General features: G+C 38.5%; 56 protein-coding genes and 10 pseudogenes (2 of these 66 only partly in view). 41 read left to right on the top strand and 25 right to left on the bottom strand.

The features are described from left to right. From OWR28_RS23115 to OWR28_RS23105, 3 genes and pseudogenes are all read right to left on the bottom strand, one after another. Positions 1–305, bottom strand: the 5' portion of a protein-coding gene (locus tag OWR28_RS23115; RefSeq protein ID WP_332388689.1) for a hypothetical protein. It extends 274 nt beyond the left edge of the window; 305 of the gene's 579 nt are visible here — the first part of the coding sequence; the start codon lies at positions 303–305; its stop codon lies off the left edge, out of view. A gap of 10 nt (positions 306–315) precedes the next feature. Next, positions 316–861 carry a hypothetical protein gene (locus OWR28_RS23110; protein WP_332388688.1) on the bottom strand — a complete coding sequence of 182 codons (546 nt, stop codon included), beginning with the start codon at positions 859–861 and terminating at the stop codon, positions 316–318. A 258-nt stretch (positions 862–1,119) separates the two neighbouring features. Further along, positions 1,120–1,455 (bottom strand): annotated as a pseudogene (locus OWR28_RS23105) (winged helix-turn-helix transcriptional regulator); the annotation flags it as partial. 119 nt (positions 1,456–1,574) lie between these two features. Between OWR28_RS23105 and OWR28_RS23100 the strand changes: the two are divergent. Together OWR28_RS23100 and OWR28_RS23095 are read left to right on the top strand one after the other, a co-directional pair. Further along, positions 1,575–1,919, top strand: coding sequence for an alcohol dehydrogenase catalytic domain-containing protein (locus tag OWR28_RS23100; RefSeq protein ID WP_332388687.1), 345 nt, complete (start codon positions 1,575–1,577; stop codon positions 1,917–1,919). After that, positions 1,889–2,521, top strand: a complete 633-nt coding sequence (locus OWR28_RS23095) for an NADP-dependent oxidoreductase (protein WP_332388686.1) — start codon at positions 1,889–1,891, stop codon at positions 2,519–2,521. The genes OWR28_RS23100 and OWR28_RS23095 overlap by 31 nt, the downstream gene beginning before the upstream one ends. A gap of 112 nt (positions 2,522–2,633) precedes the next feature. Here OWR28_RS23095 and OWR28_RS23090 read toward each other — a convergent pair whose 3' ends face one another. Then, complete coding sequence (locus tag OWR28_RS23090; RefSeq protein ID WP_332388685.1) at positions 2,634–3,251, bottom strand: universal stress protein; 618 nt, start codon at positions 3,249–3,251, stop codon at positions 2,634–2,636. Between the two features lie 11 nt (positions 3,252–3,262). Next, positions 3,263–3,457, bottom strand: a complete 195-nt coding sequence (locus OWR28_RS23085; protein ID WP_332388684.1) for a hypothetical protein — start codon at positions 3,455–3,457, stop codon at positions 3,263–3,265. 288 nt (positions 3,458–3,745) lie between these two features. Between OWR28_RS23085 and OWR28_RS23080 the strand changes: the two genes are divergently transcribed. The 7 genes and pseudogenes from OWR28_RS23080 to OWR28_RS23050 all read left to right on the top strand — a co-directional run bounded on the left by OWR28_RS23080 (position 3,746) and on the right by OWR28_RS23050 (position 11,541). Then, positions 3,746–4,468, top strand: a complete 723-nt coding sequence (locus tag OWR28_RS23080) for a histidine kinase (protein WP_332388683.1) — start codon at positions 3,746–3,748, stop codon at positions 4,466–4,468. Beyond that, entirely contained in the window at positions 4,447–4,803 is a 357-nt protein-coding gene (locus OWR28_RS23075; RefSeq protein WP_332388682.1) for a hypothetical protein, read from the top strand. Before OWR28_RS23080 ends, OWR28_RS23075 begins: the two co-directional genes overlap by 22 nt. Continuing rightward, positions 4,800–5,564: a LytR/AlgR family response regulator transcription factor gene (locus OWR28_RS23070; protein WP_332388681.1), complete on the top strand. Its 765-nt coding sequence runs from the start codon at positions 4,800–4,802 to the stop codon at positions 5,562–5,564. Before OWR28_RS23075 ends, OWR28_RS23070 begins: the two co-directional genes overlap by 4 nt. A 270-nt stretch (positions 5,565–5,834) precedes the next feature. Then, positions 5,835–6,953, top strand: coding sequence for an efflux RND transporter periplasmic adaptor subunit (locus OWR28_RS23065; protein ID WP_332388680.1), 1,119 nt, complete (start codon positions 5,835–5,837; stop codon positions 6,951–6,953). Between the two features lie 29 nt (positions 6,954–6,982). Then, positions 6,983–10,140, top strand: a pseudogene (locus OWR28_RS23060) (efflux RND transporter permease subunit). After that, positions 10,127–10,315: a hypothetical protein gene (locus OWR28_RS23055; protein ID WP_332388679.1), complete on the top strand. Its 189-nt coding sequence runs from the start codon at positions 10,127–10,129 to the stop codon at positions 10,313–10,315. Before OWR28_RS23060 ends, OWR28_RS23055 begins: the two are co-directional and overlap by 14 nt. Continuing rightward, a complete protein-coding gene (locus tag OWR28_RS23050; RefSeq protein ID WP_332388678.1) occupies positions 10,285–11,541 on the top strand; it encodes a TolC family protein in 1,257 nt (418 codons plus the stop codon). The genes OWR28_RS23055 and OWR28_RS23050 overlap by 31 nt, the downstream gene beginning before the upstream one ends. A gap of 140 nt (positions 11,542–11,681) precedes the next feature. Here the strand turns inward: OWR28_RS23050 and OWR28_RS23045 are convergent, their stop codons facing one another. Next, a complete protein-coding gene (locus OWR28_RS23045; protein WP_332388677.1) occupies positions 11,682–12,122 on the bottom strand; it encodes a hypothetical protein in 441 nt (146 codons plus the stop codon). Positions 12,123–12,485: 363 nt separating this feature from the next. Here OWR28_RS23045 and OWR28_RS23040 point away from each other — a divergent pair, with 363 nt between their 5' ends. The 8 genes and pseudogenes from OWR28_RS23040 to OWR28_RS23005 all read left to right on the top strand — a co-directional run bounded on the left by OWR28_RS23040 (position 12,486) and on the right by OWR28_RS23005 (position 23,153). Then, positions 12,486–13,064 carry a DUF4840 domain-containing protein gene (locus OWR28_RS23040; protein WP_332388676.1) on the top strand — a complete coding sequence of 193 codons (579 nt, stop codon included), beginning with the start codon at positions 12,486–12,488 and terminating at the stop codon, positions 13,062–13,064. Positions 13,065–13,161: 97 nt separating this feature from the next. Next, the gene (locus OWR28_RS23035; protein WP_332388675.1) at positions 13,162–13,689 is read left to right on the top strand and encodes an RNA polymerase sigma factor; all 528 of its coding nucleotides are present in this window, start codon (positions 13,162–13,164) and stop codon (positions 13,687–13,689) included. Between the two features lie 30 nt (positions 13,690–13,719). Further along, positions 13,720–15,111, top strand: a complete 1,392-nt coding sequence (locus OWR28_RS23030) for an outer membrane beta-barrel protein (protein ID WP_332388674.1) — start codon at positions 13,720–13,722, stop codon at positions 15,109–15,111. A 39-nt stretch (positions 15,112–15,150) separates the two neighbouring features. Continuing rightward, positions 15,151–16,113 carry a T9SS type A sorting domain-containing protein gene (locus OWR28_RS23025; protein ID WP_332388673.1) on the top strand — a complete coding sequence of 321 codons (963 nt, stop codon included), beginning with the start codon at positions 15,151–15,153 and terminating at the stop codon, positions 16,111–16,113. A 1,507-nt stretch (positions 16,114–17,620) separates the two neighbouring features. Further along, positions 17,621–19,155: pseudogene (locus tag OWR28_RS23020) on the top strand (YifB family Mg chelatase-like AAA ATPase). 461 nt (positions 19,156–19,616) lie between these two features. After that, positions 19,617–20,225 (top strand): AMP-binding protein, encoded by a 609-nt coding sequence (locus tag OWR28_RS23015; protein WP_332388672.1) that lies wholly within the window; start codon positions 19,617–19,619, stop codon positions 20,223–20,225. Further along, positions 20,225–22,723, top strand: a complete 2,499-nt coding sequence (locus tag OWR28_RS23010) for a thioester reductase domain-containing protein (protein ID WP_332388671.1) — start codon at positions 20,225–20,227, stop codon at positions 22,721–22,723. Before OWR28_RS23015 ends, OWR28_RS23010 begins: the two co-directional genes overlap by 1 nt. A gap of 139 nt (positions 22,724–22,862) precedes the next feature. Next, positions 22,863–23,153, top strand: coding sequence for a hypothetical protein (locus OWR28_RS23005; RefSeq protein WP_332388670.1), 291 nt, complete (start codon positions 22,863–22,865; stop codon positions 23,151–23,153). A gap of 16 nt (positions 23,154–23,169) precedes the next feature. Here the strand turns inward: OWR28_RS23005 and OWR28_RS23000 are convergent, their stop codons facing one another. Together OWR28_RS23000 and OWR28_RS22995 are read right to left on the bottom strand one after the other, a co-directional pair. Next, positions 23,170–23,646, bottom strand: coding sequence for a YdeI/OmpD-associated family protein (locus OWR28_RS23000; protein ID WP_332388669.1), 477 nt, complete (start codon positions 23,644–23,646; stop codon positions 23,170–23,172). Between the two features lie 79 nt (positions 23,647–23,725). Continuing rightward, positions 23,726–25,930: a S46 family peptidase gene (locus OWR28_RS22995; protein ID WP_332388668.1), complete on the bottom strand. Its 2,205-nt coding sequence runs from the start codon at positions 25,928–25,930 to the stop codon at positions 23,726–23,728. An 86-nt stretch (positions 25,931–26,016) separates the two neighbouring features. Between OWR28_RS22995 and OWR28_RS22990 the strand changes: the two genes are divergently transcribed. Then, positions 26,017–26,451, top strand: coding sequence for an META domain-containing protein (locus tag OWR28_RS22990; protein ID WP_332388667.1), 435 nt, complete (start codon positions 26,017–26,019; stop codon positions 26,449–26,451). 183 nt (positions 26,452–26,634) lie between these two features. On the opposite strand, the gene OWR28_RS22985 is transcribed toward OWR28_RS22990, so the two are convergent. The 5 genes from OWR28_RS22985 to OWR28_RS22965 form a co-directional block, all read right to left on the bottom strand. Beyond that, complete coding sequence (locus OWR28_RS22985; RefSeq protein WP_332388666.1) at positions 26,635–26,961, bottom strand: hypothetical protein; 327 nt, start codon at positions 26,959–26,961, stop codon at positions 26,635–26,637. Positions 26,962–26,967: 6 nt separating this feature from the next. Further along, positions 26,968–29,136, bottom strand: coding sequence for a collagen-like protein (locus OWR28_RS22980; protein WP_332388665.1), 2,169 nt, complete (start codon positions 29,134–29,136; stop codon positions 26,968–26,970). 143 nt (positions 29,137–29,279) lie between these two features. Continuing rightward, entirely contained in the window at positions 29,280–29,516 is a 237-nt protein-coding gene (locus OWR28_RS22975) for a hypothetical protein (protein ID WP_332388664.1), read from the bottom strand. A gap of 6 nt (positions 29,517–29,522) precedes the next feature. Then, positions 29,523–29,996: a T9SS type A sorting domain-containing protein gene (locus OWR28_RS22970; protein WP_332388663.1), complete on the bottom strand. Its 474-nt coding sequence runs from the start codon at positions 29,994–29,996 to the stop codon at positions 29,523–29,525. Positions 29,997–30,225: 229 nt separating this feature from the next. Continuing rightward, complete coding sequence (locus OWR28_RS22965; RefSeq protein ID WP_332388662.1) at positions 30,226–30,861, bottom strand: LytTR family DNA-binding domain-containing protein; 636 nt, start codon at positions 30,859–30,861, stop codon at positions 30,226–30,228. A 192-nt stretch (positions 30,862–31,053) separates the two neighbouring features. Between OWR28_RS22965 and hflX the strand changes: the two are divergent. The 10 genes and pseudogenes from hflX to OWR28_RS22915 all read left to right on the top strand — a co-directional run bounded on the left by hflX (position 31,054) and on the right by OWR28_RS22915 (position 38,091). Beyond that, positions 31,054–32,275, top strand: a pseudogene (gene hflX, locus OWR28_RS22960) (GTPase HflX). Next, on the top strand, positions 32,275–32,910 hold the full coding sequence (locus tag OWR28_RS22955) for a DUF4919 domain-containing protein (RefSeq protein ID WP_332388661.1): 636 nt from the start codon (positions 32,275–32,277) through the stop codon (positions 32,908–32,910). Before hflX ends, OWR28_RS22955 begins: the two are co-directional and overlap by 1 nt. 20 nt (positions 32,911–32,930) lie before the next feature. Further along, positions 32,931–34,217 (top strand): sodium:proton antiporter, encoded by a 1,287-nt coding sequence (locus OWR28_RS22950; RefSeq protein WP_332388660.1) that lies wholly within the window; start codon positions 32,931–32,933, stop codon positions 34,215–34,217. A 20-nt stretch (positions 34,218–34,237) separates the two neighbouring features. Then, a complete protein-coding gene (locus OWR28_RS22945) occupies positions 34,238–34,954 on the top strand; it encodes a DNA alkylation repair protein (protein WP_332388659.1) in 717 nt (238 codons plus the stop codon). 164 nt (positions 34,955–35,118) lie between these two features. Further along, positions 35,119–35,373: a hypothetical protein gene (locus OWR28_RS22940; RefSeq protein WP_332388658.1), complete on the top strand. Its 255-nt coding sequence runs from the start codon at positions 35,119–35,121 to the stop codon at positions 35,371–35,373. After that, a complete protein-coding gene (locus OWR28_RS22935) occupies positions 35,363–35,524 on the top strand; it encodes a hypothetical protein (protein WP_332388657.1) in 162 nt (53 codons plus the stop codon). Before OWR28_RS22940 ends, OWR28_RS22935 begins: the two co-directional genes overlap by 11 nt. A 1-nt stretch (position 35,525) precedes the next feature. Further along, complete coding sequence (locus OWR28_RS22930) at positions 35,526–35,750, top strand: hypothetical protein (protein WP_332388656.1); 225 nt, start codon at positions 35,526–35,528, stop codon at positions 35,748–35,750. A gap of 17 nt (positions 35,751–35,767) precedes the next feature. After that, on the top strand, positions 35,768–36,160 hold the full coding sequence (locus tag OWR28_RS22925) for a hypothetical protein (RefSeq protein ID WP_332388655.1): 393 nt from the start codon (positions 35,768–35,770) through the stop codon (positions 36,158–36,160). 53 nt (positions 36,161–36,213) lie between these two features. Further along, a complete protein-coding gene (locus OWR28_RS22920; RefSeq protein WP_332388654.1) occupies positions 36,214–37,782 on the top strand; it encodes a hypothetical protein in 1,569 nt (522 codons plus the stop codon). Beyond that, entirely contained in the window at positions 37,783–38,091 is a 309-nt protein-coding gene (locus tag OWR28_RS22915) for a hypothetical protein (protein WP_332388653.1), read from the top strand. It abuts the gene before it with no gap. 32 nt (positions 38,092–38,123) lie between these two features. Here the strand turns inward: OWR28_RS22915 and OWR28_RS22910 are convergent, their stop codons facing one another. Further along, positions 38,124–38,261 carry a hypothetical protein gene (locus tag OWR28_RS22910; protein ID WP_332388652.1) on the bottom strand — a complete coding sequence of 46 codons (138 nt, stop codon included), beginning with the start codon at positions 38,259–38,261 and terminating at the stop codon, positions 38,124–38,126. A gap of 48 nt (positions 38,262–38,309) precedes the next feature. On the opposite strand from OWR28_RS22910, the gene OWR28_RS22905 reads away from it, so the two are divergent. The 3 genes from OWR28_RS22905 (at position 38,310) to OWR28_RS22895 (ending at position 40,520) form a co-directional block, all read left to right on the top strand. Further along, positions 38,310–38,687 carry a hypothetical protein gene (locus OWR28_RS22905; RefSeq protein WP_332388651.1) on the top strand — a complete coding sequence of 126 codons (378 nt, stop codon included), beginning with the start codon at positions 38,310–38,312 and terminating at the stop codon, positions 38,685–38,687. 357 nt (positions 38,688–39,044) lie between these two features. Next, positions 39,045–39,383 carry a DUF6122 family protein gene (locus OWR28_RS22900; RefSeq protein ID WP_332388650.1) on the top strand — a complete coding sequence of 113 codons (339 nt, stop codon included), beginning with the start codon at positions 39,045–39,047 and terminating at the stop codon, positions 39,381–39,383. 66 nt (positions 39,384–39,449) lie between these two features. Continuing rightward, the gene (locus OWR28_RS22895) at positions 39,450–40,520 is read left to right on the top strand and encodes a calcium:cation antiporter (protein WP_332388649.1); all 1,071 of its coding nucleotides are present in this window, start codon (positions 39,450–39,452) and stop codon (positions 40,518–40,520) included. Between the two features lie 95 nt (positions 40,521–40,615). On the opposite strand, the gene OWR28_RS22890 is transcribed toward OWR28_RS22895, so the two are convergent. Continuing rightward, positions 40,616–40,996, bottom strand: coding sequence for a group III truncated hemoglobin (locus OWR28_RS22890; RefSeq protein WP_332388648.1), 381 nt, complete (start codon positions 40,994–40,996; stop codon positions 40,616–40,618). 110 nt (positions 40,997–41,106) lie between these two features. Here OWR28_RS22890 and OWR28_RS22885 point away from each other — a divergent pair, with 110 nt between their 5' ends. The 4 genes and pseudogenes from OWR28_RS22885 (at position 41,107) to OWR28_RS22870 (ending at position 43,132) form a co-directional block, all read left to right on the top strand. After that, on the top strand, positions 41,107–41,634 hold the full coding sequence (locus OWR28_RS22885) for an ion channel (protein WP_332388647.1): 528 nt from the start codon (positions 41,107–41,109) through the stop codon (positions 41,632–41,634). Continuing rightward, positions 41,517–42,077, top strand: a complete 561-nt coding sequence (locus OWR28_RS22880) for a hypothetical protein (RefSeq protein WP_332388646.1) — start codon at positions 41,517–41,519, stop codon at positions 42,075–42,077. Before OWR28_RS22885 ends, OWR28_RS22880 begins: the two co-directional genes overlap by 118 nt. Continuing rightward, positions 42,078–42,565, top strand: a pseudogene (locus OWR28_RS22875) (YkgJ family cysteine cluster protein). Between the two features lie 267 nt (positions 42,566–42,832). Beyond that, entirely contained in the window at positions 42,833–43,132 is a 300-nt protein-coding gene (locus OWR28_RS22870; protein WP_041461964.1) for a hypothetical protein, read from the top strand. A 216-nt stretch (positions 43,133–43,348) separates the two neighbouring features. Here OWR28_RS22870 and gdhA read toward each other — a convergent pair whose 3' ends face one another. From gdhA to OWR28_RS22855, 3 genes and pseudogenes are all read right to left on the bottom strand, one after another. Next, positions 43,349–44,707: an NADP-specific glutamate dehydrogenase gene (gene gdhA / locus OWR28_RS22865; protein WP_131437063.1), complete on the bottom strand. Its 1,359-nt coding sequence runs from the start codon at positions 44,705–44,707 to the stop codon at positions 43,349–43,351. A 190-nt stretch (positions 44,708–44,897) separates the two neighbouring features. Beyond that, positions 44,898–46,006: pseudogene (gene dprA, locus OWR28_RS22860) on the bottom strand (DNA-processing protein DprA). Positions 46,007–46,038: 32 nt separating this feature from the next. Further along, entirely contained in the window at positions 46,039–46,806 is a 768-nt protein-coding gene (locus tag OWR28_RS22855; protein ID WP_002982351.1) for a rhomboid family intramembrane serine protease, read from the bottom strand. Positions 46,807–47,055: 249 nt separating this feature from the next. Here OWR28_RS22855 and OWR28_RS22850 point away from each other — a divergent pair. From OWR28_RS22850 to OWR28_RS27325, 3 genes and pseudogenes are all read left to right on the top strand, one after another. Then, a pseudogene (locus OWR28_RS22850) lies at positions 47,056–47,980 on the top strand (DUF3078 domain-containing protein). Between the two features lie 271 nt (positions 47,981–48,251). Continuing rightward, positions 48,252–48,544: pseudogene (locus OWR28_RS27330) on the top strand (DUF3078 domain-containing protein); the annotation flags it as partial. Positions 48,545–48,646: 102 nt separating this feature from the next. Next, the gene (locus OWR28_RS27325) at positions 48,647–49,126 is read left to right on the top strand and encodes a hypothetical protein (protein WP_494168537.1); all 480 of its coding nucleotides are present in this window, start codon (positions 48,647–48,649) and stop codon (positions 49,124–49,126) included. A gap of 68 nt (positions 49,127–49,194) precedes the next feature. Here OWR28_RS27325 and sufD read toward each other — a convergent pair whose 3' ends face one another. The 5 genes and pseudogenes from sufD to OWR28_RS22820 form a co-directional block, all read right to left on the bottom strand. Continuing rightward, positions 49,195–50,502, bottom strand: a complete 1,308-nt coding sequence (gene sufD, locus OWR28_RS22840) for a Fe-S cluster assembly protein SufD (RefSeq protein ID WP_332388998.1) — start codon at positions 50,500–50,502, stop codon at positions 49,195–49,197. Between the two features lie 157 nt (positions 50,503–50,659). Further along, positions 50,660–51,403 carry a Fe-S cluster assembly ATPase SufC gene (gene sufC, locus OWR28_RS22835; RefSeq protein ID WP_002982364.1) on the bottom strand — a complete coding sequence of 248 codons (744 nt, stop codon included), beginning with the start codon at positions 51,401–51,403 and terminating at the stop codon, positions 50,660–50,662. A gap of 18 nt (positions 51,404–51,421) precedes the next feature. Next, positions 51,422–51,928 (bottom strand): GNAT family N-acetyltransferase, encoded by a 507-nt coding sequence (locus OWR28_RS22830; protein ID WP_332388645.1) that lies wholly within the window; start codon positions 51,926–51,928, stop codon positions 51,422–51,424. A gap of 4 nt (positions 51,929–51,932) precedes the next feature. Further along, a pseudogene (gene sufB, locus OWR28_RS22825) lies at positions 51,933–53,379 on the bottom strand (Fe-S cluster assembly protein SufB). Between the two features lie 83 nt (positions 53,380–53,462). Continuing rightward, the gene (locus tag OWR28_RS22820) at positions 53,463–53,792 is read right to left on the bottom strand and encodes a HesB/IscA family protein (RefSeq protein WP_002982371.1); all 330 of its coding nucleotides are present in this window, start codon (positions 53,790–53,792) and stop codon (positions 53,463–53,465) included. A gap of 230 nt (positions 53,793–54,022) precedes the next feature. Here OWR28_RS22820 and OWR28_RS22815 point away from each other — a divergent pair, with 230 nt between their 5' ends. Genes OWR28_RS22815 through OWR28_RS22805 form a run of 3 tightly spaced genes read left to right on the top strand, consistent with a single transcriptional unit; the run spans position 54,023 to position 55,803 of the window. Next, positions 54,023–54,403, top strand: coding sequence for a hypothetical protein (locus OWR28_RS22815; protein WP_332388644.1), 381 nt, complete (start codon positions 54,023–54,025; stop codon positions 54,401–54,403). Next, complete coding sequence (locus tag OWR28_RS22810; protein ID WP_332388643.1) at positions 54,331–54,930, top strand: GLPGLI family protein; 600 nt, start codon at positions 54,331–54,333, stop codon at positions 54,928–54,930. Before OWR28_RS22815 ends, OWR28_RS22810 begins: the two co-directional genes overlap by 73 nt. A gap of 12 nt (positions 54,931–54,942) precedes the next feature. Then, positions 54,943–55,803, top strand: a complete 861-nt coding sequence (locus OWR28_RS22805) for a GLPGLI family protein (RefSeq protein ID WP_332388642.1) — start codon at positions 54,943–54,945, stop codon at positions 55,801–55,803. Positions 55,804–55,859: 56 nt separating this feature from the next. On the opposite strand, the gene ypfJ is transcribed toward OWR28_RS22805, so the two are convergent. Continuing rightward, on the bottom strand, positions 55,860–56,723 hold the full coding sequence (gene ypfJ, locus OWR28_RS22800; protein ID WP_332388641.1) for a KPN_02809 family neutral zinc metallopeptidase: 864 nt from the start codon (positions 56,721–56,723) through the stop codon (positions 55,860–55,862). Between the two features lie 65 nt (positions 56,724–56,788). Further along, positions 56,789–57,671 (bottom strand): annotated as a pseudogene (locus tag OWR28_RS22795) (LTA synthase family protein) (it continues 1,196 nt past the right edge of the window).

The raw sequence follows: 57,671 nt of genomic DNA, 5'->3' as shown, positions 1-57,671 counted from the left end.
AAAAGAACCAGTATAATAGCCTGGATCTTTTTGAGCAGCGGAACATACAATAACTGGTAATAGTAAAATAAATACAAAAAGAATACAATCATAAGAAAACCAATTACGTAGAAGATGTCCGTAGGCAGATTTGTCAGCTTGAAATAGAAATAACAGGAGATATCAATCAGGGAAAACAACAGATATCCTATGATGAAAAATAAATTTTCCTTTCCGGTTTTTCTATATTTTATGACCATTAGAATCATCACTATAATGGATATGGCCATCGATGTCTGTTTCCCTGTTTCAATATTCCAGTTCATGATCTCGTTTTTATGGCATTGTTCCGGACAGTGTTTTTGGAGGAGGAGCCAGATTGGTCATATTCATAGACTCTATAGATTGTACATCTGTATTTTCCTCAGTGGCCTCCGTTCTGGCCATGGCATTGTCTCTCTTTCTTTTCTGTGAAGTAGGCACAAGAAATATGGTTTGATAACCTGCATACTCAGGCTTTGCCATTCTGTTTTTAGGATGGTTCATGGGATATTTTCCCATATAAATTCTGATTCCCGGATTTTTTAATTTTTGTTTTTTTGCGTTTTCTTTTACATATTTAATATACCCTTCCATGTCTTCAAGCGAAAACCAATACCATCTGGAATCAGGTTCTCCGTTTCTGTATCTGGTAAGAATCTCATGGTTGGTTCTGGTGTATTCATCAAAAAGGACCCGGCCTTCGCGGTAGCTGATCAGTTTCTTTTTATAACTGTTACTTACAGGTTCTTTAGGAGGTTCATTGCAGCTTAGCAAACAGAAAATAAGAATAAATGCTGTGCAGAGCGTACTTACAATCTTAGTAAAAAAGGAAGTTTTCATTTTTATGGTTTTTAATTTTATGGAACAAAATTAGCTAACGGCACAACTATAAAAAAGGGTGAAAACACTGTTTTTATCCTATACTAAATTTACGACTTTTTGATATTCAGATGAATATGAATTGCTATGTTTGTTTTTTTAGTTAAAAATATCCGGTAGTATTCCTTTATACATAAAATTAAAACCATGATGATCACTCATGGTTTTGAAGGAATAGTAACCTATTTCTTTGAAACGGGTTACGGTTTTAATTTTTATTCTCTCTTTTTCTATCTGATTTTCACCCCAAAGCCGCAGATAATCAATAAAAGGAATGAGTTCGGCACCGGTTTCCGTTAAAGAATATTCTACTTTCGGAGGAACTTCATGATAAACTTCCCTGTGGATAAGTCCGTCATCTTCAAGCTCCCGGACAGTCTGGGTAAGCATTTTAGGGGTAATATCGGAAAGGGTTTTACGAAGTTCGCCGTAACGCATAATCGTATTCAGATGGAGATACCATAAAATACGGCCTTTGTACTTCCCTCCAATCCGTTTAAAAGCATAGTCTACAGGACAGGATGGCTCACTGGTAACTTTTTTTATTTTTAACATTTTTTCAATGATTTGATAATCAGTATCAGTATATTTTTGGTATGTAGATTACAAAAAAGTACATACTTGCTGCAAAGATATGATGAGATTACATTTGTCCGATAATTAAAATTAAAAAAATGAAAGCTGTAATTTTAAACGAAGCGGGAAGTGTTGAAAATCTTCAATGTGCAGAAATAGACAAGCCTGTAATAGGAAATGATGAAGTGTTGGTAAAAGTGGTATCGATAAGCATTAATCCTGTAGATGTAAAGTCCAGAGCGTATGAAGGCGTTCTGAACTGGATTTTTGAAGAAAAAAGACCTGTTATTTTAGGATGGGATATCTCGGGAGAAGTGGTGGAAACAGGGAAAAATGTAACTGATTTTAAAACAGGAGACGAGGTCTTCGGGATGGTCAACTTTTTGGAAAAGGAAATGCCTATGCAGAATATGTGGCTGCCCCGGCAGCCCATCTGGCATTAAAGCCTCAGAACATTACCCATCAGCAGGCGGCTGCAGCATCAATGGCCGCTTCAACGGCATATCAGGCATTGGTAGATGTTGCTGAAATTAAAAAAGGAAATAAAGTTCTGGTTCATGCAGCTTCAGGCGGTGTCGGCCATTTTGTGGTTCAGATTGCGAAGTATTTCGGTGCGTATGTTATTGGCGTATCATCCGGGAAAAACAGGGATTTTATTTTATCGCTTGGGGCAGATGAACATATTGATTATACAACGGAAAACTTTCATGAAAGGGTGCAGGATGCAGATATAGTCATTGATACCCTTCAGGGAAGAACATTGTCTGATTCGGTAGATATTGTAAAAGAGAACGGAATTATCGTAACACTTCCGTCTCCTGAGATTCCGGAGGATATTGCAGAAAAAGCCGTGCAGAAAAAGGTGAATATTGAGTTTATGATGGTAGCGTCTAAAAAGTCAACCACAGAGGCAATAGCAGGTTTATTAGAACAGGGAGTACTGAAGCCTTTTGTTTATAAAACATTTCCGTTTGGAGATATAGCAATGGCCCATCTGGAGGTTGAGACTAACCGTGTTGCCGGAAAAGTGATTGTAAATCTCTGAAATAAAAACAGTCCCGGGAAACTTTCCCGGGACTGTTAAACAAGATTAAGTGTAAAATTTAGCCTTTAAAGGCAAAAAAGGATAATTCAATGTGAACAGATTTTTATTGATCTTAATCTATGTTTAGGGGAATTGACAGTAATGGTATTTTATTTTTGTAAGCCATTATAGCTGTTTTACTGCGGTGGAAAAGAGATTCCACAAGGCTGTATCTGTAGGGAACCATGGTCAGAAGATCAGGATTTGTCAATCTTATTTCCTCTTCAATAGCCTTGATGACTTCTATGGACTGGATCATTTTAAAACGGTATCTGATATCATCCAGATCATATCCCGAATTCAGATCCGTATCCTGAATAACCTCAGCAAAATCTTCCAGACTTTCACTTACGTTAAAGACTTCAACCTCAGCATTAAATTCATTAATAAAATAATAAATATCATTCATTGCAGACCAGGTCATACTCCTGTGAGTATCATAAGCAAAAAGTATTTTCCTGATTCCTGTATATTCTATGTGGGAAGGAACAATGAGTATCGGTTTTTTTATCCTGTGAAAAGCCCTTGTTACATGGTTGCCCAAAAGTTTTTGTTCCAAAGTTTTCTCTGCCATTCCCATCACCAGAAAATCGCAGCTGTGTATTTGCATACAATTTTCAAGTTCCTCAATAAAGTTTCCGGATGCCAGATGATATTCCACTTCGATAGCATATACTCTTCTAAGCTCCATTACTTTATCTTTCAGCTTTTTTTGATTTTTAAGTGTCTGGGTATAAAAAAATCAGCGGAAGCCTGTGCATTCAGAGCATGGATAGAAACGGTCTGCAGATTAAAAAGTATCATCTTAAAAGCATTTTCTTTAGCCATAGAAGCTGCATAATGAGTGGCATTTTCAGCTTCACGGGAAAAATCTGTGCAGGCAATTATTGTTTTCATTGTACAGGATTTAGTACTGCAAAACTAGGACAGTCCATCATGAGCTTATGATAAAAATAATGTGATGTTGCATAAAACAATGATGAAATGTCTTTTTCAGGTGATGAACCGTCAGATTCATTTGAACGCTGCTATTTTACGTTTCATATCCCGTTTTGGCGGTCTCGTCTGAAATGGGGAAGACCCATATAAAATCTATTTCTATATTTACAATCACAAAGTTCACCTATGAATAGGATTTCCGCCATCAGGAAAAATATAGTACGAAATAAAAAGATTCTTTCCGCTATGAAAAGAAGGCTCGTAATATGGGCCGTAGCGGTGGTTACTTTCTGTGTTTTCTCCTATCTGATAGACCCGTTTGATCCGGTCTGGAAAGGTTATCTGAACACGCCGCTGCAAATGATTCTGGAAGATGCCTCATGGATTATCTTATTTTCTGTTATCATTTCAGAGGTCAGTATATTCATTGACAGAAGACTTAATAAACTGCTTCCCTGGAGAAACAGAACTGTAAAGCGGCTGCTCATTCAGTGTCTGCTGCAGATTGTGGGAAGTGTTATGATTGTGATTATTATTAATGCGATCGTAGACTGTACCTCAGTAACACTGCCTGAAATGGATTCCAGGAAAGAATATACCTTACTAGGACAATGGATTGCGACAAATATTGTAATCTCTTTGATTATCAGTGCTTTTAATACGGTGGATTACCTGCTTGAAAACTGGAAGAAAACTGCTGTAGAAGCTGCCCAGCATAAACTCCGGGCATCAAAACATAAACAAGCGGCTATGGCGGCAGAGCTTCAGGCACTTAAGCTTCAGATAGACCCGCATTTTATTTTCAATAATTTAAGTGTATTGTCAGAACTTATTTTGGAAGATCAGCAGTTAGGGTATGAATATTCAGAGAAATTTGCAAGAGTTTACCGGTACCTGTTGGTCAATTCCAAAAAAGATATCATTGCAGTAGAAGAGGAACTTAAGTTTTGGAATCTTATATTTTTCTGATTGAAAAAAGAATCGGGGAAGGTGTTGTGTTTAAAATTGATATTAAAGAAGAGTACAGATCCAGGTTTACCCTGCCGCTGTCTCTGCAGTTATTGGTTGAAAATGCCATTAAACACAACCAGACTTCAAAGGTGCATCCCCTGGAAATTCATGTTTACACCAATCCTGAAGGAGAACTTGTAGTCTCTAACACATTTCTGCCTTTAATCAACAAGCCGGATTCCTCCGGAGTGGGCCTTACCAATATCATTACACGGTATGAAATTTTAGGATATCCTAAACCTGTGATTGAAAAAACTGAAGATAAATTTATTGTAAAACTTCCATTGATATGAAGATTAATAAGATTTTAATAGTTGAAGACGAAAGACCCAATGCAGATAGGCTGAAAAGACTGTTGCTGAAATTAAGACCCCATATCGAAATTCTGTCTGTAGAAGACTCAATAACTTCAACGGTGCACTGGCTGGAAAATAATGTTGTTCCTGATGTTATCATGATGGATGTCCGCCTTGCAGACGGGCTCAGCTTTGAAATATTTAATAAACATGACATTAAAAGTGCGGTCATATTTACCACAGCTTACGATGAATATGCAGTACAGGCATTCAAATACAACAGTGTGGATTATCTTCTGAAACCTATAGAAGAAGAAGAGCTGGATGCTGCCCTGAAACGTTATGAAACCTTTATGGAAGCCGTTCCGGTAGTAGGAACCGCTATTGAAGGATTGTTGAACTATATCCAGCCAAAAGATTACAGAAAACGTTTTCTTATTGCCCACAAAGACGGATATAAAACAGTTCTGGCAGAGGATATCCTGTATTTTTATACCGAATTGGGAATCAGTAAAGCCATGCTGAATACCGGTGTTGTGGAGAATGTGCCACAGACCCTGGAAGAGCTTGAGAAACAGTTGGATCCGAAATTCTTTTTCCGGGCTAACAGGCAATTTATCATTCATATTGATTCTGTAAAGCAGATTTTTAATCATTTTAACGGAAAACTGAAGCTGGAATTAAGAAAACATCCGGAGATGGAAGTGATTGTAAGCCGCGAAAAAGCTTCCATTTTCAAATCCTGGATGGATTATTGATAATTCATTCCTGAAAAACATACAAGACTGCTTTTTTACAGAAGCGGTCTTTTTTGCCTTACTTACCGGCATATTATTGATCTTAATGGTTTTACCTGGTTCCGCCGGATACATCCCTTTTTGTCCTGTTATAGGGGGATACAACTGTTTTCCTTTCATTTTTGCTATCCTACGTTTCACCTGCAATTAACGACGCTTCACTCAATTTCTGCACCTACATCCTTATTATATGAAGTTATTTTGCTGCTGTAAAATTTAAAAACCAATGTTATGAATTACAGAAAAGGATATCTGGTACTTTCACTTGCTGTTGCGGTGCTTTACTCGTGCGGCTCCGGGAACGGTCAGGAAAATACCGGGCAGATGCAGCAGGCATTGCCTACAGATTTTATTCAGGTGAAATCGGGAGATGCGGATGTATCCACCGGTTACCCGGGAAGTATAGAAGGACAGGATAATGTGGACATCAAAGCACAGGTAACAGGATATCTGGAGGCGGTATACGTGAAAGAAGGACAGTATGTAAGTAAAGGACAGACCCTTTTCAGAATAAACCCATCAGTGTACAACGAACAGGTAAATACCAATGAAGCTGCTTTGAAATCAGCTTTGGCAGCACAGGAAACAGCAAGGCTTGAAGTGGAAAAACTGAAACCTCTTGTAGAAGGGAAAGTAGTTTCCGAAATGCAGCTGAAAACGGCACAGGCAAGCTATAAAGCTGCATCAGCTCAGGTTGCCCAGGCACAGTCTTCATTAGGATCTTCAAAGATCAATGCTAATTTTACCTATATCAAAGCACCCGTTAGCGGATACATAGGAAGAATTCCGAACAGGGTAGGAAATCTCATCAGTCCGTCTGATGCATCACCGTTGACGACCCTTTCCAGTATAAACACCGTGAATGTTTATTTTTCTATGAATGAAGCAGATTTCATTGCACACAGCAGAGCTTCAGCATCAGGAAATACTGCAGAAAATGTAGAGCTGATCCTTGCAGATGGTTCCACCTATGCTCTTAAGGGAAAACTTGAAAATGCCAGTGGAAACTTCGACAGAAATACCGGAAGTATCCAGATGAAAGCTGTTTTTCAGAATCCTGATAAATTATTAAGAGCCGGAGGAACAGCCAGAGTGATGATTCACAATGCTTTGAATGGAGTAATTAAACTTCCGAAAACCTCAGTAAAAGATATTCAGGACAGATTTTTTGTCTACAAGCTGAATGGTAAAGACAAAGTAAAAATGACTCAGATTACCGTTTCAGGAAGTACATCCCAGGATTATTTTATCAAAGAAGGAGTGAATGCAGGAGATAAAATTGCCATCAACAGAATTGATGCCCTTACAGACGGAGCACAGGTTGTTGCGCATACCGTTCCTTTGAAATAGTTGTATAACCACCATCAGAAAATTCAAAAATGTTAAAAAAAATAATAGACCGTCCGGTACTGGCGACGGTAATATCCCTTATCATTGTCATCTTAGGGATCATAGGATTAAACCAGCTGGCAGTGACCAGATTCCCGGATATTTCTCCGCCTACGATTACCGTTTCAGGGTCTTATCCGGGAGGAAACAGTGAGACCGTGATCCGTTCCGTGGTAACGCCGCTGGAAGAGCAGATCAATGGAGTGGAAGATATGGAATACATGAAGTCTACTGCCAGTAATGACGGTACGTTTTCCATTTCCATTATATTCAAGCAGGGAGTCAATGCGGATCAGGCCGCAGTAAATGTCCAGAACAGAGTGCAGCAGGCCACTCCGATACTTCCCCAGGAGGTTGTACGGATGGGGCTTACCACCTCCAAGCAGCAGAACAGTATGGTATTGATCTTCAATATCTATACTGAGGACAATAAGCAATATGATGAAACCTTCCTTCAGAACTATGCGAATATTAACCTTATCCCACAGGTCAAAAGGGTAAAAGGAGTAGGGCAGGCCATGGTTTTCGGGATTAAAGATTACTCCATGAGAATATGGCTTAACCCTCAGAAAATGTCATCCTACGGACTTGAACCGGCAGATGTCTCCAGAGCCATTGCAGACCACAGTTTGGAATCTGCTCCGGGTAAATTGGGAGAAGAATCTGATGCCGCTTTAGAATATGTGATCCGATATAAAGGAAAGAAGAACAGGCCTGAACAATATGAAAACATCATTGTTAAAAACACAGGAAGCCAGGTCATCAGGCTTAAAGATGTGGCCCGTGTGGAATTCGGAGCCATTTCAAATACGGGAGATAACCTGTCCAATGGTAAAAATGCGGTTACTGTAGCGATCATGCAGACTACAGGATCCAATGCCAACCAGATTGAAATAGGCGTAAACAAAGCCCTTGATCAGTTATCAAAATCATTTCCTCCGGGGATCAAATATACGAAGGTAATGAGCACCAAAGAAAGATTGGATGAGGCTACAGGACAGGTAAAATCTACACTGATAGAAGCATTTATCCTTGTATTTATTGTAGTATTTATCTTCTTGCAGGATTTCAGATCTACAATTATTCCTGCAGTAGCAGTTCCGGTGGCAATTATTGGTACTTTCTTCTTCCTTCTGGTCTTAGGATTTACCATCAATGTACTGACCCTTTTTGCCCTTGTACTGGCGATCGGTATCGTAGTGGATGATGCTATTGTTGTAGTAGAAGCCGTTCACAGTAATATGGAAGGGACAGCCCTTTCAGGAAGAGAGGCCACTCATAAAGCGATGAGCGAGATCACAGGAGCGGTTATTTCCATCACGTTGGTAATGTCAGCGGTATTTATCCCGATCGGATTTATGTCCGGTTCAGCAGGACTCTTTTATAAGCAGTTTGCGTACACACTGGCTATAGCCATTATTATTTCAGCCGTTAATGCATTGACTTTAACGCCTGCTTTATGTGCGGTATTTCTGAAAAACAACCATGCAGGAGAAGGAGAAAAATCAAAAGGATTCGGACAAAGGTTTGCTGTGGCATTCAATGCCGGTTTTAGTAGTATGACCAACCGTTATGCGAAAGGTGTACGCTTTTTAATTGGAAAAAAGTGGATTGCAGGTGGATTAATTGCAGCGGTTATCGGTGTTGCTGGCTGGCTGATGTCAAGCACACCTAAAAGTTTTGTGCCGATGGAAGATGACGGGTTCTTTATGTATACACTAAGTATGCCTCCGGGAACTGCATTGACAAAAACTACAGAAGTTTCCAATAAAATCAATGACATCTTAAAGGGCGTGGAAGCAGTACAGGAAAATACTTCCATTACAGGATATAATCTGCTCAGCAACAGCGCAGGACCGGCTTACGCCATGGGATTTGTTAAGCTGAAACCTAAAAAAGAAAGAGGTGAAGTTCAGGATATCCAGGAGGTGGTAGATAGGGCTACTGCAAAATTAGGAGTGATAAAAGAAGGAAGCGTGATGACTTTCAGAATGCCTCCGGTAGAAGGCTATGGAATGACGAATGATGCAGAAATCGTACTTCAGGACCGTATGGGAAGAGATCCTCAGGTACTGAAAGCAAAAGCGGATGAACTGATCAGCCAGCTGATGCAGGTTCCGGAAGTAGCATTTGCCTACACCATGTTCAGGGCAGACTATCCCCAAATGGAGCTTGAAGTCAATGAAGATAAAGCAAAACAATTAGGAGTAAGTATTTCAAACCTGCTGGGAACCGTTCAGACCTATTTCTCCGGAGACCAGTCCCAGAATTTCTCAAGATTCGGGAAATTCTACAGAGTAAATATTAAAGCAGATGGTGTTTTCAGAATGGATGAGCAGGCGTTTAATGATATTTTCGTGAAGAATGAAAATGGAGATATGGTTCCGGTGAATACATTAATCACTTTGAAAAAGTCTACGGACCGGAATCCGTTCAGCGTTATAACCTTTATAATTCATTAAATATCAACGTGTCTCCAAAGCCAGGTGTAAGTAACGGGGAATTGATGGGCAAACTGGAACAAACTTTAAGTAATTTGCCTTCTGACTACAGCTACGAATGGACGGGATTGAGCCTGGAAGAAAAATCAGCAGGAAATCAGACGGTCGCCATCTTCGGCTTATGTTTGCTTTTCGTATATCTTTTGTTGGCAGCTCAATATGAAAGTTATATCCTTCCTCTGGCAGTAATGCTTTCCATCCCAACAGGAATTGTAGGAGCATTTTTGGGAATAAAAGCCATTGGTTTAGATAACAATATTTATGTACAGGTAGGGCTGATCATGCTTATCGGCCTCCTGGCCAAAAACGCAATCCTTATTGTGGAATTTGCCATCCAAAGGAGAAAAGCAGGTCTTTCTATTCTGGATTCTGCACTGGAAGGAGCAAAGGCGAGATTACGTCCGATTATTATGACGTCGTTAGCCTTTATTGTAGGAATGGTTCCGCTGATGCTTTCTTCAGGAGGAATGGCTTCCGGTAACAAATCCATCAGTACAAGTGCTGCCATGGGAATGTTGAGCGGAGTGGTTTTAGGCGTTTTTGTAATTCCTGTACTCTACATGTTCTTTCAGTATCTGGATGAGAAATTCTCTGTGAAAAAGAAGTATCGTACAACAGAAAATCAATTGACAAATGAGACTATTTAATATAAAGAATTTCCTTATTTCAGGCGCAATGGCATCATTGCTGATGTCTTGTGCCGTAGGGAAGAAATATACAAGAACAGACCTTCAGATTCCCGAAAAATACAAAGAATCTTTACAGGTAACAGGCGATACGGTGGTGCTTCCGTGGAAGACTTTTTCAAAGATCCTAAACTGATAGGGTTAATAGATAAGGCCCTTTCCAGAAACAATGAAGTAAACGTTGCCCTGAAAAACATAGAACAGCTGGATCTTGCTTATAAACAGGCCAAATTGTCTCTGATGCCGACACTGGATTTCAGTGCAGGAGCCAACAGAAGCTGGGCTTCCAAAAATACGCTTAACGGTTCCCTGAATGAACAGTTTGTTGGGACAAAATACCTGGATGATTTCACTGCTGCGTTAAGGCTTTCCTGGGAAGTAGATATCTGGGGAAAAGCCAAAATGCAGAAAGAATCTGCCGCTGCAGAATATTTTGGACAGAAAGAGAACTTAAATGCCATAAAAAGCAGGATCGTTGTTCAGGTAGCACAGGCTTATTACAATCTTGTCAGTCTGGATGAACAGCTGAAAATAGCGGAGCAGAATATTGAACTGAGTGACAATACGCTCAAAATGATGAATCTGCAATTTACAGCAGGGCAGATTAATTCTCTGGCCGTTCAGCAGGCTGAGGCACAAAAGAAAACCGCTGAGCTGCTGATTCCTTTGGCAAAACAGAATATTTCCATACAGGAAAATGCATTGAGCATTCTTTGCGGAGAATATCCGGCGAGGATTGAGAGGGAAGGTAATCTTAAAACAATGATTCCTGAAAATAAATTATCAGAAGGATTACCCGCACAATTGCTGAGCCGCAGGCCGGATCTGAAAATGGCAGAATTTAATGTTATCAGCCTGAATTCAAAAACCGGATTGGCAAAAGCAGCGATGTATCCGAGTATCAGCCTTAGTCCGCAGATTGGAGTGAATTCCAATAAATTCAGCTCATGGTTTGATATTCCGGGCTCTATTACCAAAGCCATTGCAGCCAATCTGGCAGCTCCGGTTTTTCAGAAAAAGCAATTGAAAACAGCTTACGAAACAGCATTGATTGAGCAGGAAAAAGCAGCGGTCAACTTTAAACAATCTGTAATGACCGCAGTTGGAGAGGTTTCCGATGCAATGGCAAAGTCTAAGGGATCTTCGGAAAGGCTGCAGCTTTTAGAACAGAGAACAGCCATTCTGGATAAAGGAATCAATGATGCACTGAAGCTGTATAAAAGCGGAATGGCAACTTATCTGGAAGTGATCACTGCACAAAACAACAAACTGCAGAATGACCTGGAAGCTATTAATGTTACACTGGAAAGATTAAATGCTGAGGTTGATCTGTACAGGGCACTTGGAGGAGGAGTGGAGTAAAATGTAAATGAAAAATAAAAGGAAGCTGCATGACACAGCTTCCTTTTTATGTCCAAAATAATTGGTTGCTCCAATAAAAAAATAAATAGCCAGAATGACTATTTATTTCCCACGATCAACAATATGTGATATGATAAAATCTATTTTGCTACGTATGAATAATCTTTGATGAAAGTCTGCCCGGGTGCGTAGGTTTTATTCTCTTCAGTCTCTACACTTCCATTCACCTCAGCTTTATAGCTTACAGAAATAGGAGCCCCGTCAAGATTGGATACAGCAACATGAAGACTTGAAAAGTTGAATGGCTTTACAGTCTCAAACACATAGGTTTTTGTACTGCCGGTAAAATCACTCACCTCCAATGAACTGGTATTTGCATTCCCTTCAGTGGCTCCGTTCTTTTTCCATACAGGACTTCCGTACTGGCTGGCATCGTGATTTCCTGCACTGACAAGAAAATCAACCTGATCATTGGAATCGACCCCGTTTACAGTAATGGTAAATTTCATGTTCGCTTTTGCATCGGCAGGATCATCATCCTTACTGCAGGCCGAAAAAATAATACCGGCAGCTGCGATCATTAAAAAAGCCGAAATAATTTTTTTGTCCTTGGTTTTTTCATAACAGTTACTATTTTGCCTTTTATTGTTGAGACAAATGTAGTCTGAGACGTATACTACCGGCAATACATAAAAACCATGTTTTTTTTCTACCGGGAATCAGGTAGAAAATAAGCTATAGCTCTTTTCCCAATGAAAAATTCTGATTTTTAAACATGAACTTTATAGCTATAAATAAAAATGGGTGAAAATTTACATGCATTAAATCAGTCAGTTATGGAAAATTTCATCTTTTTTCAAAAAAAATATGCAAGATTTTTGAAAAGCTGGATTTATATAGATGAGTACTCGAAAATAATTAATGTTTAACGAAAATGTAATGCAATGAAAAAATTGACAGTACCCCGATTTTTTATAACAGTTTTAATGGTTTTGGCAGGATTGGCCTTATACTCATGTAATGATAGTGATGGACAGGATATTCCACCTGTAAAAATGGAAGAATTACCAGGAAACTATAAAGGTAAGCTGATTATTATCCAGGGAAATAGTAAAAGAGAAGGAATAAAAGAATTCAAAGTAAAAAAAGATACGATCTCATTTGCAGAATTTCCTGTTACCGAAATTGTAAAAACAGTGGTGAAAGACCCTGCAAAAGCAGAAACAGCCATAAAAGCGCTTGGAAAAGTAAAGTATGATCTTAAATATGCAGCAGTGATCAATACAGCAAATAATGTGATAGAATTAACTTTGGCTCCTAAGACAATGGAACTTCAGATTCCTGTAGACGGCGTTAATAAAAAGACCGTTGTAGAATTTGTTTCCAAGCAGAAAGGATATTATGTAGGTATGGATAGAACACTTAGATATGCTCTTACAGCAGAAAAAATTACAGTAGATGGGACATTGATTACTCCTTATGAAGTGATCGATTATAATTTTCCGTTCTGTATAAAAAATTAATAGATATTATCATAAATGGATTGCGCTTTAATAAGATGCAATCTATTTTTGCTTGACAGTTTATAACATCCTGACGGGTACGGCAGCAGTAGCATATATGGAAGAAAGTAAAGAACAGATTTTGGTAAAGCACCTTCTGAAGAAGGAGGAAGCTGCATGGAAAGAGCTTTTTGGAGCTTATTCCGGAAATCTGAGCTATGTATGCTCCCGCTACGTGACGGAAAAAGAAGACATTCATGATGTGCTTCAAAACAGTTTTATCAAAATGTTCCGTTCGATAGAATCCTTTGAGTATAGAGGAAACGGTTCTTTAAAAGCCTGGATGACGCGTATCACAGTTAATGAATCTTTGAAACATATAAAGCAGAAAGGAGATTTCAAATCGGCGGTTGAAGTAGATGATCTTCCGGATATTCCTAATGAAGAAGAACCTGATTTTGAAGAAATTCCACGGGATGATATTATGAAAATGATCAGATCTCTTCCTGAAGGATACAGAACTGTTTTTAACCTGTTTGTATTTGAGAAAAAAGCCATAAAGAAATTGCCGGGCTGCTGGGAATTGCAGAAAACTCTTCTGCATCTCAGTTTCACCGTGCAAAAGGATTGCTTGTTCAGAAAATAAAAGAATGTAAAATGTCAAAAAAAGCACAATATGAATAATGAATGGCTAAATAACCTGCGAAGCAGAATGGATGACCATGAAGAGGACGTTCCGGAAGGGTTGTGGGATGACATCAGAGATGAATTATTCTCGGGAGAAGAAAACAACGGCGTTCCCGGGTTTATTCCTGAAATTCATGAAGGTGGTGCGGAAAAGAAAGAAAGAATTGCAGGTGCGGGACAAAAATCTTTATTCTATCGCATCGGAGGTATTGCTGCTGCCATTGCATTGCTGTTTTTACTGACAAAAATACTGCCTTATCATGACAAGGAAAAAGTTCTGTCTCAGAAACCGGCAGATATGAGAAATGACAAGGAAAAAGGATCTTTAAATGCCGGAAAAACCGAACATATTGTAAGCAGTGAGGTAAAATCAGGAATAAATGCCTTCTTAGCTGAAAATACATTCAATACAGAAATTCTGAAGAAAAACTTAACTCAAAGCTATTCTGATAACGGAATAAAAAATAACGCTGGAAAAACCCAGGATATTATAAAGATTCCTGCTGCTTCCGAGGCCTTTCAGCAGGAAAATAAAATTGCTCAGAAAATATCGCCTGTTGATGATACTGTGAAGGAAACGGCGGAAGAAAAAGAATCAGATGAGGTTCTTTTTAAACAGGAAAAATTGAAGGAGATATACGCAGAAAACACAAAACATGATGCCAGAAAATCCGGAAATAAAAAGTCCTGGATGCTGGGTATGCTGACAGGAAATATGGCTTCCAATTCCGCAGAACAGCAGTTTCCAGGGTATGCTTCAATTACCGGAAAAGCCATGAATGTCGAGCAGGTATGGACTACTTCAGAGTTCCATGATGATCCTCTGACAGCCATATTGCTGGCAAATCAGAGCCAGCCGGTAGAAGCGAGAATCAGGCATAAGGTACCTGTTACTTTCGGGCTTTCTGTTTACTATAATCTGGGGAAAAAATGGGGAATAGGAACGGGAGTAAATTATACCAAACTGTCTTCTGAGCTGCATTCCGGGAGTGATAACAATTATATTAAGGGAGATCAGACCGTTCATTACATAGGAATTCCTGTGCAGATCAATTACAATGTCATTCAGAAGGGCAAATTTACAGGATATGTGACAGGGGGAGCGCTTGTGGAAAAGCCTGTGGCAGGAAGTATCACAACAACCTATGTAGTGAATGATGAAATAAAGGAATCCTCAAAAGAAAGTTTGGTGCCCAAACCTTTACAGTTCTCAGTCAACGCAGCAGCAGGCCTTCAGCTGAAGATTATTGATAAGGTCGGAATTTATGCAGAGCCGGGAATAGGATATCATTTTAAAAAAGAAAATGCTCCCAATACAATTTATAAAGAAAAACCACTTCATTTTAATATGAAGTTCGGTGTAAGAGTGCTGTTGGATTAATGCCGGAGATTTTTAAAAACCAAGCTTAATTATTTATATATGAAAACAAAACTAATCTTTTTGATGTTTTTATTATTCAGCATTTTGAATCTAAAAGCACAGTGTACCCCTACAGTTACCAGTCCCAGACTTGGGCAGAAATATCCCGGAACCGTTCTGTTCTGTGATACGGAAGATGAAGTACTTTCTACCACACAGGCTTACACAACTTACCAGTGGTATAAACAGGCGTGGACCTGGCAGACTCCTAATAACAATCCGTGGGTTGCTATTCCGGGAGCTACGTCACAGCAGCTGACCATCAGCGGGAACGAGCAGCTGAATTATTTTAAAGTGGTTGTTACCGATGGAGACTGTACAGCAGAAAGCCCGACAGTATTTGCAGATGGCTTCGTATATGGGCTTCCGGCTATGATGACTACTTATACTCCGGGAACCTATGAAGAAAATATGGGAACAGTAAATGTGTGCAATGGTGCTTCTATTCAATTTGACGATATATTCCCTGTAGTGTATGGCAAGCATACCTGGTTCAAATGTGTCCCAAGCAGTAATCCTCCGGTGGCAGGGGATCCTTGTATCATTCCAGGTGTAGTAGGAGATACTTATGTAGCAACAACTTCCGGAAAATATGGATTCTATGCCTGTACTGAATACTGTCCGGACCAATGCCAGATGTTGGATCCATTTGCCTTTGTTGAGGTAAATTTCGGGAACTGGGAGTTCTGCAGCAATCTGGGAACAGGAGAGGCAAAAATTAAAGATAATAATCTGAAAATCTATCCTAATCCTACAGCACAGCACCTTTATATCGGAAAAGAATCAGACAAAGTTTATAAAGAAGTTACCATTATAGATATGTCCGGAAAGCTGGTTCTGAAAAAAACAGATCACAGATACAATCAGCCCATTGATGTAAGCCAGCTGGTGCCGGGGAACTATATTATTGTTTCTAAAAGTGCAGAGGGCATTGAATACAAAAATAGATTTATAAAAAAATAGGATTACGTAATCTGATGATGCTAAAATATTGATTGTGGCAGGAAGAATGGATGTCAGAGGAGAGAGTTTCCTTGTATTGAAGAAGAACTAGAGTAATTTATTTTAATACTTTACGCTCAATAGATAAAATTTTCATCCTTGTTAATCTAATGACGTCATAATTACCCCAAAAGGAGTTCTCTCTTTCCGGCATCCGGCTTCCTGACTTACATTTAATTTTTCTGTAACTCAGATGAAATAATCTATTCGTTAGTTTTTAATAATGGTTGGGTCGGTACAAAGAAATTTGTACCGGTTTTTTTTATCCTGAATTTTCTGAATTTCTTTTTAAATATCCCCGTCTGACCAGAATGCTATTAACGTAAATCCCGGATTTTTAAAATACTATATTGGTTATTTTTGCAGCACTTGAGATAATGCAATAACAATAGATGGAAACCCATGTTAATAAATCTTTTTCATGTGAAAAATTAGACTCAAGTGATATAATTTTTAAATTTTCAAAAAAATCAAAACATTCCGTCGTTACCATTTGCTTATGGGTTTATTCTGAATAACCAAGAAAAATGGAGCTTGGCATGGAGTAAAACTTAACGCTAATTAAAATTATGAAATATTTTTTCTTGCATTTTTTCTTTTATTTACCTCTTGTATTTCTGATGAGAACCTAAATTTACAATCAAATTCTAAATTTCAAGGGAATTACGTTGGAAGCTTTAATGGAGATTTATCTGGTGAAATAAAATTCAGCGTATCTGATACAGGTAACCTTGAAGGGACGGTATATTATACTACAGCCGATAGTTCTGAAATGATATCGGGCTATGTAATGATTAGCGGGAAATTTGACGCAGCTACAAAAGCCGGATTAAGTTTTTCAGGATATTTGAATGATTCATCCATGAATGGGAAATGGTCAAAAGGTAGTTTAAATGGGAACTATAATTTTTATAAAAAATAATATGATGAAAAAAATATTTTTAATTTTATTAGTATAATTCTGCAAACTATCTTTCTGCAAAATTTGGATTCGTTCCTGATTGGTTTGTTATTTCAAACGTTGATGGAATAGAAGTAAACCCAATGATTTCATTGATTCCTACATGGGGACTAAGAAGGAATTTTACGAAAAATTTTAATTATGAAGTTCAGCTAGGTTTAGGAGTAGGGAAAATTCTAAAATCAGAGTATTCTATTCAGGTAGTTCCTAATTTAAGTTTTAGGATTGGGTATGATTTTTAATTGAAATATTACTATTCAACAATTAACCTTGGCCACTCACTGGTCAAGGTTAATTGTTTTTACATGACAAACTACTCTGAATGTGGAGATCGCCTTATGGCTTTGAATGATTTAAATTAAAGAGTAAGAGTTTAAATATGTTTTCAAATCCGATGTTTGTTTTCTGAATTTCTTTTTAAATATCCCTGCCTGACTAGAATGCCATTAACGTAAATCCCGGATTTTTAAAATACTATATTGATTATTTTTACTTCAAAAACACACCATGCTGATTAAAATTTACGGAAGTGCCATTCATGGGGTGGCGGCACAGACCATTACCATTGAAGTAAATGTAGACACCGGCGGAGTGGGATACCACCTGGTGGGACTTCCCGATAACGCCATCAAAGAAAGCAGCTACAGAATATCGGCCGCACTGAAAAACGTAGGATATAAGATTCCCGGAAAGAAAATTACCATCAATATGGCTCCGGCAGATCTCAGAAAAGAAGGTTCAGCTTATGATCTTAGTATTGCCATTGGGATTTTAACCGCTTCAGACCAGATACTGGCAGAAGATGTTAAAGACTATATCATTATGGGAGAGCTTTCTCTGGATGGAAGCCTGCAGCCGATCAAAGGCGTCCTCCCCATTGCAATTCAGGCCAGGGAAGAGGGATTCAAAGGGATCATTCTCCCCGGACAAAATGCAAGGGAAGCCGCTATTGTTAATGATCTTGAAGTATATGGGGTAGAAAATATCAGAGAGGTTATTGATTTTTTTAATGAAGGAAAGCTTCTTGAAAAAATGACGTTGGATGCCAGAAAAGAATTTCACGAGAAAATTAACAACTTTCCTTTCGATTTCTCTGAAGTTAAAGGTCAGGAAACAGCCAAAAGGGCGATGGAGGTTGCCGCCGCCGGTGGGCACAACATTATTCTGATCGGCCCGCCAGGGAGCGGAAAAACAATGCTGGCCAAAAGAGTTCCCAGTATTTTACCTCCTTTAACATTGAAAGAGGCTCTGGAAACAACAAAAATCCATTCTGTTGCCGGGAAAATAGGAACAGAAGCTTCACTGATGACTGTCCGCCCCTTCAGATCTCCACATCATACTATTTCTGATGTTGCTCTCGTGGGAGGCGGGAGTTACCCGCAGCCCGGGGAGATTTCCCTTGCCCATAACGGCGTTTTATTTCTGGATGAAATGCCTGAATTTAAAAGAACAGTGCTGGAAGTAATGAGACAGCCTCTGGAAGATCGTGAGGTAACCATTTCAAGAGCAAGGTTTACCGTAAACTATCCCGCAAGTTTTATGCTGGTAGCATCCATGAATCCCAGTCCAAGCGGTTTCTTTCCCGATGATCCTAATAATACCTCATCGGTTTATGAAATGCAGCGCTACATGAATAAACTTTCCGGGCCTCTTCTGGATAGAATTGATATTCATATTGAAGTTCAGAAGGTAGAATTTGAGCAGCTTTCCGAAAAAGAAAAGGGGAGAAAAGCAAAGACATCAGAGAACGCGTACTGAAAGCCCGGGAGATTCAGAATAAGCGGTATCAGAATCTCAATATCAGCAGCAATGCCCAGATAGGACCGAAGGAAATTGAAGCATTTTGTGAGCTGGATGAAACCTCTTTCGGCCTTATCAAATCAGCAATGGAAAAACTAAACCTCTCGGCAAGAGCATATGACAGAATTCTGAAAGTTGCCAGAACTATTGCCGACCTTGAAGAATCTGAGAATATTTTGTCTCACCATATTTCCGAAGCCATACAATACAGAAGCCTGGACCGTGAATTCTGGAATGGTTGATTTTTAATCTATTTATCTGATTTTAAAACAAATACAAATATTCTTTTCATAAGTTTAATTCTTTGTGGTAGGATAAATGTAGCAATTATGTAACGCATAGGTTAAATTATTATGTTAAGTTTGGTTGCCATATTATTAAAATATTACATTATGAAAATCAAATTTTTAAATACTGAATAGAAATTTGCATTGAATTGCCGAAGAATATCCACAATATATTCTTTTCTTTTTTCCGACTGTCATAAATAACGTGTGAACGCTGTTTACGTTCTGCTCACTGAGTGGATCGCTTAAGACTCTGTATCATTCATTTTTACAACTATAATGAAACGCATTTAGTACATAAACTGTGGTTATACCTTATACCCTGGTGTGTCCTTATTTCATTTCATTTAAAATTATTCTACAGAGGATGAAAGCCATTGATTACTAATTTTTTAAACCAATCAAAATTTATTACTATGTCAAACACAATTCCCTCATCAGAAGCCCAATCAATAGGTTCGGCTGTATTGCTGTCATCTGAAGACAGAGAAAAACTTTTAAACGGATTCAATAAAACAGGCTGGGACTATCATCATGAAGAAACATTGGAATCCCTTTTCCGGAAACAGGCAATCCTTCACGCGGATAAAACAGCTGCTGTTTATCAGGAGCAGGAAATTACCTACAGAGATCTGGACCAGAGAAGCAATCAGGTAGCTAACTTCTTACTAAAACATGGTGCGAAAGAAGGACAATATGTTCCTGTCTGGCTTGATCGTTCTTTAGAATGGATTATTGCTGTTCTTGGTGTTATTAAAACGGGAGCTTCGTATGTCCCTGTAGATCCTGCTTACCCTGCGAAAAGAGTAGAATATATTCTTTCCGATACTTCTTCAGATCTCATTATTACCAATCAACACCTTAAAGATCTCTTATCAGAATCCGGAAAAGAAAAAGTATTTGACCTGAGCAGCATGGAAAACCTCAATCATTTACCTTCGCATCATCCTGAGATTAAAATTCACAAAAAAGCCTTGCCTATACAATTTATACATCAGGATCAACCGGAAAGCCGAAGGGAGTAATGATAAGCCATCAGGCTATACAGCATCTGGTAACGTGGCATAACCATCATTTTCATGTGGATCACAGTTCCAGGCTAACTCTTGTTGCAGGATTGGCATTTGATATCTCAGTATGGGAGGTCTGGTCGGCGCTTACCTCAGGAGCAACCGTTTTTATTGCAGACAATGAGGATAGAACAGAGGCTCAGGCATTGGTAGATTACTATAGAAAAAATCATATTACCCATGGCTTTGTACCTACGGTTCTAGCTCCTTCTGTAGTAGATCTTACCCGGAATTATAATGACCTGAAATTAAAATATCTCTTTACGGCAGGAGAAAAGCTGAAGCCGGTGCTTACTACGGAATTAAGCTATGAGCTGATAGATTATTACGGTCCTACAGAATGTACTGTATATGCTACCTTCAAAAAAGTGAAGGATATCAACGGGAAATATGTTTCCTCTATTGGCAGGCCCATTGCCAATGCAAAAGCATATATCCTGGGAGAAAATATGGAATTGCTGCCGGTAGGAGCTGCCGGAGAATTATGTATCGGCGGAAATCTTTTAGCAGAAGGATACCTTAATAATGAAGAGCTTACTCATTCCAAATTTATTATGAACCCGTTCAGGGAAACAGAAAAACTTTACCGTACCGGAGATCTGGCCAGATGGAAGCCGGATGGTGAGATTGAATTTCTGGGAAGGATTGATAATCAGGTGAAAATTCGTGGATTCAGAATTGAATTGGGAGAAATAGAACGTTCACTGATCAGACAGGAAGAAATCAAAGAGGCTGTGGTCATGGGAAAGGAAACGGAAGGGAGCACCAAATACCTGATTGCTTTTGTTGTATTAAAACCTGAAATGGTAACAGATATTTCTTCAATCCGTAATGCATTGAAGGAAGAGCTTCCAGGTTATATGATTCCTGCCCAGATTATTTTTATAGATGCCATTCCGTTAACAGCCAACGGAAAAACAGATACCAGGGCATTAAAGGAACTGGCTGATCAGGAAGCAAAAGAAGTAATTTCATCTGAGCCGCCAACCAATGAAACGGAAAGGATTATTGTGGATGTCTGGTCTTCTGCTCTGGAACGTCCAGTTATCAATATTACAGATAACTTTTTTGACATCGGAGGAAACTCCCTGTTGGTAGCAACCGTTGCTGTTACATTACAAAGGAAGCTTGATGTAAAGGTTTATCTGCGGGATATCTATCAGTATCCGGTATTGCAGCAGCTGTCAGAGAATCTTATAGCCAGGTCCGGAGAAATGAGAAACGCGGTTCCGGCAGAAGATGTGGAGCCTTATGTTGAATTACAGAAAGATGTTTATCTGGCTCCCGGAACTGTCTTTGCGGGAGGATTTGATCCCGGACAGGTAGAAAACCCCGGAACAATATTTTTAACGGGAGTTACAGGATTTGTAGGGATTCATCTTTTACAGGAGCTTCTGGATACTACTGATGCAGATATCTATTGTCTTGTGAGAGCTCAGGATGAATTTGCTGCAATGGAAAAGATTGGAAGATGTTTTAAACAATACCACATCCCCCATAAAGATGAACAGAAACTGAGGATTATTCCTGTGATAGGAGATCTGGCATTGCCATCTTTAGGGTTGTCTGAAGAAATATTCGCCAGGCTGGCAAAGCAGGTAGATGTGATCTATCATTCCGGAAGCTCAGTAAACTTCATTGAACCCTATTCCTATATGAAAGCTCCGAATGTAGAAGGATTAAGAGAAATCATAAAGCTGGCAGGAGCAGAAAGAACAAAATGTCTTGCTTTATTATCCACAATCTCAGTATATAGCTGGGGACATATATTTACAGGAAAAACAGTAATGCTTGAGTCTGATGATATCGAACAGAACTTAATGTCCGTAAGTAAAGATATAGGATATGTAAGAAGCAAATGGGTGATGGAGGCTGTGGCAGATTTAGCCGCTAAAGAAGGGCTTCCGTTAATCACCTATCGTTTGGGATATGCAATGTGCCACAGCGAAACAGGTGCAAGTGCGTCCTATCAATGGTGGTCGGGATTAGTGAAAAACTGTATAGAGTTCCAGTCTTACCCTGCTTTAACAGAGCTTAGAGAAGGGCTCATTACGGTAGATTATATGACCAAAGCCATGGCGCATATCACAAAAAATAAAGACGCAATAGGTAAGAAGTTCAACTTAATTGCCCGCCCGGAAACAAATCTTACGCTGGAAGACTTCTTCAGATTGATGAAGCAGTATTATCCGTTTACACTGGAAGCGCTTCCATACAAAAAATGGCGAAAACAATGGGAGGATGACAGTAAAAACCGTTTGTATCCACTGACAAGCCTTTTCAGGGATAATATGCATGAAGGCTTATCCACGGTAGAGCTTTATCAGAATACCTATATATGGGATTGTTCCAATGTGATCCGATTTCTGGAAGGGTCCGGGATTCAGGAACCGGTGTTTGATAAAAAAATACTGGATTCCTATTTAAAGTACCTGGGAATTCCGGTTGAATAATATTTGAATTATTAAGGTCCAGACAGTTTCTGGGCCTTTTTTATTCGATGAATAATACGTCGAGTTTTGTCGTAATGCAAAGGGATATTTGTACCTCTTAAAAAAGATAATAATTAATTAACCGGAAAACAAATCATAAATGAACAACTTTATTGTATTGTCTAAAGATTTTGCTGCCAATGAAAGTGCGGTAGTAGATATTAAATGGCTGGGATACACAAACCCGTTGGGTGCACTTACATTTCGGAATAAAACGGGACAGTATGCAACGTTTATCTGGCAAAGAGAGATCACTCATAACAGAGGAAAAACAGGGTATTTTAAGGAGGTAATCAATGATTTAGGAGTAAAAGTGAATCATTATGACGGACTTATAACGGTTACCAATGGAGGAGGAAAACAATATCTGCAAGGAGAACTGAAAATATAATGCAATGGGAAGGAGATTATATCCCTTTCTTCCCATCCAAAATCATCTGAACCATTTTTACCTTTCGGTTTTCCCTGGTTTCAGGTTTCTTGGCTTCCTCAATCCAGCGGATATATTCTTTTTTGTGGGTGTAGCTCATCTTATCAAATAAAGCCTTTGCTTCAGGGTTTTGTTTAAAAACAGAGGTGATGTCATCTGCAATTTCAACCATTCTTTCTTCTTTATCTTCCATAAGAGATACAGAAACCTCATCTCCGAAGGTTTTACCAAGCTGTTTTCTGACTTCCTGCGTCAGACCTAAAATATGGCAGTCAGATTTCATTTTGGCCAGGCTTCCGCGGTATTCAACTTTATCGTCAAACAGGGCTTTAACCTTTACCTGTCCTTTTTTATTAAACAGCTCTTCCGTAGAAAAAGGAAATTCTACAAATGCAGCATTCATTGCTCCGTTTTGCTGAATAACAGCTCTGAATTTAATAGTTTGATGATTCATGTTGAAATATTTTTAATAATCAAAAATAAAAAAACCGTGAAAGTAAATTTCACGGTTTTCAAAAATATATCAGATAAGATTATTTTTTAGCTTTCTTAGGCATTGCTGTAGTACCTGAGTTTTTAGTTTTTGTATCAGCCGGAGTATTGGCATCTCTTACAAGCTTCAGCTCGTCAATTAATCTTCTTGCTCCTGCAAACTTATCAATTGTCCAAAGAACGAAACGAACATCAACGTTGATCGTTTTCTGCCATTCAGGCTCGAATACGATATCACCGCTTAATGCTTCACTGTTTCCGTCGAAAGCAATACCGATAAGGTTTCCGTCGCCATCAATTACCGGGGAACCGGAGTTACCACCTGTAATATCGTTGTTAGAAAGGAAGTTTACAGGCATATAACCTGCAGCATCAGCATACTGTCCGAAATCTTTAAGATTGTAAAGGTCGATCACTCTTTGAGGAAGATCAAACTCTTCATCACCTTTCTTGTATTTTCCAACAAGACCGGTCATGTCTGTATAATAATTATCCGTAATCCCGAAATAGTTTCTGTCATTTCTGATGGGTAGTTTATCTACCGTACCGTAAGTTAATCTCATGGTAGAGTTAGCATCCGGGTAGAATTTCTTTTCAGGCATAGCCTTCATTAGACCCGCTAAGAAAAGACGGTTGTTTTTGGCAAAAAAGTCATCTATCTTAACAAATCTTTCAGTGCTTATCTTTTGATCTGCCATAATTCCGTTAGCAGCTTTCCAAAGTGGGTCAGCATCAAGCTTCAGTGCATCCGGGTTCAATAGGAAGTTCGTTGCAGAAGTTTTATTAGCGAAAATTGAAGAATATGCCAAATTAGAAACAGTCTTGGCATCAAGCCCTAAAATAGTAGCAGAAGCAACGTCCGGGTTTTTAACTCTTGCCTGATAAAGGCTGGTCATAGCAGCAAGCATTTCTCCTTCCAAAGACGGATTGAAGTTTTCATAGGCAGCTTTGATTGCAGCTTCAGTTTTAGGTTTCATTGCCAGTCTTCCCTGCATATCCTGAGCTGCATAAGTTTTAAGAACTGATCCTAACTGTAATGCAAGGGTAATATATTTTGCATTTCTTGTAAACTGTGTAGCATAGTTTCTTTCAACATTTCTGTCAGATACTTGTTTGTAATAGGCGCCTATATCTTCTAAAACTCCATTGTATTCCTCATTTCCTGGCATTGCAGCCCATTTATTGTACGTTTCTTCAATCTTTTGTTTGTCAGAAATGGTTCCGTTTTTCTCTACTGCATCAATAGTACCTTGTCTGTTTTTCCAGTAGTTAGCTACAGAAGCATATTGAGAAGCATAATTAAGCTGGGTTGCTTTATCCTTGTCCATGTATTTTTTCATAACATCCATGGCCGTTTTGGAAGCTTCAACCCATGCCGGGTAATCTTTGGTTACCATTTGCTGAATTCCGTAAGAAGTCAGGTAACGGTTTGTTCTTCCAGGATATCCCAGGATCATTGAGAAGTCACCAGGCTTGATTCCTTTAAGAGAAACCGGAAGGAAATGCTTAGGCTTCAAAGGAGTGTTGCTTGGAGAATATTCAGCAGGGTTTCCTGCAGCATCAGCGTACACTCTGAAAACGGTGAAGTCTGCAGTGTGTCTTGGCCATTCCCAGTTGTCTGTATCTCCTCCGAATTTTCCTAATGATGAAGGTGGAGCACCTACCAATCTGATATCTTTATAATCCTGGTATACGAAATAGTAAAATTCATTTCCGTTGAAGAAATCTTTTACTACTACAGTATATTTTCCGTTTTCAGAGTTTTCTGTCTGAATAGCTTTAGTTTCAGCATCGATAACAGCTTTTCTCTCTGCTCCGGTCATATTGTTGTTTAGCTTGGAAGTGATTCTTTTGGTAGCATCATCCATTCTCACTAAAAATCTTACATAAAGATCCTTTGCATTGAATTCGTCTTTCTGTTTCATTGCCCAGAAACCGTTCTTCAAATAATCTTTTTCTGGTGTAGAAGCCGCAGCAACAGCCCCATAACCACAGTGGTGGTTGGTAAATATAAGTCCTTTATCAGAAACAATTTCCCCTGTACAGAAACCACCGAAACTCACGATAGCATCTTTTAAGCTTGAATTGTTCACTGAATAAATTTCTTCAGGCGTAAGATGCAGACCCTCTTTTTGCATATCAACACCGTTAAGTCTTTTGATGAGCATTAGCAGCCACATCCCCTCATCCGCCCTCATCTGAGCAAAGCCCAGTAAGAAAGTGAATAGTAGAAATAGTCTTTTCATTTTATAAAATAATTTTTGTGTCGCTAATTTACTAATTTTTACGAGATTCTGTCCCGGGTTGGTATGAAAATGGGATGATAATCCGCATGAAAAAGATACTATTATCACTTTTTACCGCTTTACTTTTAGGAGTTGTTTTGAATTGCTCTGCAATACCGGATAAAAACCCATCTCTCCAAAGGCAGTGGATGTTGATTTCTTTTGATGGCTTTTCAAAAGATCAGCTTGTTGCCCGCAAAGCAGAAATGAATCTGACGGCTGCTATTGTAGAAGGTAAAATTCAGGGGAACGCCTATATGGGATGTAATCAGATGTCTTTGATGTCCGAATTTAAAAAAGGAGGAAAGGTAAAGATTTCAAAAGGAGTTAGTACGGCGAAAGCCTGCGAGGATATGGATCTTGAAACATCTTTTCAGAAGAAAATTGAAACCATGACCAGATATTCTGTTGAAGGACATTTTCTTACCCTATCCGATGATCATGGTCATACAATGAAATTTGTAGCTGCTGATTGGGATTAATAATGCAGCCGTCAATATAAAAAGTCCGCTCTTTGGCGGACTTCTTTGTTTGAAAAATCTAGTTTGGTTATCAGCTTTTTTGTGGTTATCAGTTTTGAGAGTTATTAGTTTTTAGGGATAGTTTTCTTTATTTCTTCCAGAGTTGCTGTGTTGGGCAGCCCGGTAACAGTCGCTTTTGTGTTCCTAGAATTTATATTGTGATATGCCTGTCTGTTGGGGATTGTTTTTTATGTCTTCAAGACTTGCCGTATTGGGAAGAAGGTTTCCCGAATTGTCTGAAGCAGCTTTGGGTTTGGAATCCTGTTTTTTAACGGCAAGGCCATGATCAGAAGGCAGGCCGGTATTTACAGTGGTCTTTTCTTTAGCTTCCTGTATGAGTTTAGCCTGCTGTTCCTGCGCCTGTTTTACAACCAGTGTTTGATCTTCCTCTGTAGGGGTAGTCTTTTTATTTTCCTGAGCATGGATAATGGTGCTGAAAAATAATAACGGGATAATATATGCTATTTTCATGACGGCTTATTTTATGTTGACTAATACTTGAATTTTTCCAATCTCTTTTTGGTCATAATCCTGAAGCGCTTTTCCGATGACCTGTCCTACTTTTACCTTTTTAAGACTGGCTTTCATTGCAACACCTGGCTTAGATGAAGTTACCAGTAGATCACCTCTCTTTATTTTTCCGTTTTCAAGACATACCTTGGTAGGAATTACACCAATGACGCCCATGGGAGCTTTATTGGAAATATCAGTGTCAATATTTTCCTCCGTAAGAAGTACACCGGGTTTTGTGGCATACACTCCGGCAACAAGATTAGAATAAGGAGTTGAAGATTTTTCAACGGTTCTGTCCGCGCTGGTTGAGATCACAAGAATATCCCCAGGTTCATACTGAGAAATATTTCCGTTTACATCAAATGCTTCAGCAACGTCGGCACCGCTGTTTTGGGTTCCGCCGTTAAAAAAGCCTCTTCCTGCTTTGTTGATTCTGGCAACATTTGCTCCGGCACTTTGTAAAATAGCAAGATCTCCTGAAGAACCTGTATGGTTAATAGACAGAGCAGATCCTGTACCTGAATTGGTTACATACAGTACCGGCTGGCTGTTACTGATATTGAAGTTGGAAAATCTACCAGCCTTTCCGGTACCGAAGTTGGGAACCCAGCCATAAATTGCATTTCCTGTGCCGTCTACCGTTGCTTCCACTCCGTCTCCGCTATTGGAAGCATTGGCGGTGATACCATTACCGTTACCATCTGCAATGGCAATCAGTGCAGGACCATTACCTGCCGGATTACTGGCGTGGAATAATCCCGCATATCCTCCCGTACCTGAAGAAACTCCATAAATCCCTGCCGTACCGAAATTGGCAAACTGTGAATTGACTTCTCCTCTTACGGCAGCCGAAGTTCCGGTCACTTTATCTACCTTAAAATTCCCTGCGATACCGTTTCCAACAGTAGTTACTGTGATAACATCGCTGGTGTTGGATTCATTGAAAATATTAAATCTTCCGGCCCGCCCTGTAGAAAAAGAAGGTACCCATGCGTAAAGGGCGTTTCCGGCCCCATCAATATTGGTTTCAACACCATTTCCGTCTTTGCCTGCATTGGCTGTAATGGCGTTTCCGTTACCGTCTGTTAAAGCGATCAGTGATGCTCCGTTTCCGGCAGGATTGGAAGCATAGAATAGCCCGGCGCGTCCACCAGTACCTGAAGAAACTCCAAAAATAGCGGCCGCACCAAAATTTCCGAAAATAGTATTGACTTCCCCTCTTACGGCTGCTCCAACGCTATTGGTATTATTGAGTAGAAAAGACGCGGCATTGCCTTTGGTATTATCAGGGATATTTCCATTTCCGTTAGATATCACTTCAAAAGTATTGGCATCAGTATTTGTATTGTTGAAATTTTCAAATCTTCCGGCACGGCCTGTACTGTTATTTAACCCTACCTGTCCGTAAACACCGATACCTGTTCCGGATGTATTGGTTGCAACAAAACCTCTTACTCCATATCCACCTCCATCATTTCTGCCTACTACTGCTCCTGCAATATCACTGGTAGTTCTGCCCACTACTGCTTCTCCGCCTCCGTTGTTATCTCCTACTACCCCGGCTGAAGTAACTGCAGAAGTCATTCCATGTACCCCAAATCCAGCTGCTGTAGAACTTCTTACTCCGGCTCCGTTTCCTGAGGTCGTAACATTTACAACCGTACCATTTCCTACGCTGGATGCACTGAGAGCAACATTATTATTCGCGTTGTTGAAAATTGAAATGCTTGCAGGAATTCCGTTATTACTGGTAGCAGTAAGACCGGTTCCTGTATTACTGTTGGCATAAACCCCGGTTCCGTTAGCACTGGCATTACCATATACCCCTAATCCATTGGGGGTAACTCCGTATACACCCCATCCGCTTCCGGCCTGGCTTCCGTAAACCCCTACTCCAAGTCCGCCTGTTCCATTATTAATACCACGTACAGCACTAGAAAATCCACCAGGAGAAGTACTGTTTACAATCCCCCTTACTGCAGAAATATTTGATGTGGTCGTATTATTTACTCCCTCAAGGGAAGTACCATCTCCATCGTTGACCAATGAAAATAAAGTGGAAGCATTATTAACGCTTGTGCTGTAAGGAATGGCAAAGCTTCCACCCCCGCCGCCTGCAGATTTGGCATACATAGCATAGGGCACACTCAGCAGCTGGCTGGTTCCTGCTATGGTATAGTTGGTTCCTCCGGCAGGATCTGTTTCTGTTTTTAAATAATAGCTTCCAGCAGGCCAAGCAATGGTAGAGAATGTTCCGGTAAGTACAGTTCCCGTTCCTATTTCAAGACTGATGAGTCCGTTGGCATTGGTGTTCCCGGTGAGTCTTTCAGAGTAAACTGCGGCTCCGGCGGGGATCCCTGTAAAATGCTTACTTTCACAGCAATAGCTTGATTGGCTAAAAGTTGTCCGGAACCGTTTCTCATGACAGCCTGGTAGCTCATTTTTTCCGGTGCCTGAGAAAGTCCCATAAAGAAACCGGTCAGGATCCAGAACAGTGATAATATTTTTTTCATGGCGTTTTATTTTTTAATGATTTTAAAAGTTTTAATATTTTCTCCATTTTGGGTAATCCTGATGATGTACATGGCTGAAGGGAGTGAGGAGAAATTAAGCTCAGATTTTGATTGTGAAATCTTATCTTTTTTTACCAGTTTTCCCTGGCCATCAAATAGCTGATATTCTGATCCTTTAAAATTATTTGAGGTAAAATCCAGATACAGATAATCTCTGAAAGGATTGGGATAGAGCAAAATGCCAGATAATTCAGAAGAATTTTCAACGGTGGTAAGGGTGATGATTTCGTAAGGCTGTTGAACGCCTTCCAGCACTTGTCCTGTTCCTTTTTCCAGATAAACCGGCTGGCCTACGCTGTAAGAAACAAAACCATTAGCTGCTGATGTATCCAGCCCGGTTGCCAGAACTGCAGATTGAGCGTGCAGTATGGGGATGGAAAAGACAGACAGAATAATACAGTAAATAGATATTCTTTCCATGGATAACAGTTTTGGTGATTAATAGATGTGTTTTCTGAGGGGAATTTGGGAAGACTAAATTACCACGAATCTCAATCAGATGACAGGAAAATAGACCAACGGCAGAAATAATCGACCAATGGCATTTATGAATAACAGCTGAATTTTTGTATAAACTTTTAAGGATTGAAAAAGGAAAGATTATCCTTGTAGGTTCTGCCGATAGGTAGCTTTATTTGATGGGCAAGTTCTATTTCATGACAGCTTTTTCCACGGATAAGATGACGTGGGACAGCATAGCTTCTGTGGATTCTGACGAAGGAATCAAAACAGTTTTTTTGCAGAAGGTCCCCAGGGAATTTAAGATGCAGTGATTTTTTTCTAGGGTAATGATCCTCGTATAATCTTTCAGCGCTTCCAGGTACAGGATATCTTTCATCTTAATCTGAAAAACATGTCCGCCTTCTTTTATCTTGAGACAGTTTTCACCTGTCATGGCATCATAGCATTCGCATTTTTGCCTGGCTTCAAAAAAATCAAAAAGCTTCTCCATAGAGTAATGAAATCGTTCTGCGGTAAGAGGTTTGGTAATAAAATCTAAAGTGTTGATTTCAAAGGTTCCCGCAGCCAGTTCAGGATGTGAGCTTACAAAAATACACGCAGGGATCTTATGGGCCAGTTTCCGGAATTCAAGCCCGTTCATACCGTTTAAATTGGTTTCGGTAATCAGAAAATCAATAGGAAGGTCAAGATAAGGAATAGCCTTTTCTGCAGAGTCAAAAGAGGCAATAATTTCAATATTCTGATATTGCCTGATATAATGCTGAAGAACCAGCCTGTCCAGTTCATCATCATCAATAATCATACATCTGATATGGGTAATCATGATATTCCGGAGATTAGTTTTTAATTTAAATAAGTAAAAATCAGAAATTTATTATATAAAGTTATTAATTTTTTAAACATCTTCCGTCAGTTAACTTAAATTTATATTAAAATATATTATTAAATAAAAATTGATTTTGTTTTTTTCTGAAAAATATTAACTTGTAAAAATCATAAACATAGACAGAATTTAATGCTAGAAAAGAAAGAACATAACTATGAGAAAGCGGTCCTGGTGGGTGTTATTACCCAGAATCAGGACGAAGAAAACTGACGGAGTATTTGGATGAACTTGAGTTTTTAGCTTTCACAGCAGGAGCAACCGTACAAAAACGTTTTACCCAAAAACTGACTCAGCCTGACTCCAAAACCTTTATCGGAAGCGGAAAAGCCATTGAGATAAAAGAATATGTAAAAGAAAACGAAATAGGAACAGTCATTTTCGATGATGAACTTTCACCTTCACAGCTTAAAAACCTTGAAAGAGAAATGGAAGTTAAAATTCTGGACCGTACCAATCTTATTCTTGACATTTTTGCCCAGAGGGCACAGACTTCTTATGCAAGAACTCAGGTAGAATTAGCCCAGTATCAATATCTTTTACCACGATTAACAAGAATGTGGACCCACCTTGAGCGTCAGAAAGGGGGATTGGGATGAGAGGTCCCGGTGAAACGGAAATTGAGACTGACCGCCGTATTATCCGAGACAGAATTACATTGCTGAAAGATAAACTTAAGACAATTGACAAGCAGATGGCTACCCAGCGTAACAACCGTGGAAAGGTAGTTCGTGCAGCCCTGGTAGGATATACCAATGTAGGAAAATCTACTCTGATGAATTCCATTTCAAAATCTGAAGTTTTTGCAGAAAATAAATTATTTGCAACACTGGATACTACAGTAAGAAAAGTAGTGATCGGGAATTTGCCGTTTCTGCTTACAGATACAGTAGGATTCATCAGGAAATTACCAACCCAACTGGTGGAATCATTTAAATCTACTTTGGATGAGGTTCGTGAAGCAGATCTTCTGATTCATGTGGTAGACATTTCTCATGAAAGTTTTGAAGATCATATTGAATCTGTAAATCATATCCTGATGGAAATCAACGCACATCAGAAACCAATGATTATGGTTTTCAATAAAATTGATGATTTCAGCTATGAGAAAAAGGATGAAGATGATCTTACCCCTTCAACCCGTAAAAATATTTCACTGGAAGAATGGAAAAAAACATGGATGGCAAAATCAAAATATCCAACGGTTTTCATTTCTGCCTTAACGAAGGAAAATTTCCCGGAAATGAAGAAAATGATCTATGACGAGGTCATGAAAATTCATATTTCCAGATTCCCGTACAATGATTTCCTTTTCGAATATTTCGATGATGAGGAAGAAGAAAGCAACAATTAATGAAATATCACTTTTTCCTTTTATTCATCGTGTTTTCGGTTTTTGGGTTCAGCCAGAAATCAAAAATTGATTTAAAAGCTATTGAGAAAAGCCTCAAAAATTCTGATTCTCCTTACAATTACGAGAAACTTATTTTTAAGTTTAAAGGATATCCGAAGTCTTTAGACAGTATAGAATCACAATACCTGTACTATGGAAGAAACTTCAGAAATGATAAGATAAGCACATCTGAAGACCGCTTTAAAAATCTTGTGGATGCTTTTAAGCAGAATAATTTTGCAGACTGCATTAAGCAGGGAAAGGCATTATATGATAAAGACCCTACCAACCTGGACATTTTGCTTATTCTGCTCAGGGCATATGATTCTTTAAAGGATGGAAATAACTTTATCCATCACTTGAACCAGTTCCGTGCACTTACTGAAGGCATAAAAGGCTCAGGAGACGGGAAATCCGAAAAGACAGCTTATATTGTCAATTCTGTAGGAGACGAATATATCCTGCTCAACATCCTGAATGTAGGACAGGATTATAAAAGAAGTTCAAAGCCGGCCAAAGATGGCATGTTTGACATCTGGGAAAAAGACGGAAAGCAGATTTATATTAAAATACTTTATTTGGAACTAACCAATTAATCTCAAAATAAAAACACTTAGTGGAATTATATTATTCATTTTCAGCATTAATCGTATTAGCGTCAATATTTGCCTATCTTAATTACAGGTTCTTAAAACTTCCGAGTACCATCGGAATTATGGTGATCGCTATTGTGGTCTCTATTTTTCTGGTAATGTTCGGGGAAACAGTCCTTCCGAGAACTTTCGGACACCTTCACAACCTGATGGACAGCATCGACTTTACAGAGGTTTTGATGGGAGCCATGCTTAATTTTCTTCTTTTTGCAGGAGGAATTCACATTAATATTAATGACCTGAAGGAGCAGTTCCGGCCGGTATTGATATTTTCTACGGTAGGTGTTGTTATTTCCACTTTTGTAGTAGGTTTCGGGATGTTTTATTTACTGCCTTATGTAGGGATTAATCTTCCTTTTATCTACTGTCTTGTTTTTGGAGCGCTGATCTCGCCTACAGATCCCGTTGCGGTTCTGAGTGTCCTGAAACAGGCACATGTTTCCAAATCACTGGAGACAAAGGTTGCCGGGGAATCCCTTTTCAATGATGGTATGGCAGTAGTGGTTTTTACCGTTGTTCTGCAGCTTGCCATTGGAAAAGAAGTGGATCTTGGAGTTGAAAACATTGGTTTACTGCTGTTGAGAGAAGCCGGAGGAGGGATTTTGCTGGGAGGATTGCTGGGATGGGTGACTTCCAGACTGATGCGTGAAGTGGATGATTATATTATTTCCGTGCTGGTAACACTTTCAGTTGTGATGGGAGGGTATCTTATTGCAAGACAAATGCATATCTCCGGACCATTGACGATGGTAGCCGCAGGATTATTTATGGGGAATTTTAATGTGAGATTTAAAATGAAATCCATTACTCAGGATTATCTGATCAAATTCTGGGAACTGATTGATGAAATCCTGAATGCCGTATTATTCCTGTTCATAGGATTTGAGCTTCTGATGATTAAAGATCTCAGACACTTCATGATTCCTGGTCTGGTTGCCATTGTGGTCGTTTTATTGGCAAGATTTATTTCTATCTGGGGGCCTTCAAAATTTACTTCTCTGAGGAGAAGTTTCAGTCCGCAGACCGTAAAAGTGCTGGTTTGGGGAGGAATCCGTGGGGGAGTGTCTATTGCATTGGCAATGTCTATTCCTAAAAGTGAATACAGCCAGATTATCTTAAGTATTACCTACTGTGTCGTGGTCTTCTCAATTATTGTTCAGGGGCTTACCATTGCTAAAGTAGCCAATCCTAATAAGATTGCCAAAGAGGAAGAAGAGCAGGAGAATATCACTGCAGAAGAAAAAGCTTAAACGTAACAGACATTCGGAATATGAGTATTGTAAAAGAGATACAGGAAGCATTAGCTGTTCTTTCCATCCCTGAAAAGGCAGCATTCTTTCCGAGATTTTTTAAAACCGGAAAAGGAGAATATGGTGAAGGCGATTTGTTTCTGGGAGTAAAAGTTCCTGATCAACGCTCTGTTGCAAAGGAATATTACCCTAAAATAAGCCTGCAGGAACTCAGCATCTTACTGTCTTCAGAATACCATGAGCATAGATTAACGGCTCTTTTTATGCTGATTTTAAAATTTGAAAAAACAAAAGATAAAACTGTAAAAGAAGACGTGGTCGCTTTTTATCTTGATCATCTTCCTTATGTCAATAACTGGGATCTGGTAGATTCTACCTGCTACAAAATTTTAGGCAGGTATGCTTTTGAAAATCAGAAAGAAAACCTGCTTAGAGAACTTTCGGAATCTGAAGAGATGTGGCATAAGAGAATCGCTGTAGTGGGGACGATGCATTATATAAAAAAAGGTTCATTTGACCTTACAAAAGAATTTGTAACCAGAAATATGAAGCATCCCCATGATCTGATGCATAAGGCAAACGGATGGCTGCTTAGGGAGATGGGGAATAAGAATGAAGGCGAACTGATCAGCTATCTGAATTCGTATTACAAAGAAATGCCGAGAACCTGCCTGCGTTACGCTATAGAAAAGCTGGATGAGGACCTCCGCCAGGAATATCTGAAAGGAGATATTTAAATACAATAAAACTACAATTGTATTGTTTCCGTATTAAAAGGTACCGGGAAACAGCTATTTATGCTCAAAAAATAAAAGATTGTAAGGATGTAAGGCCGGAATTGAGTAATTTTGTGCTTTTAAACCCAATCATGAAAAATTTTCTCAGATTATTTCTTCTATGTATGCCTTTACTATTTCTGACAAGCTGTTTCGATATTCTTGATAAAGTGAATGTGAAAGCTGACGGTACGGGAGAGTATACCATAATTTTGAATGCCAGCAAAAGCAAAACAAGACTGGCGTCTATCTCCAAAATGGAAACCATCAACGGAAAAAAGTTCCCAAAAAGGCGGAGATTGAAAACAAGATCAATGAAGCAGCAAAAATTTTTAAAGCAACTCCGGAATCAGCAATGTGAAAACATCTGTGGATTTTGATAATTATATCATCAGACTGAGCTGTAATTTTAAAAAGATTGAAAACATCAATGCCGGCCTGGAAAAACTGAAAGCTCAGAAAATTTTGGGCCAAATGGTCCCTACGCAGGTCTATAATCAGAATCCTGAAAAAGACATTCACCAGAAATAAGGTGAATACTTTCAAGGCTGATTACGACAAGTTGAGCAAGGCAGACAAAGAAGTTTTTAATGATGCAAAATATACTTCCATCATGCAATTTGAAAATACGGTGAAGTCACAAACCAATAATAATTATATACTTTCACCCAATAAAAAAGCACTCAAACTCGATGCTGATATCCTGGATCTGATCCTTCAGAAAAAGCAAATCCAGAACACAATTCTTTTTCAATAAATTTCTAAACTATAGTCATGAAATCTATCTTATTAAAAACACAAAAAATTATTTTCGTACTTTTTGGCTTTACGTTGGTTTTAGCCCAGAGCAGCATGAAAATCCCTTCTGATGCTGTATTTTATATGGAGGTCAACGGAAAGCAGCTGAATAATAAAATCAACTGGAATAAACTGAACCCTTTGCTGCATGAGCTCAGCAAAAAAGCAAAGAAAATCTTTCATGGACAGATTACTCCAAAACAGGAATCAAATACAATGCTGTTCAGTATCACTATGCAAGCTTTAATGATTCTATTAAGACGTATAATACCCACTTTATCATCGATAATAAGGAAAAGTTCCGAATTTATTAATTCAGTGAAGAAAAAGGGCAGGAAGTTTCCAGCAGAAAAAACTATTCTTATGTAGATATCAATGATGATGTCTTTGTTGCCTGGAACGGAAGCCGTGCAGTTCTCAGCATGATCAGCTATACCAAACCTTATAAAGATCTCTGGGCTACAGAAGCCGTTGCAGACAGTACTTCGGTGGTAGCCGCAGACAGCGTTGCTGTAGATGCCGGGGATACAGCGTATACGGATGAACCGGAAAAGCCTTTTGATTATAAAGAAGAAATCAAAAACCTGAAGGAGGATATTAAATATCTGAAAGAAAGTATTAAAGATAACAACAACGAAATCGCAAGAATTCAGAAAGATATTAAGTATCTCCAAAAACATCATAAATACCCTGAAGAAAAGGAAAGCGCTGAAAGTCCCGAAAATGGAGAAGAGATGCCTGATACCGCTTATGACGAGGAAGAAGAAAAAGCCTTCCGGAAAGAGCAGGATTCTATCCGTAGAGAAAACTTCAGAATCGTTAAAAAGAATGCTGAAGAAAGGTTTGATCAATACTTCAGTTCCAATTTGGAAATTGAAGTTCCTGAAGAAATGCTGAAATTCCGGGATTCCAATTCTGATGTTTTTGTGTACACAGATTATGGAAGAATTGTGAATGAAGGAATCTATGGCAAGATGACGAAGTTCTATAGTTATGATAAGTTCTTCCGGAATATGTATGATTCCAATTATTCATACAACTTGTATTTCGACAAAGATAAAGTAAGGCTGGTTAATCATTATCAGCATAAAAATGCTGATATTCAAAAGAATATTGCGGCCGTTTATAAAGGCAAGAAAAACAAAAAACTGCTGGCGCTGATCAATGAGAAAAGTGTTGGTTACTATGCCATGAATGTCAACGGGGCAAAATGCTTTGATATGATGTATAGTCTTCTTCAGAGCTCCGGGGAGAACGAGTACAAAAAAGAAATGGAACTGATCATGGAAACGATGAAAATTGTTCTGGATGAGGAGGCCATTACGAAAATAGCTCCCGGAAACGGAATATTCGTTTTGAATGAACTGAAATCCAAAACAGTAGAGTATACGGATTACGAATATGATGCAGACTTCAATGAAAAAGAAGTAAAGAAAACCAAAGAGATTGCTGTTCCAAACTTTACCTTCGCTTTCGCAACGGAAAATGAAGGATACTGGAACCGTATTTTTGATGTGCTGGCGACCAACAAGAAATTTTCCAAAAGATTCTCTAAAAAAGGAAATCTGTATACATTCAAAGAAGAGAAAGACGGAGGATATATTGACCAGCTGTTCTTTACGGTAAAAGACGGAATAGTATACCTGATGAGTTCTGCCGACAATATTTTATCCGTAAGCCAGTCTGAAATTTCCAGAAAATGGGCAAAGGATTCGGCCAAATACCCTTTGTCAGGAAGACTGGATATCAGGAAGCTTTTGACCGGTTTAGATAAAGAATTCAAGAGTGCGAAAGAAAGAAGAGCACTGGATGCTGTCAGAAAAAATATGGGAGAGTTATACTATAAAACGGAAGTAGAAGGAGAAAGCATCCGGACTGAAATGGATTATAATATCAAAGATTCTTCAGAGAACAGTTTAATGTATTTCTTTGATATATTCGATCAGGTTTTTAAAACAAAAGAAACGGAAAAGAAGCCACAAATTTTATAGATGAATAAAAAGAAGATTATTGTCCCATTACTTTTATTGCTGGCTGTTTCAGTGTATTTTATAGTTTTTCGTAAAGATAAAAAACTAAGATATATTCCTCAGAATGCAGATGCGGTTGTTTTAATTGATACTAAGAAATTAACGGGGCAATATCTCTTCAGCTGGCTTACACATCCCTCAGGATGGTCCGGAAGTAAAGCAAAAGTAAAAGCTCCGGCCCGGCCAAAGACTCAGGAATCAGAATTCCTGATTTTTTACAGATTTTCCATATTAAAGATACCGGATTCTCTGAATGGTATACCATTTTAGAAATTAAAGATCCACAGAAATTCATTGCCTGTTTAAAGAAGCGAAAGTTTACCGATAAAGGAAATAACTGCTTTCAGAAGGGCCAGTTTTTCGTTAGGGTAGAGGGGAACAATTGTATTGCAGGAACTTCTGATTTTGGTTTTAAAACGATTCAGAAACAGATTCTTCATCCTTCTGCAAATCATATTTGGGACGCAGATCAGCTTATTCACAATACATTGGGAAGTATTTCATTCATTTCCGGGCAGAAAATTCAAAATTTTTCTATTGAACTGAACGATGATGAAATTGAGATCAGGAATAACTCAGATTCTGAAATTTTTAATGATATAGCTTCAAAGCTTCAGAAAGGAAATCATTTTCTTGAACTGGAATTTGACAAAGAAAATATCAGAAATTTTACCCGTTTTTTCAGTAAAGGCATTGCGGATTCCTTACAGGCAAACTCCTTAAAAGCTGTTGCAGATCTGGAACAGGTCAATGATACCATTATCAGTTATGAATATGATGACAACTTTAATGAAGTGGAAAAAAGACCTTTCAGAAAATTACACAGCCCAATTATATTATTGATCTTCAAAGCGGTAATGCCGTAAAAATATGGGAGTATTTCCAAACTAAGAAATGGATCAGTAGTGAAAATCAATTCACGGCTATTCCTTTTCAGCCCAATAAGATCAGTTTGAGTAATAATAGGGTTGTCATACAATCGGCCAGGAAACCAGTAAAGTTATCACCTCAGGTAAGCGAAAATTACTTCCTGATCAGGAATAATGCTTTGCTGTATTCATCTTTAAAATCACTGACTGACAGTGAGAAAAAGATCATTTCAGATATTGATTATATCCTGTATGGGAATAAAGCTCAGAATTATTGGGTGAAAATAAAAGCAAAGAAAAGAGATTTACCCCTAATTTTACGGTGGTAATCTAAACTGAAAATATATACCATTAATGGCTTCATCTGAAATTGCTCTGCTTAAAACATGTACACATTATTTCTTACATTTTGTGTTTCCGGTATTTATAGCATTGGCTTTTTATCCTAAGAACTGGAAAAAAGTGTATCTCATTTTATTGGCAACGATGCTGGTAGATCTGGACCATCTTTTTGCCCATCCTGTTTTTGATCCGTCAAGGGAAAGTATTGGGTTCCATTTTTTACATTCGTATTATGCGATTGCGGTGTATTTTTTGATGTTGTTTTTCAGAGGCAATATCAGAATTGTAGGAATTGGACTTCTGCTTCATATGTTGACAGATTATCAGGACTTTAACTTCTGGCCTCATTAAAATAACATTAATAATTTCTTTTGATATTGAAAATATTATAGATTTTTTGTATTTTGTAGTCACTTTATGAGACTTAAAGAATTCTTACATTACACCTATATTTTTCCTCTCCTTGCGGTAGGGTATTACTTTTCCGGACTGATGGGAACGGGAGTTCTTTATGATATTCTTGCCGGTATTTTGTTAATCGGAAGTGTTTTATCAGCAGTGCATCATGCTGAAGTTGTAGCCCATAAAGTAGGGGAGCCTTTCGGAACTATTATCCTGGCTCTTTGTATCACCATTATTGAAGTAGCGCTGATCATCTCGCTGATGGTTGCCGGCGGAGATCAGGCGATCACGCTGGCCAGAGATACTGTTTTTGCCGCCGTAATGCTTATTCTTAACGGAATTCTGGGGATCTGTATTCTTGTCGGAGGTGTTAAATACCATGAGCAGTTCTTTGCAAGAACCTCAGCCACTACTTATCTGGTAAGCATTGTTTCTATTCTGGTGCTTACGCTGGTCCTTCCCAATTTTACTTCAAGTGTTAACGGACCTTTCTATAACGAAGCTCAGCTTATTTTTATATCCATAGCATGTCTTATCATTTATGGTATCTTCCTGATGGTTCAGACGGTGCGTCACAGAAGCTACTTTATTGTTCCGGATGAACATCCGGAGGAGCATTATATTCCTACATTGGGCAAAACACTGATAAGCTTTGTTTTCCTGCTTGTTTGTCTGGCAATTGTAGTGCTTATGGCAAAAGGATTATCAGACACGATTGAAAATATGGTAAGAAGCCTGGGAGCGCCAAAATCCCTTGTAGGAGTAATTATTGCAGCCGTTGTTCTTCTTCCTGAGGGTGTAGCTGCTATCCGCGCAGCACGGGCTAACCAGATTCAGTCCAGTTTAAATCTGGCATTAGGATCTGCATTGGCAAGTATCGGATTAACTATTCCTGCGGTTTCAGTGGTGTGTATTATGTACGATATACCCTTGGTGCTTGGCCTGGACAAAAAAGACGTTATTTTGCTCTCTTTATCCGTATTTATCGTAATGCTTTCCCTTAGTCGCGGAAAAACGAACATCCTGTACGGGACCGTTTTATTAGTGAATCTGGCTGCTTATATCTTTACCGTAATCGTTCCTTAAAAGAGAAAAAGCAAAAGGACAAATCGCAGAAAAGTAAAGTGAATCTAATCTGCTTATTGAGTATCCCGGATCCCGCATCTCGGATATATTTTCCCTTACAGCCTTCTGGCCAGATCCATTTTGAAAGCCATCAGCTTTGCTATATTTTCGGATTTGTAGATAGCCATGTCAGCATTTTCTCCAACAAAGTTTTCTTCAATAGTAGTTCTCCAGAGCTCAAGCCATCTGTTAAAATGTTTCTGCTCCATGGCCTGTATCTCATTAATCGGGAAGTGTACCCCCATAGGATTTCCTTTATAGGTCATCTGCCCGAAAAGGATAGATTCCCAGAAAGAATACATTTTAGGAAGATGTTTATCCCAATCTACTTTAGCGATATCATTAAAAAAGAATCCTATGGTTTCATCTTTAACTACCTTTGCATAAAATGAGTTGACAAGGTGTTCAATGTCCTCTCTCGATTCCAGTTTTTTCATACTTCAAATGTACTCCAAAATCGATTTAAAACTCAAATGAATCAGTTGATAAAATTCATCAAAACAATATTTTATCTTTGCATCACAAACGGTAAGAAAATGCTATAAAAATGACAAGAGGATTCAGAAAAAAGATCCGTCAGAAAAATGCGGAGAACAGTGGTTTCGGGACCAATGCAACCGGAAGATTTATCAATAAGGACGGTCTTCCGAATGTTCAGAGAAGAGGTGTAAATGTTTTTAACAGGCTAAGCTGGTATCACACCATGCTGAATCTTTCTTCATTCCGTTTTATTTCCTATCTGGTTATTGCTTACATTATGGTAAATCTGTTTTTTGCCATGATCTATTATCTGATCGGGGTAGAACACCTTACCGGCATCGACAAAAGTGATCCGCTAAACGAGTTTATTGATGTTTTTTTCTTCAGCTCCCAGACCTTTACCACAGTGGGGTACGGAAGAATAGCCCCGGTAGGTTTTTGGCGAGCCTTGTGGCCACTTTTGAAGCTTTCCTGGGATTGCTTACCTTTGCCATTGCAACCGGTCTTTTTTACGGAAGATTTTCAAGACCACGGGCCTATCTTAGATTTTCAGATATTGCGATTATTGCTCCTTTTCAGGAATCTTCAGCATTAATGTTCAGGCTTGCCCCATATAAAAATAATGCATTGACGGATGCTGATGTGATTGTATCTGCAGCTATTGAAGTGATAGAAAATGGAGTTGCCAAAAGCAATTTTTACAGGCTTGAAACCCAGCTAAGCAAGATTAATACCTTAGCGCTTAACTGGACTGTGGTTCATAAAATTGATGAAAACTCTCCGTTTTATGGCTTTTCCGAAGAGGATTTTAAAAATACGGACATTGAGCTTATCGTGCAGGTGCGTGCATTTGATGAAGTATTTTCAAACACTGTGGTACAAAGGTCTTCGTATACTACAGGGGAAATTGTATACGGCGCAAAGTTTGTCCCGATGTATTACCCCAATAAAGAAAATCTTTCAACAGTGCTGGATCTGGACAAAATTAATGAATACAGGAAAGAAGAGCTTCCGGATTCTGTAAGAAATAAAGAATAGATGAACTTAGATTTTTATAAAAAACAGGCTATACAAAAACAGAAAGAGCACAAGAAATTTCTGGACGGGTTAAAGAAAAAGCCGCCCAAAAATCTCGACTACATAGTGCAGGAAACCCATGATGAAGTTTTTGAGGAAATAGACTGCCTGCAATGTGCCAATTGCTGCAAGACAACCGGTCCTCTTTACACAGAGAAAGATATTGAACGTATTGCCAGACATCTGCGAATGAAGCCTGCAGACTTTGAAGCTAAATTTTTAAGAGTAGATGAGGATAATGATAAAGTACTGCAGCATCTTCCCTGTTTTTCCTCAACAGTGATAATACCTGTTCCATCTATGAAGTAAGACCAAAAGCTTGTCGTGAATACCCGCATACAGACCGGAATAAGATCTACCAGATTAATAATTTAATGCTGAAAAATACAGTGATCTGCCCCGCAGCATTTGAATTTGTAGAAAAAATGATAAAGAATATAGGGAAGTAACATGGTGTGCAGGAAGATGGAAGATGGGTGCTGTAAGCACTCATCGTTGATAGTAAAACTATTATTTCTTGATTTTAAACTTAATGAATCTTCTGTTAAGTTCTAAAAAACTCCCAGCTTTCAGCATCATTCTTTCAGCCAAATCAAACGAACTTATTTTTGCAAATTCCTCTTAAATAATCATAAAGTCCGTTAAATAAGCCGTTTACGCATAATTTTATAAATGATGCTTCGTTTAAGTTAAACAATCATTTAAATATTATTATTATGAAAAAGTTATTTTTAACGGCAGCGTTTACATTAGTCGGAGTAATCGCAGTATCAGCACAATCAACAACCCAGAAGCCGGCAGATACTTCTACTAATAACACTACGACAACTCAAACCCAACAACCGAATACCCAGACTACAAGTCCTTCGGATCCGAAAACCCAGGAAAAATCACCTGCAACAACCACGGAGACTGCACCTGCAACAGATCCGTCAGTAAGTACAACACCTACTGATGCAACCAAGCCTGCGGATACTCCTAAAGAGGAAAAGAAAGACAAGAAAAAGAAAAAGTAAAAGCACTTTAGCAAACACTAGTCGGAATCCTGAAATCTTGTATTTCAGGATTTTTTTGTTACCCTTTTTTATGAACCGGGAACCTTTTATGGAAAATAAAAAAAGCACTGCCTGTAGCAGCGCTTTCTCCTTTCACTTTTTACTTTTTTCCCATTATCCCGGGAACAGGCTATATCAAAAAAGGTCGGGAATTTTTCCCAACCTTTGTCTTTTTTGTTACACAACTCCTTGAGCCAACATGGCTTCTGCTACCTTTACGAAGCCGGCAATATTTGCACCTTTTACGTAGTTTACATAACCGTCCTCGTCTTTTCCATAGTCTCTGCAAGCCTTATGGATACCAATCATGATTTCCTTTAATCTTGCATCAACTTCTTCAGAAGTCCAGTTAAGACGGATAGAGTTCTGAGTCATTTCTAATCCTGATGTAGCAACACCTCCGGCGTTGGAAGCTTTACCAGGAGAAAATAACACTTTATTGTCTAAGAAATAGTTGATGGCATCTAATGTAGAAGGCATGTTAGCCGCTTCTGTAACACAGATACATCCGTTTTCAACTAATTTTCTTGCATCATCTAAATCTAATTCGTTCTGGGTTGCAGAAGGGAATGCAACATCACATTTTACTTCCCAAGGACGTTTTCCGGCGTGGAATTCAGCAGATGGATATTTTTTAGCATAATCCTCAGCTCTGTTGTTCCCTGAAGATCTAAGTTCTAATAAGTAATCGATCTTTTCTCCGCTGATACCATCTTTATCATAGATATATCCGTCAGGACCAGAGATTGTTACAACTTTAGCACCTAGTTCAGTTGCTTTTTTGATAACTCCCCATGCAACGTTCCCGAAACCGGATACCGTTACAGTTTTCCCCTGGAAATCTTGCCCGATTGTTTTAAGCATCTGCTCTGCGAAGTATACTACACCATATCCTGTAGCTTCAGGACGGATCAGTGAACCTCCGTAAGCAAGACCTTTTCCTGTAAGAACTCCGGTAAATTCATTTCTGATTTTCTTGTATTGTCCGAATAAATACCCGATTTCTCTTGCTCCAACTCCGATATCTCCTGCAGGAACGTCTGTTTCAGGACCAACGTGCTTGCATAATTCTGTCATGAAGGCCTGGCAGAAACGCATTACCTCCATATCAGATTTTCCTTGCGGATCGAAATCTGAACCTCCTTTACCACCTCCCATCGGAAGCGTTGTTAAAGAGTTTTTAAATACCTGCTCAAAAGCTAAGAACTTAAGAACGGATAAGTTTACAGTAGGGTGGAAACGGATTCCTCCTTTGTATGGCCCAATAGCAGAGTTCATCTGAATTCTGAAACCTCTGTTAACCTGAATTTCTCCTTTGTCATCAACCCATGGAACTCTGAAAATAATAATTCTTTCAGCTTCAGCCATTCTTTCAAGCAGCTTCATTCCGGTATATTCTTTTTTCGTAGCAATGAATGGAATTACAGTTACGGCAACTTCTTTTACAGCCTGTAAAAACTCCGGTTCGTTAGGATTTTTTGCTTCAATTTTTGCAATAAACTCTTGGATTTTCTGGTCAATATTATATTGTTCCATATATTAAGGTTGAATATTATTGTCAACAAATTTAATTTTTTTTTCAAGATTCACAACACCATATTTTAACATTGTTAAAAATTAAATAATAATGTTTCGTAATATTATTAAATTGATAATTTGTCTTTAAATTTTATTAAAAATGAAATGTTATGTGTGAAATAATGCAATATTAAGAAATCGTTAAATATCAAATCGCTATGAATTGCCTCCCGGAAAACGATTTTACTTTCCCTAAAAGCTCCAATTCCAAAATTATTGGTAAGATTTTGTGAGTAGAAACATCAATTTTTTGTGCGAGATCGTCCAAAGAAATATGAGGGTATTCTTTAATAGATTGATATATTAAATACTGATTGTCAGACAATTGTATAGCTGTTTCACTATAAGGAAATAACTCTGCAGTTTTTTCTTTAGGATCATCAAATTCCAATAGACGGACAAGATCTTTGATGGTAGAAATTGCCGTTGCTTTATTATGGAAAATCAATTGATTACACCCTTGGCTTGATGCATCTGTGATTTTTCCGGGTAGGGCAAAAACATCGCGGTTATAATCATTGGCAAAGGCTGCTGTGCTTACGGAACCGCCTCCAAAACCTGTTTCCACTATGATTGTAGAAGGAGACAATGCGGCAATAATTCTGTTTCTCTGAATGAAGTTCTCCCGGTCAGGTTTTCTTGAAGAGCTGAACTCCGTTATTAATGCACCTCCCTCATGTAAAATTTTATCAGAAAGCCTTCTGTTTTTGCAGGATATAAATATTGAAAACCATGTGCCAAGACCGCTACAGTAGGTTTTCGGTAATAAAGAGACTGCTCATGAACTTCTTTGTCAACGCCTAAGGCAAGACCACTCACAGAGGTATATTTTGAAAATCGGGTTGCTTCAAAGAAGTTTTCAATAAACTGCCGCCCGTAATCTGTCATATTCCGGGTCCCTACGATACTTACTTTGGGCAGTGTGTCATTAAGTTCTCCTTTTTGATAAAGAACAGCAGGTGCATCATTGCATTCATTGAGCAGGAAAGGGATTTCATTATGATGTTTCAGCCTGATTCTGATATTATTTTTTTCGCAAAAATTTAATTCTTCTTCTGCGAATTCCAAATGAGTTGCATTTCCAATATCGGAAACAGTTTTTTGTCCTATTCCTTCGAGTTTTTTATACTCTTTTTTTGCTCTTTTCCATGCTTCCCGGGCACTTCCGAAAGTACGGACAAGTTTATGGAATTGAATGTTGCCAATGTGGTTGCACTCGCGGAGGGCAATGGCATATAAGTATTCTTCGGAGATCATGTGTGTTTTTTTCAAATGTAGTGAAATAAGTTTTATCTCTTCCTCAATTCATCCAGGTGATCCCAGATATCATCTTTTTTCTTGTAAGGAAGTTCCATAAAATCTTCGGGATGGTTCTCCTTGTATTCCTGCCACAACTTATCATCCTTTTCACTATAGTAATTCGGGAATTCCCATATGAATTTTTTCTTTTTTTCTCCAACATTTTTAAAAGCAAAGGCGATGATGCTTCCTACTACAGCTCCGGAAAGGTGTGCCTGCCATGAAATCTTACTGGGTTCCTCCATATTGTAGAAAAGTTCCTCCGGAAGCATTCCCCATACCAAACTTCCATAATACAGCACAACAAGCATTGAAATGGTCAGAAGTTTTGTATTCCATTTGAATACCCCGCTGAAAAAAAGGAAAAAAGCGAGTACATATACCACACCACTGGCTCCAATGGTACAGGTATACATATATTCGCCGGTGAGGATGTCAATAGGAGGAAGAAGCCATACCAAAAGTCCTGTTGCCAGCCATCCTATAATAAAAACCTTGTTGGCGACCAAAGGATAGAACTGATACAGCAAAAACATAAGTGCTGCTATCGGAATGGAGTTTCCTATGATATGATCAATATTTCCATGTAAAAGAGGAGATGTAATAATACCAAGTAATCCCTCGGGCAAAAGAGGAATAATGGCTCCAAAACAGCTTTGAAAGAAGCCCTGCATTTGTAAAAAATACCCGAACCACATTGCTGAAAGCATCAGCAGCGGGTATATAATCGCTCTTTTGGAAATTACATTCTTAAACATGGGGATTTTACGTCAAATCAAAAGCCAATGATAAATTTCGGAAAATTTGTCGACGAATGAGTTTCTACTTACCTGATTTTAAGACAAAAGGTATCAAATTTAATTTTTAAGCTTATTATTTGGCACTGATTTTATAGAAATACTTTGTTGTTAGGTAATTAAACTTTATTGAAGTGGAATTCTTTAGAGCTGAATGTACCGTTTAAAAAAATTATATTAATACTTTTGCATTGAAAATTATTTAGAGTAATGAAGAAGTTTTTATTGATTCTTTCCTTTTTGTAGGAATGTATGCAAGTGCTCAAGAAGAATTGAAAAAAGATTCCGTGGTGACAGACACAGTAAAATACTGGTCAGTAGTAGGAAAAAACACATTAATGATTAACCAGGCTGCATTTTCAAACTGGGTTGGTGGTGGCGCCAATAACGTAGGCTGGCTTGCTGGTGTCAATTACAATCTGACCTATGAAAAAGATAAAGACCTTTGGGAAAATATTATCATACTCGGCTATGGGCAAAATGACACGAAAGGGTTAGGAATAAGAAAAACTCAGGATATCATTAACGTCTCTACCAATTATGGAAGAAAATTTTCAAAAAGCTGGTATTTCTCTATGGGAGCAGGATTTCAATCACAGTTTGCTGCAGGATATGAAGACGGAAACAATCCCGAGGCTAAAAAATCTCAAACTTTATGGCGCCAGGCTATCTGAACGTCGGGATGGGGATCACATACAGACCCAATGATGATCTTACGGTTACCTTACGTCCTACCAACGCCAGATGGACGTTTGTATTGGATAAAGACCTTCAGACAGCAGGAAGCTACGGTTTAAAGAATGATGGCGATACTTCATTACTGCAATTCGGTTTTCTGGGAACTGCGATATATAAATTAAAAATCATGGAAGATATTTACCTGACCAATACAGCATCTGTCTTCTCGAATTACCTTGACCATCCGGACAGATTGGTTCTGGCTTACGGGGCTTTACTGAACCTGAAAGTAAACAAATATATTTCATCCAACGTGACGTTAGATTTACTGTACGATCATAATCAGCTAGAAAAGACACAGCTGAAACAAACCTTAGGAATAGGGTTCGCTTACACACTCGATAATGGGGTAAAGCGTTCCGACCGGAAAGACAGCCAGTGGTGGATCAAAAAATAATAAAGAATCACATTGATAAAGAAAGCACTTCAGAAATGAGGTGCTTTTTGCTTTTAAAAGACTGTAATTTTAAGTTGATTTAAGTTTGCCGGGCAGGGAGGTAAGGTTTAAATAATTAGTTTTCATAGTATTATAGGCGTAAAATCAACAGTGTTAAATTCATTTTAAAGTGAATTTTATAAAGGCGTAGATTATTATTTATACATTTGTATTAAATCGTTATTATGAAAAAATTTTATTGATCAGTTCTATCTCTTTCGGAGCTTTAGCAATGGCTCAGGAGACGAAAACAGACGCTCCGGCATCAGACACTGTGAAAGCCTGGTCTATTCAGGGACAAAATACATTAATGCTTAATCAGGCAGCCTTTTCCAACTGGGTAGGCGGCGGAGCCAATAACGTAGGTTGGCTTGCCGGGGTTAATTACAATCTGACCTATGAAAAAGGAAAGATCTTTGGGAAAATATTATTATCCTGGGTTACGGGCAAAATAATACTCAGGGAACAGGGGTAAGAAAAACCCAGGATGTTATCAATCTTTCAACCAATTATGGTAGAGAATTCGCCAAACACTGGTATTTCTCTGCAGGTGCAGGACTTCAGACCCAATTTGCTCCCGGATATGAAGATGGAAATAATCCGGACGCGGCCAAAATTTCGAATTTTATGGCGCCTGGTTATTTGAATTTAGGAGCTGGTGTTACTTACCGCCCTAATGATAACCTCACAGTAACTTTACGTCCGGCGAACGCCAGATGGACATTTGTTTTAGACAAAGATCTTCAGAAAGCGGGTACTTATGGCCTTAAAAATGATGGAGATTCTTCCCTTTTCCAGTTCGGTTTTTTAGGAACGGCTATGTATAAGCTTAAAATTATGGAGAATATTACGTTGCTGAATACAGCGTCTGTCTTCTCAAACTATCTTGACCACCCGGAAAGGCTGGTTCTTGGATATAGCGGAGTTTTAAGTATGAAGATCAATAAATACATTTCCACCAACGTTACCCTTGATCTCTTGTATGATCACAATCAGATATGGAAAACACAGTTGAAGCAGACACTAGGCGTAGGATTGGCTTATAATTTTGATAACGGTAAAAAACGTTCAGAAAATAAGGATAACCAGAGCTGGTTAAAAAAATAAAACGACTTATCATAAAATAAAAAGCACTTCATTTGAAGTGCTTTTGTGTATCAATATATATATAAGTCTTAAAATTCTATATCAACTTCTAATTTCTCAGCCAAAAGCTTTGAAATCTTTTCTTTCAGAGGCTCTATATCAATATTCTGCATCGCATCATTTGCGAAAGCATATAGAAGTAACGCCTGTGCTTCTTTTTTAGAAATTCCTCTTGCTCTCAGGTAAAATAAAGCATCTTCATTCAATTGGCCTACTGTACAGCCATGAGAACATTTTACATCATCAGCAAAGATTTCTAACTGAGGTTTTGTATCAATACTTGCCCCTTCACTTAGCAATACGTTGTTGTTCTGCTGATAAGCGTTTGTCTTCTGAGCAATTTTGTCAACAAAAACTTTCCCGTTGAAAACTCCGTGTGCATTGCCATCGAAGATTCCTTTATAGTTCTGATAACTTTCACAGTTCGGGAAGTTATGGTGCACCGCTGTATGGTGGTCTACCAGCTGGTCTTTTCCGATGATGGTGATTCCGTTCATGAATGAATTGATATTGGATCCATTATGAATAAAATCAAGGTTGTTTCTTACCAGTTTACCTCCGAAAGAGAATGTGTTTACAGTTGTTAAACTGTCTTTCTCCTGTTTTGCAAAAGTATTGTCGATAAGATAGGTTGTGTTGTTATCATTCTGCAGTTTATGCCAGTCAGCTTTTGCATTAGGATAAGTAAAGATCTCCGTAACAGAGTTGGTCAGTACATAAGTGCTGTCAAAATTATGATGGCTTTCAATCACTTCTACTTTTGCTCCTTCTTCTACAATCAAAAGATTTCTTGTATTGTAGAATGTATTTTCCTCCTGATTCTGGGAAATGTAAAAAACGTGGATTGGCTTTTCAATGACTACATTTTTAGGTACTTTCAAAAAGAAACCATATTTGCAGTAAGCAAGGTTTAAGTTTGTGAAGGCCTGTTCTTTAGAAGCGATGGTGTTGAAGTATTTTTCAAAAACCTCTTTGTGCTTCTCATCGTTCAATGCATAGTTGAAAGAAAGGAACTCTACGTTTTCAATAGAAACTTTTGAAAGTTCTTTGTGAAGTTTGCCGTTTACAAAAACAATCCAATCAAAATTTTCTTCTCCAAGATGCAGCTCATCAAACTGCTCTTTAGTGATATTATGGTTCTCTTTCGGGAAGAAGTTGTAGCTTTTTTCCGTGATCTCCTTTAGATTGGTATATTTATATTCTTCGTCTTTTTTAGTAGGAAAACCAATATCGGTAAATCTTTGAAGCGCCGTTTTTCTTTCATCATCCAGAAATCTGTGACGAAGACTCTCCAAAAACTCATTATGGTTCTCTATAATTTGTTCTTTTAATGCCATTACTGGTATATCTGTGGTTTGCACCATTTTTTCTTTTTTTGAACTAAAATATTGTTATTCCGAGGAATAGGAATCCAATTTTTACTTTAGAGATTCATATTTGCTGCATTTCATGAATGGTTGCCGTAATTTCAAATCTCAAATAGTAAATTTCAAATTAATTTAAAAGCCAGTCGTAACCTTTTTCTTCAAGTTCTAACGCTAAAGACTTATCACCTGTTTTGATGATTTTCCCGTCTGCTAACACGTGAACGAAGTCAGGCTGAATATAATTAAGCAATCTTTGATAGTGCGTAATCAAAAGAACTGCGTTTCCTTCGTTTTTAAAATAATTTACTCCGTCTGCTACAATTCTTAAAGCATCGATATCAAGTCCTGAATCGGTCTCATCAAGAATGGCCAGTTTAGGATTAAGCATCATCATCTGGAAGATTTCGTTTCTTTTCTTCTCACCCCCTGAAAATCCTTCATTCAGTGATCTTGAAAGAAAATCTTTTTTGATTCCCAGTTTTTCAGATTTCTCACGGATTAAGGCAAGCATTTCTTTTGCAGGCATTTCTTCCAGTCCGTTTGCTTTTCTTGTTTCGTTCAAAGCAGCTTTGATAAAGTTGGTTACAGAAACCCCCGGAATTTCCACAGGATACTGGAAAGAAAGGAAAATTCCTTTGTGAGCTCTGTCTTCAGGAGCATCTTCACTGATGTCTTGCCCTTCGAAAAGGATCTCTCCGCCAGTTACTTCGTAATCTTCTTTTCCTGCAATTACAGAAGAAAGAGTAGACTTACCGGCTCCGTTTGGCCCCATGATAGCATGAACTTCGCCTGGCTTTATTTCAAGATTAATCCCTTTTAATATTTCTGCGCCATCTTCAATTTTGGCGTGAAGGTTTTTAATTTCTAACATTTTATTTGCTTAAACAAATTATTTTTGAATTCTATATACTAAACTTTCAGGTTGACCAGGAACATCATTTAGGGTCCCGATTTTGATCATACCTGCCTTTTCCAAAACTTTAACAGAAGCTATATTACCGGGACGGACAACAGCAAATATTTCTTCTTTATTGTCCTCATTAAGCCCAAAATCTATAGCTTTCCTGGTGAATTCTGTAGCATATCCTTTCCCCCATGCCTGGGAAGCAAAACGATAGCCTAAATTCAATTTTTCTTTTTCTCCGTAGAGTTTATAGCTCAGGCCTCCAAAACCTATTATATTTTCAGGGCACTCCTTTTCAGTAATTGCCCAGCCTCCGAAATGATACCTTTCCCAGTGTTCAAGCATTTTCGTAAATGTACTTTCTGCTTTTTGAAAACTCATGGGTCCGGCTGGATTATGAATATTGGTTTCAGGGTCATGATTAATTTCGAAGAATTTTTCAAAGTCTTCTTTTGATGGTTTTCTTAAAATTAATCTTTCTGTAGCTAACATATCTTTATCCTACTGATCCTTCCAATGAAATTTCAAGTAGTTTCTGCGCTTCAATAGCAAATTCCATCGGAAGTTTATTTAAAACCTCTTTACTGAAACCATTTACGATTAAAGCAATAGCTCTTTCAGTATCAATACCTCTCTGGTTACAGTAGAAAATCTGATCTTCCCCGATTTTTGAAGTGGTTGCTTCGTGCTCCAATTGTGCAGTAGGATCTTTGATTTCAATGTAAGGGAAAGTGTGTGCCCCACATTCATTACCCATCAATAAAGAGTCACACTGCGAAAAGTTTCTGGCTCCTTTTGCAGAAGGCATTACTTTTACCTGTCCTCTGTAGGAATTCTGGGATTTTCCAGCAGAAATACCTTTGGAAATGATCGTAGATTTGGTGTTTTTACCAATGTGGATCATTTTGTTCCTGTATCTGCGTATTGGTGATTGTTCGTTACAGCGATAGAGTAGAACTCTCCGATTGAATTGTCACCTTTTAAGATACAGGAAGGATATTTCCATGTTACTGCAGATCCAGTTTCAACCTGTGTCCAGGAGATTTTTGCATTTCTTTCGCAAAGCCCTCTTTTGGTGACGAAGTTGAATACTCCGCCTTTTCCTTCTTCATTACCTGGATACCAGTTCTGTACGGTTGAATATTTAATTTCAGCATTGTCTAGTGCAATCAGTTCCACTACAGCAGCGTGAAGCTGGTTTTCATCTCTTGACGGAGCTGTACATCCTTCAAGGTAAGAAACATAACTTCCTTCGTCAGCTACAAGAAGCGTTCTTTCAAACTGTCCTGTTCCTGCCTGGTTGATACGGAAGTAAGTGGAAAGTTCCATCGGGCATTTTACCCCTTTGGGAATATAACAGAAACTTCCGTCAGAGAATACTGCGGAATTCAATGCTGCATAAAAGTTATCTCCTCTCGGAACAACTTTTCCAAGATATTTTCTTACTAAATCAGGATGGTTTTTAATAGCCTCAGAAATTGAACAGAAAATAATTCCTTTTTCTGCCAGTGTATCCTGGAAAGTGGTTTTCACAGAAACTGAGTCCATTACGATATCCACAGCAACTCCTGAAAGTCTTTTTGTTCCTCAATATTAATCCCTAGTTTTTCGAATGTTTTCAATAATTCAGGATCTACTTCATCAAGGCTTGCCAGCTCAGGCTTTACTTTAGGAGCAGCATAGTAACGGATTGCCTGAAAATCCGGTTTTTCATATTTGATATTGGCCCATTCAGGCTCTACCATTTTCTGCCAGATTTTGAAAGATTCCAGTCGCCATTCAGTCATCCATTCCGGTTCTTCTTTTTTAGCAGAGATCGCACGGATGATATCCTCATTTAATCCGGTCGGGAAATCTTCATAATCTATTTTGGTTTCCCAACCGAATTCATATTTTTTATTTTCTAGATCGACTCTTAAATCGTCTTCTGTATATTTACTCATTATAATTTTTTAGATTTCAGATGGTAGATTTCAGAATCCAGAATAGCTCTGAGGTCTGAAATCTAGGATCTAATGTCTTTTCTCTAAAGACTAAATGATTCCCCGCACCCACATGTTCTGGATGCATTCGGGTTGTTAAAAACAAACCCTTTTCCGTTCAATCCTCCTGAATATTCAAGAGTTGTTCCTGCTAAATAAAGGATGGATTTTTTATCTATAATAATTTTAATGTTATTATCTTCAAAAATCTGATCTGCGTCTGTTTTTTCGTTGTCAAACTTTAAAACATACTCTAAACCAGAGCATCCGCCGCTTTTCACCCCTACTCTTATATAATCTTCAGCAGGGTTAAAACCATCTTCCGTCATCAACTGGATGGCTTTCTCCTTTGCATGGTCTGATACTTTTATCATTGTATTTATTTAGAATGATTTAATGATGCAAAAATACGAACTAATTTCCGCAATCTCAAATCGAAGATATCTATTTTAATGATTCTGATATTAATAGCGGTTACAATTTATGGTAAAGACAGATAAATTTCTTCTCTTTATGTGAAGATTTCATTTGTAATTTTAACCTTCTGTTGTATTTCCGATCTATAAAGAAAATTGGTAATGGGACAAAAATCATCATCTTTTTTGTGTTGTTTCTCACCACAGTATCTTATGGCCAAACCACAAGATTCGTTTATGAAACGCTGGTAAACCCGGATTCAATCAATCTGGTAAGCATGAAAAGTGAGAGAACTTTTCTGGACATTAAAGAAGGACAATCGCTCTTTATCAGCGAAAACAAATTGAAAAGAGACTCTCTTGTTGCTTCTATAAGATCAGAAGCGAAAGAAACTCAGAGAAAAGAGGAAAAAGATTTTTCAAAAATGGAAGGGAGAAAACATTTTGAACCTACTTTTTTGAATATTTTATTACCAAAGCTATTCCGGAACAGAAAGTGTATTACTATGAAAAGGCTGCCGGGAAACAAATTTACTATCAGGAAGACAGACCTTTACAATGGGAAGTGACAAATGTAATTGAGAAACAGAGCGGGTATTCTGCTCAAAAGGCAGTCACTGAATTTGGCGGAAGAACCTGGACTGCATGGTTTACCAAAGAAATTCCTTTCCCTGACGGGCCGTACAAATTCTCAGGATTGTCGGGCCTGATTGTAAAGCTGGAAGATGATAAGGGGGATTATAAATTTGATCTCGTTAAAAAGATGATCATTAAAAATGCTTTTGAAGAACAGATGGAGCCGGATGCCAAACAAAGTACAAGGATAAATTTCCATGGCGATAAAGCAGCGTTGGAGCTGGAGTTTGGTAAAAGCAGAAAAGCAATGGCTGGAAATAGCGGAAATATGAATTTCAGAGAAGGAAAACATAGTGGCATGGGCGGAATGAGTGGCGGAGGAATGAGAGGCGGTGGCCATGGTGGTGGAATGCACCGGGGAATGGGAGGTGAAAATCAAGGAATCCCGGTCTCAACAGGTTCGTCTGGAGAAGTTCCTTCTTTTACGAATACGACTCAAAATCCAATTGAATTAAAATAAATAAAAATATAAATGAAAAAATTAGGTATTATCGCATTGGCACTCTTCATACAGAATGTTTCTGCACAGACAAACAGGTTTGTGTATCAGGTGACTATGAAGCCGGATGCAGAAAATAAAACAGATATCAAGACAGAAAATGCTTATCTGGATATTTCCCCTGAAAAATCGGTGTTTTACTCTGAAAACAGAATCAAAAGGGATTCTATCATGCAAAAGGCATTTCAGGGCGGAGGCGGAAGAGGAAGTATTAACAGAGATCAGATGGAAAGTCTGAGGTCCAATATCAACTATTCTGTAGAAAAGGATAAGACCAACCAAAAGACCTACTTCAAAGACAGAATCGGACGTGATATTTATTCGTACGAAGAGGACAGACCGCTGAACTGGAAAATTGAATCGGAAACAAGAAAAATAGGTGAATATAAAGTTCAGAAAGCAGAAACTGATTTTGGAGGCAGAAAATGGACCGCATGGTTTACCACGGATCTTCCTTATCAGGACGGACCATACAAGTTTGGCGGACTTCCGGGATTAATTGTAAAAATAGAAGATGACAAAGGAGATTATTCTTTTGATCTTATGAAGAATTACAAAATTGCAGAATTTCCTGCTTTGAACCAGTTTGGAAATACTTTAAAAGTGAAAAGAGCCGATTTTGTAAAGCAGCAGCAAAAATTTAAGACTGATCCTATGTCATTTATGACACAAGGAGGAGGAGGGCAAGGTGGATTTATGACAACGGTAATAGCTGGTGGCGGAAGGGGCCCTGGCGGGGGCGGAAATCAGAATCCTGCCGATATGAGAAAGAGAATGGAAGAGCGGATAAAAGAAGAAGCCAAGAAGAATTCTAATCCGATCGAATTGCAATAATAAAAATGCGGCCTCACACTGAGACCGCATTTTTTATTATTTAAAAGTTTTATAAATTATTTCAACAGCTGGTTGAAAGTATCACCCTGTCTGATATCTCCGGTGTTGTATCCTTTCATAAACCATTCTTTACGCTGTGCAGAAGATCCGTGAGTAAAGCTTTCCTGATTTACATATCCCTGTGCTCTTCTCTGGATATTATCATCTCCAACAGCTTCTGCAGCATCTATGGCCGATTCAATATCTCCGGGCTCCAGAATATGTTTGCTGTCATTGGTTCTTTTTGCCCACACGCCTGCATAGAAATCTGCCTGTAATTCTGTAGCAACGGAAACTCTGTTCATTTGCTCTTCAGAATATCTTCCGCTTCTTCTTAACGCATCTACTTTTTGAGTCGTTCCCAAAAGAGTCTGCACATGGTGCCCTACTTCATGCGCAAGAACATAAGCCACTGTAAATTCGGTTACTTTGGCGCCAAACTTTTGCTGAAGCTCATTGAAGAAGCTCATATCCATATACACTTTCTGATCAGCCGGGCAATAGAATGGCCCCATGGCAGACTGCGCTGTACCACATGCTGAAGAAGTTGTATTTTCGAAAAGAACTACCTGGGGAGCACTGTAAGTCATTCCGTTTTCTTTAAAAATTTGATCCCAGGTAAGGATATTCCATTTGGCCATCATGTCGACCATTTCTCCGACTTGTTTTTCACCGGCAGTCAGTTCTCTTTGTTCTCCTGTATTGCCTGAAGGCTGCATGCTTCCGGAATTCAAAATACCGGATGGGTCACCTCCTAAAAAGAACACGATAGCTGCTATAATTAAGGTCCCGAGTCCGCCTCCTACAATCATACCGCCACTTCCGCCTCCTGAACCACGGCGGTCATCAACGTTTCCGCCTCTGTCGTCTGTCCATTTCATACTAATAAATTTATCGGTTAATTTAAATATTTTACACCAGATTATAAGCGAAAATATTTAGATATTTATCTGTTAAGCTGTTTCGTTTTTAACCAGTAAGAAGTAGACTGATATGCTGATACAGCGTCATCTACCAGTTTCTGATCCGGATTTTTTAATAGGTTTTCGTCGTAATACAGCTTAAACTCAGGTGCCAGATCACTTTTTCCAGTTCCAGAGAATATTGTTTTACCTTTTTTACCGGAGAAATAATAGTCAGATGTCCGTCTTTTATAAGGCCCAGATCCTGATAGGTTGCCACATAAGCTTTAGGCTGGAATTCCGGTTTGAACACATCCTGGCCGAGGAATTTAGACTGATAGCTGAAATTCAGTAATCCGAAAAGGGTAGGCATTACATCAATCTGAGACATCAGTCCATTAAATTTCTGCGGCTGAATAAATCCTTCTGAGAATACCATTGCAGGAATTCTGTATTTATCCATCGGAAGCTCTGTTTTTCCGGCACTTGATGCGCAGTGGTCAGCAATGATGACAAAAACCGTGTTCTTATACCAATCCTGCTTCTTAGCCATCTCAAAGAACAGTTTAAGCGAGTAGTCTGTATATTTTACACCGCCTTCACGGGATTTTGCTGTTCCCGGAATATCGATTCTTCCGTCAGGATAAGTAAACGGTCTGTGATTGGAAACAGTCATCCAGTGATTGAAAAATGGTTTTCCTGATTTCGCTTCAGCATTCATTACCTGAATGGCTTTTCTGGCCATATCCTCATCAGCAACACCCCAAACGTTGGCAAAAGTGATTTCTTCTGGTTTAAAGCTGTTTCTATCTACAATGTCATAGCCGTTTCCTCCGAAGAAATCCTGCATATTGTCGAAATAGCTGTAACCTCCGTATAAAAATCTGACATCATATCCCTTGGATTTAAAGACATTTCCGGTTGTGA

The organism is Chryseobacterium sp. 1B4 (genome assembly GCF_036631475.1).
In the GTDB taxonomy this organism is placed as follows: domain Bacteria; phylum Bacteroidota; class Bacteroidia; order Flavobacteriales; family Weeksellaceae; genus Chryseobacterium.
Note: the sequence above shows the minus strand (reverse complement) of the source record. Positions and strands in the feature narration are given on the sequence as shown.

Excerpts from the sequence above, each read along its gene's own strand:
- OWR28_RS23110 (WP_332388688.1), bottom strand. The coding sequence starts at position 861 with ATGAAAACTTCCTTTTTTACTAAGATTGTAAGTACGCTCTGCACAGCA.
- OWR28_RS23100 (WP_332388687.1), top strand. The coding sequence starts at position 1,575 with ATGAAAGCTGTAATTTTAAACGAAGCGGGAAGTGTTGAAAATCTTCAA.
- OWR28_RS23090 (WP_332388685.1), bottom strand. The coding sequence starts at position 3,251 with ATGGAGCTTAGAAGAGTATATGCTATCGAAGTGGAATATCATCTGGCA.
- OWR28_RS23085 (WP_332388684.1), bottom strand. The coding sequence starts at position 3,457 with ATGAAAACAATAATTGCCTGCACAGATTTTTCCCGTGAAGCTGAAAAT.
- OWR28_RS23080 (WP_332388683.1), top strand. The coding sequence starts at position 3,746 with ATGAAAAGAAGGCTCGTAATATGGGCCGTAGCGGTGGTTACTTTCTGT.
- OWR28_RS23070 (WP_332388681.1), top strand. The coding sequence starts at position 4,800 with ATGAAGATTAATAAGATTTTAATAGTTGAAGACGAAAGACCCAATGCA.
- OWR28_RS23065 (WP_332388680.1), top strand. The coding sequence starts at position 5,835 with ATGAATTACAGAAAAGGATATCTGGTACTTTCACTTGCTGTTGCGGTG.
- OWR28_RS23055 (WP_332388679.1), top strand. The coding sequence starts at position 10,127 with ATGAGACTATTTAATATAAAGAATTTCCTTATTTCAGGCGCAATGGCA.
- OWR28_RS23045 (WP_332388677.1), bottom strand. The coding sequence starts at position 12,122 with ATGATCGCAGCTGCCGGTATTATTTTTTCGGCCTGCAGTAAGGATGAT.
- OWR28_RS23040 (WP_332388676.1), top strand. The coding sequence starts at position 12,486 with ATGAAAAAATTGACAGTACCCCGATTTTTTATAACAGTTTTAATGGTT.
- OWR28_RS23035 (WP_332388675.1), top strand. The coding sequence starts at position 13,162 with ATGGAAGAAAGTAAAGAACAGATTTTGGTAAAGCACCTTCTGAAGAAG.
- OWR28_RS23030 (WP_332388674.1), top strand. The coding sequence starts at position 13,720 with ATGAATAATGAATGGCTAAATAACCTGCGAAGCAGAATGGATGACCAT.
- OWR28_RS23025 (WP_332388673.1), top strand. The coding sequence starts at position 15,151 with ATGAAAACAAAACTAATCTTTTTGATGTTTTTATTATTCAGCATTTTG.
- OWR28_RS23015 (WP_332388672.1), top strand. The coding sequence starts at position 19,617 with ATGTCAAACACAATTCCCTCATCAGAAGCCCAATCAATAGGTTCGGCT.
- OWR28_RS23010 (WP_332388671.1), top strand. The coding sequence starts at position 20,225 with ATGATAAGCCATCAGGCTATACAGCATCTGGTAACGTGGCATAACCAT.
- OWR28_RS23005 (WP_332388670.1), top strand. The coding sequence starts at position 22,863 with ATGAACAACTTTATTGTATTGTCTAAAGATTTTGCTGCCAATGAAAGT.
- OWR28_RS23000 (WP_332388669.1), bottom strand. The coding sequence starts at position 23,646 with ATGAATCATCAAACTATTAAATTCAGAGCTGTTATTCAGCAAAACGGA.
- OWR28_RS22995 (WP_332388668.1), bottom strand. The coding sequence starts at position 25,930 with ATGAAAAGACTATTTCTACTATTCACTTTCTTACTGGGCTTTGCTCAG.
- OWR28_RS22990 (WP_332388667.1), top strand. The coding sequence starts at position 26,017 with ATGAAAAAGATACTATTATCACTTTTTACCGCTTTACTTTTAGGAGTT.
- OWR28_RS22985 (WP_332388666.1), bottom strand. The coding sequence starts at position 26,961 with ATGAAAATAGCATATATTATCCCGTTATTATTTTTCAGCACCATTATC.
- OWR28_RS22980 (WP_332388665.1), bottom strand. The coding sequence starts at position 29,136 with ATGTATGCCAAATCTGCAGGCGGCGGGGGTGGAAGCTTTGCCATTCCT.
- OWR28_RS22975 (WP_332388664.1), bottom strand. The coding sequence starts at position 29,516 with ATGAAAAAAATATTATCACTGTTCTGGATCCTGACCGGTTTCTTTATG.
- OWR28_RS22970 (WP_332388663.1), bottom strand. The coding sequence starts at position 29,996 with ATGGAAAGAATATCTATTTACTGTATTATTCTGTCTGTCTTTTCCATC.
- OWR28_RS22965 (WP_332388662.1), bottom strand. The coding sequence starts at position 30,861 with ATGATTACCCATATCAGATGTATGATTATTGATGATGATGAACTGGAC.
- OWR28_RS22955 (WP_332388661.1), top strand. The coding sequence starts at position 32,275 with ATGAAATATCACTTTTTCCTTTTATTCATCGTGTTTTCGGTTTTTGGG.
- OWR28_RS22945 (WP_332388659.1), top strand. The coding sequence starts at position 34,238 with ATGAGTATTGTAAAAGAGATACAGGAAGCATTAGCTGTTCTTTCCATC.
- OWR28_RS22940 (WP_332388658.1), top strand. The coding sequence starts at position 35,119 with ATGCCTTTACTATTTCTGACAAGCTGTTTCGATATTCTTGATAAAGTG.
- OWR28_RS22925 (WP_332388655.1), top strand. The coding sequence starts at position 35,768 with ATGAAATCTATCTTATTAAAAACACAAAAAATTATTTTCGTACTTTTT.
- OWR28_RS22920 (WP_332388654.1), top strand. The coding sequence starts at position 36,214 with ATGATCAGCTATACCAAACCTTATAAAGATCTCTGGGCTACAGAAGCC.
- OWR28_RS22915 (WP_332388653.1), top strand. The coding sequence starts at position 37,783 with ATGAATAAAAAGAAGATTATTGTCCCATTACTTTTATTGCTGGCTGTT.
- OWR28_RS22910 (WP_332388652.1), bottom strand. The coding sequence starts at position 38,261 with ATGAAGAATCTGTTTCTGAATCGTTTTAAAACCAAAATCAGAAGTTCC.
- OWR28_RS22900 (WP_332388650.1), top strand. The coding sequence starts at position 39,045 with ATGGCTTCATCTGAAATTGCTCTGCTTAAAACATGTACACATTATTTC.
- OWR28_RS22895 (WP_332388649.1), top strand. The coding sequence starts at position 39,450 with ATGAGACTTAAAGAATTCTTACATTACACCTATATTTTTCCTCTCCTT.
- OWR28_RS22890 (WP_332388648.1), bottom strand. The coding sequence starts at position 40,996 with ATGAAAAAACTGGAATCGAGAGAGGACATTGAACACCTTGTCAACTCA.
- OWR28_RS22885 (WP_332388647.1), top strand. The coding sequence starts at position 41,107 with ATGACAAGAGGATTCAGAAAAAAGATCCGTCAGAAAAATGCGGAGAAC.
- OWR28_RS22870 (WP_041461964.1), top strand. The coding sequence starts at position 42,833 with ATGAAAAAGTTATTTTTAACGGCAGCGTTTACATTAGTCGGAGTAATC.
- gdhA (WP_131437063.1), bottom strand. The coding sequence starts at position 44,707 with ATGGAACAATATAATATTGACCAGAAAATCCAAGAGTTTATTGCAAAA.
- OWR28_RS22855 (WP_002982351.1), bottom strand. The coding sequence starts at position 46,806 with ATGTTTAAGAATGTAATTTCCAAAAGAGCGATTATATACCCGCTGCTG.
- OWR28_RS27325 (WP_494168537.1), top strand. The coding sequence starts at position 48,647 with ATGGCGCCTGGTTATTTGAATTTAGGAGCTGGTGTTACTTACCGCCCT.
- sufD (WP_332388998.1), bottom strand. The coding sequence starts at position 50,502 with ATGGCATTAAAAGAACAAATTATAGAGAACCATAATGAGTTTTTGGAG.
- sufC (WP_002982364.1), bottom strand. The coding sequence starts at position 51,403 with ATGTTAGAAATTAAAAACCTTCACGCCAAAATTGAAGATGGCGCAGAA.
- OWR28_RS22830 (WP_332388645.1), bottom strand. The coding sequence starts at position 51,928 with ATGTTAGCTACAGAAAGATTAATTTTAAGAAAACCATCAAAAGAAGAC.
- OWR28_RS22820 (WP_002982371.1), bottom strand. The coding sequence starts at position 53,792 with ATGATAAAAGTATCAGACCATGCAAAGGAGAAAGCCATCCAGTTGATG.
- OWR28_RS22805 (WP_332388642.1), top strand. The coding sequence starts at position 54,943 with ATGAAAAAATTAGGTATTATCGCATTGGCACTCTTCATACAGAATGTT.
- ypfJ (WP_332388641.1), bottom strand. The coding sequence starts at position 56,723 with ATGAAATGGACAGACGACAGAGGCGGAAACGTTGATGACCGCCGTGGT.